Genomic DNA, 56203 nt, shown 5'->3' with positions numbered 1-56203 from the left:
CATGTGGGGCCCGGACGGCGAGGAGCACGACACCCTCGCGGTCATCCCCGACTCGAGCTACGCCGGCATCTACCAGGCCGTCATCGAGGACTGCCGCGCGAACGGCGCCTTCGACCCGTCGACCATGGGCTCCGTGCCGAACGTCGGGCTCATGGCGCAGAAGGCCGAGGAGTACGGCTCGCACGACAAGACCTTCGAGCTCCCCGGCGACGGGAAGGTCCGCGTCGTCACGAGCTCCGGTGAGACGGTCATCGAGCACGAGGTCGAGCAGGGCGACATCTGGCGTGCCTGCCAGACGAAGGACGTGGCGATCCGCGACTGGGTGAAGCTCGCCGTCACGCGCGCCCGTGCCACCGGTTCGCCCGCCGTGTTCTGGCTGGACGAGACGCGTGCGCACGACGCGAACCTGATCGGGCTGGTCCGGCAGTACCTCGGCGAGCACGACACCGACGGCCTGCAGATCGAGGTCATGGCACCCGAGGACGCCATGCGCTTCTCGCTCGAGCGCATCCGTCGCGGCGAGGACACCATCTCGGTCACGGGCAACGTGCTCCGCGACTACCTCACCGACCTGTTCCCGATCATGGAGCTCGGCACCTCGGCGAAGATGCTCTCCGTCGTCCCGCTCCTGGGCGGCGGCGGGCTGTTCGAGACCGGTGCCGGCGGGTCGGCCCCGAAGCACGTGCAGCAGCTGGTCGAGCAGGACTACCTGCGCTGGGACTCCCTGGGTGAGTTCCTCGCGCTCGCGGTGTCGCTCGAGCACCTCGCGGGTGTGACGGGCAACGCACGGGCGAAGGTGCTGGCGGACACGCTCGACCGTGCCACGGGGACGTTCCTCGACGAGGACAAGTCGCCCGGCCGCAAGCTCGGATCGATCGACAACCGCGGCAGCCACTTCTACCTGGCGAAGTACTGGGCCGACGAGCTCGCCCGGCAGACCGAGGACACCGAGCTCGCAGCGGCGTTCCAGGGCCTGGCGGCGCAGCTCGACGAGCACGAGCAGACGATCGTCGACGAGCTGGTGGCGGTCCAGGGCAAGCCGGCCGACATCGGCGGCTACTACCGCCCGGACGCGGCGAAGACGAACGCCGTGATGCGTCCGTCGGCCACCCTGAACGAGGCGCTGGCCGCGCTCTAGGCGCGCACCGACGACGGACGGGAGGCGCGGTGCCGGCTGGCACCGCGCCTCCCGTCCGTCCTGCGGTCCCGTCGGGCCCACCCTGGTGCCCGAGCGGGCCTCTTCCGTCACGCTCGGCGGTGCCCGGCGACTGCTCTCGCCCGCCCAGCGGACGTGAGCAGCATGTCCCGCCCGCTCGACGCACGGCGGTGCGAGCACGGCAGCCGACCGTCCGGTGTGTCCGAGCGGGCCAGATCCGTCACGCTCGGCGGTCCTCGGCGACGGTTCTCGCTCGTACGGCGGACGTGAGCGGCATGTCCTGCCCGCTCAGCGGAGGCCGCGCGCCGCGCCGCGCCGCACGCGCCGGGCCCGCCGCGTCAGCCCTTCGGGACCGGGGGACCGACGACCAGCAGCGCCGAGAACACCAGCGCGACCGCCACGACCCCGATCGCCACCGACACCCCGGGCCGACGCACCACGAAGAAGAGCAGGCGGTCCCAGACCCCGGACCGCTCGTCGGCGGTCCGTCGCCAGGGGCCCTCGAGCATGCCGCGCCGGGCGACCGCGACCTCGAACGGCACGGTCGCGTACGGCACGACGGCGCTCGCCCACCCGAGCACGAGCGCCCCGACCGACCAGCGCTGGTTCACAGCGACGACCGTCGTCACCACGAGGTACGCCAGGAACACGAACCCGTGGATGCTCCCGCCGATGCGCACGCCCAGGTCGCCGGCGTCCAGCCCGTACTTCAGCACCATCCCGGCGATCAGCAGTGTCCAGGTCACGAGTTCGGCCACCGCGGCGGCACGGAACAGGGAGCGAGGGGTCATGCCGACATGGTCGCGCACCCGTCCGGGAGAACCCCCGACACACCGCCGGTCGTATCGATTCGACCAGGGGAGCGGGTAGCGTCGGGGGCATGTCAGCGCCGACCGAGAGCCGTCCCCTGAACATCGTCGTCTGGAACGAGAACGTGCACGAGAGCCGCGGTGACGCGACCGTGCTCGGGCACTACCCCGACGGCATGCACACCGTGATCGCCGCCGCGCTCCGGGAGCACCACCCCGAGGCATCGGTGGGCACCGCCACGCTGCAGGAGCCCGAGCACGGTCTGACCGCCGAGCGCCTGGCGGAGACGGACGTGCTGTTCTGGTGGGGACACGTCGCGCACCAGGACGTGTCGGACGAGGTCGTCACCCGCGTGGTCGAGGCCGTGCACGCCGGGATGGGCCTGGTCGTCCTGCACTCGGGGCACTACTCGAAGCCGTTCACCCGGCTGATGGGCACGACGTGCTCGCTGAAGTGGCGGAACGACGGAGAGCGCGAGCTCGTCTGGACGATCGCACCCGAGCACCCGATCGCCGCCGGCGTCCCGCACCCGATCGTCATCGACCGCCAGGAGATGTACGGCGAGTACTTCGACATCCCGCGCCCCGACGAGGAGGTCTTCCTGTCGACCTTCGCCGGCGGCGAGGTCTTCCGCTCCGGTGTCGCCTACCGCCGGGGACTCGGCCGGGTCTTCTACTTCTCGCCGGGCGACCAGGAGTACCCCGTCTACCACCACCCGGACATCCAGCGGGTGCTCGCGAACGCGGCGGCCTGGGCGGCCCCGGTGTCCGAGCGACGCGAGCTGACGGCTGACCCCCACCCGCGGGACTGGTTCCTCGCCGGTGGTGCGGGTACACAGGAGGGGTGACCAACCATCTCGACGGTGCGGCCCGCCGCACTGCGGTGATCGAGGCGCTCGAGGTACTCGGATCAGGGCCCGAGGAGCGCTTCGACCGCATCACCCGCATGACGCACGAGGCGTTCGGCGTCCCGCTGACCTTCCTCAACCTCGTCCACCACGACCTCGTCACCACGCAGTCGACGTTCGGGTTCCAGCAGGGCACGAGCGTGCCGGCGACCGGGCAGTTCTGCGCGACGACGGTGCTCACCCCCGAGCCGATGGTCGTCCCGGACACGCTCCTCGACCTCCGCTTCGCCGACACGCCCGCCGTGACCGAGTACGGGGTCCGGTTCTACGCCGGCGCACCGCTGACGATGTCCGACGGCACGCGGGTCGGGACGCTGTGCGTGATGGACGCGCAGCCGCGGGTGTTCTCCGACGAGGACCTCGCGCTCCTCGGGGACCTCGCCCGGTGGGCGGAGCGCGAGCTCGGCCACTCGATCGAGCGGGGCCGGGTACGACGTGTCCTCACCGGGCTCGTGCCCGACCCGGTCACGACCGGGGGAGCCGCGGTCGACGGGTTCCTCGAGCCGGACGAGGACGGGGGCGACCTGGTCGACTGGCGCACCGCCGCGGACGGGTCCGTCCAGGCCACGATCGGCACGGTCACCGCGGGCGGCCGGGCCTCGGCGCTCCTCGCGGCGTCGGTCCGTGCCGCCGTCGTCGCCCGCACGGACCTGCCGCTGCACGACGCGCTCGCCGGCCTGGAGGCGCAGCTCGCCCCCGACCTGTCGGCCGGCGGTGCCGTCGGGTCGCTCCTGCACGTGCGCCTCGACCCGACGACGGGTCACGCCGAGTGGGTGGACGCCGGGCACGGTCCGGCGCTGCTCGTGCGGGCCGACGGGACGGTGGCCGCGCTGCGGCCGTCGGACCTGCCGATCGGCCTGCAGCCGGACACGGTGCCGCGCACGGTCGGCGCGCTGGACCTCGGGCCGGGGGACCGCGTGGTGCTGGCGACCGACGGCGCGCTGGCGCTCGACGGCGTCGGGGACGTGCAGGGGCTCGGAGCGCTCGCGGTGGAGCACCCCGAGGACCTCGTCGCGCACGTCCGGTCGCTCGTCCCCGTCGGTGGCGACGGCGCGGACGTCGCCGTCGTGGTGCTCACCCGCACCTGACCGCGCGGAGCCGGGGGCGGGTGCCCCTCCGGGTGGACGTGCTGCGGCGTCAGCGGCCGCGGGGCGCCGGTCGTCCGGTGGCGGCCGCGACGAGCAGCGTGGCCAGGAGCGCGAAGCCGGCGAGCTCGACCCCGAGGCCGGCGGTCTTCCAGTAGGCGCTGCCGACGACCTGCGGCTGCGTGATCGCGTCCGGCCACCACGGGTCGAGGAACGGCACCGTGCCGGGGAAGGGGTCGAGCCCGAGGACCACGAGTCCCCCGAGGAGGAGCACCACGCCGAGGCCCGCCATCGCGCCACGGGACCGGTGCAGCATCCGCACGACGAGGGCTGCCGCCATGCCGGCCATGCCGGCCACGGCGAGCAGGAAGGCGATGACGACGACCGGTTGCGGGGTGAGGGCCACCCAGTCGAGCACGGCGATCGGCAGCAGCAGCCACCGTCCCACCCGTACCCAGCGCCGCGGGTCCCGCCATCCGTCCATGCCGGTCACGGTACGGCAGCGCTCGGGGGGTCCCCTGAGGGCCTCCTCCGGGCAGGGCCGGCTGGCTACCATCGAGCACATGGCGCAGGACGGCCGGATCAGGCAGGAGCGGGCGGTGGCGACGCGCGCGGCCCTCATCGAGGCCGCGGCGGCCGAGTTCGACGAGCGCGGCTACCTCGGCGCGTCGATGGACGGCGTCGCCGAGCGTGCCGGCATGACCAAGGGGGCGCTGTACTTCCACTTCCGGTCGAAGGCCGACATCGCCAGCGCGGTGATCGCCCGGCAGGACGAGATCTCCCGGCACTACGCGGAGGTCGCCGCCACGCGTTCGGCATCGCCGCTGGAGTCCCTGATGTGGATGTCGCAGGGCGTGGCGACGCAGATGACGCGGGAGGTCGTGGTGCGTGCCGGGCTCCGGCTCGCCGCGGACCCGAACGCCCGGGAGATCCCGCGCGAGCACCCGTTCGGCCGCTGGGTGGACCACACGGCCGACATCATCCGCCGGGCGATCGAGGTCGGCGAGGTCGACCCGTCGTGGGACCCGGAGCTCGTCGGGCACGTCGTGAGCCCCGCCGTCGCCGGTGTGCAGATGGTGTCGGACATGCTGCACGACCGGGCGGACCTGTACGACCGGCTGCAGGAGCTCTGGACGATGCTGCTGTCGGCGATGGCGACCGAACGGACCCGGGCCGAGGTGCCCCGACTCGTGGCGATCATCCGGCCGGAGGGCCCCGGGGAGGTCTGAGCGACGCGGGTCCCCCCAGGGACACCCACGTCGCTTCTCTTGGAGGATACCAAGGAGTACGTTTCCGCAGCAGCCCCACTTCGCGGGGATGACGACGACGTCGTACCCTGGCCCGATGGGCACCCCGGCGGCCGAGTTCCACGTCGACGTCGAGCTGGTCGTCGCACTGCTCCGTGACCAGCACCCGGACCTCGCCGACCTGCCCCTGCGGGTCGTGGCGAGCGGGTGGGACAACGTCGTGGTCCGTGCCGGTGACGCCCTCGCCGTGCGGCTGCCCCGCCGCGCCGCGGCCGCCACCCTCGTCGAGCACGAGCAGCGGTGGCTGCCGACGATCGCTGCGCTGGTGGGGGACGCCGCACCCGTCCCGGAGCCCGTGCGCACCGGCCGTCCCGCGCTCGGCTACCCCTGGGCGTGGAGCATCGTGCCGTGGTTGCCCGGGCGACCGGCGGGTGAGCAGGCCCAGGGCGTCCGGGTGGCACGGGACCTCGCCGCCGTCGTGACCCGCCTGCACGTGCCGGCACCGGCGGACGCCCCCGCGAACCCGGTCCGCGCCGTCCCGCTCGCGACGCGGAGCGAGGCCGTGACGACGCGACTGGCGACGGACGACGTGCCCCGCGCCGTGGAGCTGGCCACGCTCTGGCGGACCGCTGCCGGTGCGCCGACGCACGTCGGGCCTCCCGTCTGGGTGCACGGTGACCTGCACCCGTTCAACCTGCTCGTCGAGCCGACGCCGCTCGGTGACCGACGCCTGTCGGCCGTGGTCGACTTCGGTGACCTGACCGCGGGCGACCCGGCGGTCGACCTCGCCACCCGGTGGTTGACGCTCGACGACGCCGGTGGGCGGACGTTCGCGTCGCTCGTCGACGCGCACCCCGCCACCTGGACCCGGGCGCGCGGGTGGGCCGTGTCGATCGCGTCGGCGCTCGCCGTGACGGACGACGACGCGTTCCGGACGGTCGCGGCCCGGGCGATCGACGCGGTGCTGGACGGCTGAGCCCGCAGGGGTTACCGTTCCCTCACCTGTCCGTGCACTGGAGATCGGAGGGGCCTGATGACCCTCGAGTTCCGCGTCCCGCACGACGTCGACACCGACGCCTCTCCCGCCCCGTCCGCCCGACCCGACGCCGTCCGTCGCACCGGTCTCCGCGGTCTGCTCGACCGCCTGGCCGTCCGGCGCGCGGCAGCCCGCGACCGACGGCTGGTCGCCCACCTGCACGAGCTCGACGACCTGCAACGGCTGCTCAGCGGCGCACGGGGCGTCGTCGAGCAGGGGTGGATCCAACACTCCTGGTTCGCCTACCTCGACGAGCACGGACGCCTGCGCAAGGCGTCGAGTGCTGCGGCGCTCGCCGCCCAGGGCCGACCGCTCGTCGCCGCCTGCCTGGTGGGGGCCGTCGTCTCGGCGGCGGGTGGCCCGCAGGTCGTGCACTCGCAGCCGGTGCAGCGGGCCCTCGACCTGGTGTGGCACGCCCTGGCCGCCGACGAGGGGCAGTCGGTGGTCTGGTGCCCGGCGCCGGACGTCCGGATGGCCCGGGTCCGCGACCTCACCACCTGGAACGACCGGCCCGGGCGGAGCGCTGCCGAGGTCGCGTCGCTGCTCCTCACCGCGGAGCGGGTCGCCGTGCACGAGGCCGAGCGGGTCGCCGCCCGACGCGTCCCCCTGCCGGCCTGATCGGGGAGCCGGACCGTCCCGGGTCCCACCGGACGACCCGTCGTACCCCGTGCGGCGGGTCGTCCCCGCTGCGGGCAGGATCCCGCAGTAGCCGACCGCTGCTCGACATCGTTACCGTTCTCCCAGGTGACACCGCTCCCTCGCCCGCTGAACTGGGGTTTCTTCCTGCGCGAAATTGCAGGAACTGCACGGATCGGACGTTTGCCGTTGGTCAAGTACCCCGACCCCTGCGTACGGTCGGTCGAGTTCGTGCCCCGTCCGGTGGGGCGTTCGGCCGACCAGGGAGGGGCGCCCAACCGTGTTCCAGTACGTCGTGGAGCGATGGGACCAGATCTGGTTCTCGTCGTGGCAGCACTTCTCACTGGTCGTCCAGTGCACCGTGCTCGCCACGCTCATCGCCGTGGTGCTCGCAGCACTCGTCTACCGCAGTCCGCAGCTGACCTCGATCGCGAACGGGGTGTCCGCCGTCGGGCTGACCCTGCCGTCGTTCGCCGTGATCGGTCTGCTCATCGTGCCGCTCGGGTTCGGCGTCGTGCCGTCCGTCGTCACGGTCGTGTTCTTCGCCACGCTGCCGATCCTGCGGAACGCGGTGGTCGGCCTCGCCGAGATCCCGCCGACGGTCGTCGAGTCGGCGCGGGGGATCGGCATGAGCCGGATGCGCACCCTGCTGCAGGTCGAACTGCCGATGGCGTGGCCGATCATCCTGAGCGGCGTGCGGGTGTCCGCGCAGATGGTGATGGGCATCGCCGCGATCGCCGCCTACGCGCTCGGCCCCGGCCTCGGTGGCTTCATCTTCTCCGGCCTGTCCCGCCTCGGCGGCGCCAACGCCCTGAACTCCGTCGTCGTCGGGGTGGTCGGGGTCGTCCTGCTCGCCCTCGTCCTCGACCTGCTCCTCATCGGCCTCGGCCGCCTGACCACCCCGAGAGGTATCCGTGTCCAGCACTGACTCCGCCACCACCACCGCCCCCGAGGGCGACGTCACCGGCCGCAGCATCCTGCTCGACGAGGTCACCAAGCGGTACCCGGGCCAGCAGAAGCCCGCCGTCGACGGCATCACGCTCGAGATCCCGGCCGGCAAGATCGTCATGCTCGTCGGCCCGTCCGGCTGCGGCAAGACCACCACGCTGAAGATGATCAACCGGCTCATCGAACCCACCGAGGGCCGCATCGTCGTCGGGGACGAGGACGTCACCGGCATCGACGCCGACGAGCTCCGCCGACGCATGGGCTACGTCATCCAGGCCGGCGGCCTCTTCCCGCACATGACCGTCGCGGCGAACATCGGGATCGTCCCGAAGATGCTCGGCTGGTCGAAGGAGAAGATCGCCGCCCGCGTCGACGAGCTCCTCGACCTGGTCTCGCTCGACCCGGCCACCTACCGCGACCGCTTCCCCCGCGAGCTCTCCGGCGGCCAGCAGCAGCGCGTCGGTGTCGCCCGGGCGCTCGCCGCGGACCCGCCCGTCCTGCTCATGGACGAGCCGTTCGGCGCCGTCGACCCGATCACCCGGCAGCGCCTGCAGGACGAGCTCCTGCGCATCCAGGAGGAACTGCACAAGACGATCGTCATCGTCAGCCACGACTTCGACGAGGCCGTGAAGCTCGGCGACTGGATCGTGATCTTCACCGAGGGTGCGCACATCGTGCAGTACGACACCCCGGAGCGGATCCTGGCCGAACCGGCGAACGAGTTCGTGGAGAACTTCATCGGCTCCGGCGCCGGCCTCAAGCAGCTGACCCTCAACCGCGTGCGGGACGTCGACGTCGTCGACGCCGTGACCTGCTCGCCGGGCGAGGAGGCGAAGGCCGTCCTGCAGCGCATGGACGAGGCCGGACGGCACGGGCACGCCGTCGTGGTCGACCGCCGTCAGCGCCCGATCGGGTGGCCGTCCCGGCGGCAGCTCGAACGCCTCGACCGCATCCCGGAGGGCATCGACCCCGCCCTGCCCGTCGTGGGCGAGGGGGCGACGCTCAACGACGCGCTCGACACCATGCTCGTCTCGAGCGCCGGTGCCGCGCTCGTCACCGGGCGCCGTGACGCCTTCCGCGGCGTCATCACCGTCGAGACCGTCATGGAGGCCATCACCCGGTCCCGTGCGGCCGCCGCGGACGAGCAGGCGTACACGCCGGTCGGTACGAACACGAACCCGATCGAGACCCTGCCGTCCTCGCCCGTGGCCCCGACGGTCGCGACGTCCGGGGAGGACCTGTGACCGCCGTCGCGACCGACGCGCCCGCCGCAGCCGGCCCGGGCACCGCGCAGCGCATCCCCTGGAAGGGCCTGCTCGTCCAGCCGATCGCGATCCTGGTGGTCCTGGCCGCCTGGGTCCTCTGGCTGAACACCGCGGACCTCAGTGCCACCGAGCGTTCGACCCTCAACCCGTCGGGCATCCTCGAGCTCACCGGACAGCACCTCGTCCTGACGCTCCAGGCCACCGTGCTCGTGCTCGTGATCGGCATCCCGCTCGGGGTCCTGCTCACCCGCGGGCCCTTCCGGCGGGCGAGCACCACGGTCATCGCCGTCGCGAACTTCGGACAGGCGGCCCCCGCGGTCGGGCTCATCGTGCTGCTCGCGGCCTGGCTCGGCCTGAACAGCTGGTCGGCGGTCGTCGCCCTCGTGCTCTACGCGATCCTGCCGGTGCTCCGGAACACCATGCTCGGTGTGCAGAGCGTCGACGACCGGCTCGTCGAGGCCGGCCGCGGCATGGGCATGAGCGCCCTCAGCGTGCTGCTCAAGGTCGAACTGCCGCTGGCGGTCCCGGTCATGCTCTCCGGCATCCGGACGGCCCTGGTGCTGCTCGTCGGCACCGCGAGCCTGGCGACCTTCGTCGGCGCGGGTGGCCTCGGGCTCCTCATCACCACGGGCGTGAACCTGTTCCTGCCGAAGGTGCTCGTCTCCGGAGCGCTCCTGGTGGCGCTCCTCGCCCTGACCATCGACTGGATCGGCCGCGTGGTCGAGACGGTCGCACGACCGAAGGGACTCCGATGACGCCCGACGACACGACGCACGCCGACGAGACGACCCGCGAGCAGGGCGCACGTCGCGCCCGCCGCTCCGACGGGACGGGCGCCCGCCGCGCCTCCCGTCCGTCCACCGGTCGCCGCTGGGTGGCCGCCGCCGCCGTCGCGGGGGCGAGCGCCCTCGTCCTGACCGGCTGCGGCCTGCAGCCGGCCGCGTCCTTCGTACCGGGTGCCGCGCCGGGATCGATCCAGCGGATCGACGACCTGCCGGACGACGCGAAGCTGACCGTGACGTCGAAGAACTTCACGGAGCAGCTCGTCCTCGGCAAGATCGCCGTCCTCGCCGCCAAGGCGGCCGGGTTCGACGTCACCGACGAGACGAACGTGCCGGGGTCCGTCGCGGTGCGCGAGCTGATGACCTCGCACGGCGCGGACTTCACGTACGAGTACACGGGTACCGCCTGGCTGACGTTCATGGCGCACGAGCAGGGGATCCCCGACAAGACCGAGCAGTGGCAGGCGGTCAAGGACGAGGACGCCGGCAACGGGCTGACCTGGCTCGAACCGGCGCCGATGAACAACACCTACGCGTTCGCCGTGCGCGACGAGGCGGTGTCCGAGCTCGACGACGTGAAGACGCTGTCGGACATCACGAAGCTGCCGGTCGACCAGCGGACCTTCTGCGTCGAGTCGGAGTTCAACTCGCGTGCGGACGGCTTCAAGCCGATGCTCGAGAAGTACGGCCTGGAGCTCGGCGGGTCCGGCGAGAACGGCGTGCCGACGTCGAACGTCAGCATCCTCGACACCGGCACGGTCTACACCGCGACCGACCGGGGCAAGTGCAACTTCGGCGAGGTCTTCACGACCGACGGCCGCATCAAGTCGCTCGGCCTGACCGTGCTCGAGGACGACCGCGGGTTCTTCCCGGCGTACAACGTCGCACCCGTGATCGACTCCGAGACGCTCGAGGAGTACCCGCAGCTCCGTGACGTGTACGACCAGATCTCGCCGGAGCTCACCGACGAGGCGCTGCAGGAGCTGAACCGCCAGGTCGACGTCGAGGGCCGCGAGCCGGCGGACGTCGCCTTCGACTGGATGGTGGACAAGGGCTTCATCACGGCGCCCTGACGGGTGACTCGGTCGTCCGGGCGAACCGGGTGACCTGTCGGACGGGAGGCGCGGTGCCGGTGGGCACCGCGCCTCCCGTCGTCCGCGGGGTCGCGTCGCTGCTCCCGAGCTCCGGACGGGCTGCATCGCGTGGCCGCGTGGCCGCGTGGCCGCGTGGCCGCGTGGCCGCGTGTCCGCGTGTCTGCGTGTCCGCGCGGCCGGCTCCGGACGGCGCGCACGCCGCGTGCATAGTCTCGGACGCGTGGCGGCTTCGGGACGGGACCTCGGCGACGGGTGCACGCTCACGCTGCGCGACCTGAGCACCGTCGACGCCGTCCACGACCTGGTGCAGGCCAACCTCGCACGCCTCCGGGCCGCGGAACCGTGGGCCTGGGCGCCGGTCTCCCGGGACTCGCTCGTCCTGCACACGGAGCAGCTGCTCGGGCAGTACGCGATGGACCGGGCGGTGCCGTGCGTCGTCCGGGTGGACGGGAGCATCGTCGGCTCGGTGTCGCTCGCGCTCGACCCGTACCTGGGCCAGGCGTCGCTCGGCTACTGGATCGACGAGCGGTACGAGGGGCGCGGCATCGTCCGACGGGCCGCTTCTGCACTGCTCGAGGTCGCGCGCGAGCGGGGGAGTGCCCGGGTGGAGGTCCGCACCGGCGTCGACAACGCCCGGAGCCGGGCGCTGGCCGAGCGGCTCGGGTTCGTGCACGAGGGGACGCTGCGCAGCGCGCTCCCGCTCGGGCCCCGACGGGTCGACGTGGCGGTGTACGGGCTGTTGACCTGACGGTCCTCGGCGGTGCTCCGCCGGGCCCCCGGCGGGACGAACGCTGCGTCAGCGGCCCTGGGACACGCCCGCCCACACGGCGAACGCGCCGCCGAGCAGGAGCAGCACGCCGACCACGATCCAGACCGCCAGCGCGACGAGGTTGAGGAGGATGCCCCACCCCGCTCGGCCACGGGCCATCGGCTCACGACTGCGGGAGGCGATCCCGAGGCACAGGCCGACGACGGGGGCGAAGAAGGTCCACCCGGCGAGCAGCGAGCAGACCCCGAGCACGAGGCTCGCGGTGCCGAGGCCGGTCCGAGGGGTGTGCTGCACGGTGGTCATGTCCCCGACGCTACGGGGTCCTGCTGCCGCGGCGCGTCCCCCGGTGGTGTGACCGCGGGTCCTCCCGGGGACGGACCTCCTGCGGACGGACGGCCGCACGCCGGTATCGTCGGAGCATGGCCCTGTTCGGACGACGCCCCAGGAACGACGTTCGCGACCGCCCGGTCAGCCAGGTGGAGCTGAAGCGGGCCGTCGACGAGGGCTTCCTCATCGCCAGGGCCGCCGTCACCGTCGCGGTGGCGAACCGGATCATCACGAACGCCCTCCGCGACCAGGGGTACTTCGACCACGCCGTCATCGCCGAGGCCACCCGCGAGGAACTGCACCGCATGGCCGAGGAGCAGCGCGGGGACGCCGCCCGCATGCGGGAGATCCGGTCCACGTCGAGCAACAAGCGGGGGCGCTCGCAGCACCAGCACGACTACAAGCGCGGCGACGACCTGAAGCTCCGCACGCGCGAGGCCACCTACGAGCAGCTCGCCGCCATGCTCGACCGGCGGCGCGACGACCAGGGCTTCGTCGACCGCATCGTGCTGCAGGCCCGTGCCCGGGCATGGGACGACATCGGCACGACCGTCGTCGGACGTCTCGGGTGGGCGCAGCGCCCGACCGAGGACTACGAGATCGGCCGCGACGAACGTCTGCAGCAGATGCTCGACGAGGACTTCGCGGCGCTGCTCGCGGAGCACCCGGCGGGCGCCGAGGCCCCGGTCGCGACGTCGGCCGACGCGGACGAGCCCGACGAGGGCGACGCCGCCGAGGACGGTACGGATCCCGCCGACGCGGACACCGCGCGCCCCTGACGACGGGAGCGCAGGACTGGTACTTGATGTACCACCGAGGTTCGTCTACGGTAGAGGTGTAACGCCCCAGGACCATTCGGCACCGCCGGACTCCTGGGGCGATCGTCGTCTCCGGGGGAGTTGATGTGACCGGTCGGGCAGCCGTCGATGCGCTGGACATCGCCGCACTCGCGGGCCTCCCGCGCCTCTTCAGCGCTGCCCGTCTGTGCCCCTACCTCGCCGCGTGCGACGGTGATCGAGCTGGCGCTCTCCGGCTCTACGCCTGGAACATCGAGATGACCGCCGCGTTCTGGGGTCCGATCGCCGTGCTCGAGGTCGCCGTGCGGAACGCGATGCACGACGCCCTGCGTGCTGGACGGAACGACGACTGGTGGAACGACGAAGCGGTGCACCTCATGCCGCGAGAGCGCCGCGCCGTCGACGGTGCCACGGACACGCTGATGCGACGAGGCTTCGCCCGACCGACCGCCGACCAGGTCGTCGCCGCGACGAGCTTCGGGTTCTGGGTCGGGTTGACCGACGCCGGGGTGCCTCGCCACCCGACCCTCAGCTACGAGACCGTGCTCTGGCAACCGCGCCTGACGACGGCGTTCCCGCACCGCGGCACGCTCCGCCGCAAGGGTCTGCACCGCTTGCTCGACGACGTCCGCCGGTTCCGCAACCGCCTCGCGCACCACGAGCCGATCCACACCGCCCCGCTGGGGCACATCCGTGACGACATCGCCAGGATCGCGGGGGCCGTGAGCCGGGACGCCGAGCGACTCATCGTCGCGTCGAGTCGCATCGACGCCGTGCTCGATCGTCGCGACGAGGCGCTGCAGGCGGGTCGGACGGTCATCTGACCGCCCGCGGGGGCGCGCGTCCCTAGGCTCGGGCACATGGTTGATGCGGTGGTCGTCGGTGCCGGACCGAACGGACTCGCGGCGGCGGTGACGCTCGCGCGGGCCGGGCTGTCGGTCGAGGTCGTCGAGCGGAACGACACGATCGGCGGTGGTGCCCGCACGGCACAGCTGACGCTGCCCGGGTTCCACCACGACGTCTGCTCCGCGGTGCACCCCATGGCGCTGCAGTCCGAGTTCTTCCGGCTCTTCCGCATGGAGGACCGCATCGAGCTCCGGCTGCCCGAGGTGCAGTACGGCCACCCCCTCGACCGTGGCCGCGCCGGCATCGCCTACCGCGACCTCGAGCGCACCGCCGAGGGCCTGGGCATCGACGGCCGCGCCTTCCGGAACCTCATGGCGCCCCTGTCCGGCAGCGCCGACCAGGTCGCGGACTTCGCCACCGACGCGCTGCTGCACGTCCCGCGACACCCGCTCACCGTCCTGCGGTTCGGTCTCCGCGCCCTCGAGCAGGGGAGCGCCGCCTGGAACGCCCGGTTCCGCGACGAGGTCGCACCGGCGATGGTCTCCGGCGTCGCGGCGCACTCGATCCAGCACATGCCGTCCCTGTCGACCGCCGCGGCCGCGCTCTCGCTCGGCTCGTACGCCCACGCCCGCGGTTGGCCCGTGCCGATCGGGGGCAGCCAGGCGATCGTCGACGCGCTCGCCGCCGACCTCGTCGCCCACGGCGGCACCATCGAGACCGGGCGCGAAGTCCGGTCCCTCGCCGACCTGACCCCGGCGAAGGCCGTCCTCTTCGACACGAGCGTCCCGGGCATGCTGCACATCGCCGGGAAGCAGATCCCCACCCCGAAGCGCGGGGCGCTGCGCCGCTTCCGGTTCGGCAACGCGGCGGCGAAGGTCGACTTCGCGCTGTCCGACCCGGTGCCGTGGACGAACACCGAGCTGCGGAAGGCCGGTACCGTGCACATCGGCGGCACCCGTGCGGAGATCGCCGAGGCCGAGCACGCCGTGGCGCAGGGTCGGCACGCCGAACGCCCGTACGTCCTCGGGAGCGAGCCGACCGTGGTCGACCCGAGCCGGGCCCCGCGCGGCAAGCACGTCTTCTGGGCGTACGCACACGTGCCCGCGGGCTCCGACGTCGACCCGACCGACGCGATCGTCCGGCAGGTCGAGCGTTTCGCGCCCGGGTTCCGCGACACCGTCCTGCAGTCGAGCAGCCGCACGGCCGTCCAGATGGGCGAGTACAACCCGAACTACGTCGGCGGCGACATCGCCGCCGGGGCCGCGAGCTTCTGGCAGCTCGTCAAGCGGCCCGTCCTGTCGTCCGATCCGTGGCGGATGGGCGGCGGCATGTACCTGTGCTCGGAGGCGTCCGCGCCCGGCCCGGGTGTGCACGGCATGGCGGGCTGGCACGCGGCCCGCAGCGCCCTGCGGCACACCTTCGGCCTGTCCGAGCACGTCGACCTCGCACCGGAGGACTGAACCATGGCGAAGAACGTCCGCATCGTGCACTGCAGCCCGGAGGCCGTCTTCGACGTGCTCCGGGACGGCTGGCTCTACCCGACCTGGGTGGTCGGCGCCTCGCGCATGCGCGGTCAGGACCCGGGGTGGCCCGCCGTCGGTACGGAGCTGCACCACTCGTTCGGCATCTGGCCGTTCCTGATCAACGACACGACGATCTCGCTCGAGGTCGACGAGCCCCGGCGGCTCGTCATCCAGGCGAAGGGCTGGCCGGTCGGCGAGGCCCGGGTCGAGCTCGAGGTGGAACCGCACCCGCGGGGGAGCCGGGTGACGCTCCGCGAGAACCCCGTCCGGGGTCCCGGATCGTTCGTTCCCGGGTTCATCGCGCAGCCCGGCATCTGGATCCGCAACAACGAGAGCATCCGGCGGCTCCGCTGGGTCGCGGAGGGGCGCGCGGGCGCCCAGTAGACGGTCTGGAGGCTCGTGGCGGCACCGCCACGAGCCTCCCTACCGTCATCCGGTCACTACTCCGCGCGACTGAACTCGCTCGCTCGACGCACCTGGTCGTCCGTCAGGGCGACGCCCGTGTACCGCTCGAACTGGCGGGCTGCCTGCAGTGCGATGACCTCGGCGCCGGTGATCACGCGCGCACCCGCGGCGCGACCGGCGTGGACCAGCGGGGTCTCGGCGGGGAACGCGACCACGTCGAAGACGGTCGACGCGGCCTCGACACGGTCCTGCGCGAAGGCGAGGGCGTCCTCGTCCGCACCGCGCATGCCGAGCGGGGTGACGTTGACCAGGACGTCGGCCTCGGGCGCCTCCTGCTCGCTCGCGACCCAGTCGAAGCCGTACTGCTCGGCCAGGGCAGGACCGGTCTCCGCGTTGCGCGCGACGACGGTGAGCTGCTCGAAGCCCGCACCGCGGAACGCCGCCGTGACCGCCTTGGCCATCCCGCCGGAGCCACGGAGCACCACGCGGGCCGTCGGGTCGACGTCGTGCGTGCGGAGCAGGGACGCGACGGCTTCGTAGTCGGTGTTCGAGGCGGTGAGCACACCGTCGTCGTTCACCACGGTGTTGATCGACCGGATGGCGGCCGCGGACTCCTCGACCACGTCGACGAGGGGGATGATCGCCTCCTTGAAGGGCATCGACACCGAGCAGCCCCGGATGCCGAGCGCGCGGATCCCGGTGACCGCGCCGGGCAGGTCGGTCGTGGTGAACGCCTTGTAGACGAAGTCCAGCCCGAGCTCGTCGTAGAGGAAGTTGTGGAAGCGCGTGCCGATGTTGCTCGGTCGGGCCGCGAGCGAGATGCAGACCTGCATGTCCTTGTGGAGGATGGGCATGGCACGAGTCTCCCACGCCTGTGCCGATGGAGCGGTCCACTCTCGGTACCCGACAGCAGTGCCGTCCGGACGGGTTAGTGTGGCGGGATGCCGGTCTCCGTCTTCGATCTGTTCAGCGTCGGGATCGGCCCGTCGAGTTCCCACACCGTCGGGCCCATGCGTGCCGGCGCGGCCTTCGCGGCCGGGCTCGCCGACGCCCCCGTGACCGGGCTCGACGTCCACCTGTACGGCTCGCTCGCCTCGACCGGGCAGGGACACGGCACGCTCGGTGCGGTGCTCGCCGGGCTGATGGGCTCCGACCCCGAGACGGTCGACCCGGACGCGATGGCAGCGGCCCTGGACGACCTCGAACACACCGGTGTGCTGCGGCTCGCGGGCGGGGCGACGGTGCCGTTCCGCCAGGCCGACATCGTGCTGCACCCGCTCACCATGCTGCCCCGCCACCCGAACGCGATGCGGCTGCGGGCGACCGGTGCCTCGGGGGCGGTCCTCGCCGAGGAGACCTACTACTCGATCGGTGGCGGGTTCATCACGAGCGACACCGAGGGTGCCGTGGCCGAGGCCGCGATCCCCGTCGACGACGCCGTCCCGCACCCGTTCTCGAGCGGCGCCGAACTCCTCGCCGCGTGCGCCGCGACCGGCCTGCCCGTCAGCGGCATCGCGATGGCGAACGAGACCGCGACACGGACCGGTGCCGAGGTCCGCGCCGGACTCCTGCACGTGCACGACGTCATGCGCGCGAGCGTCGACCGCAGCATCCGCCGCACCGGCACGCTGCCCGGCGGCCTGACGGTCCGGCGTCGCGCGGCGAACTGGCACGAGCAGCTCACCCGCGACGACCCGCACCACGACCCGCTCTTCGCGATGGAGTGGGTGAACCTCACCGCGATGGCGGTCAACGAGGAGAACGCCACGGGTGGCCGGGTCGTCACCGCCCCCACGAACGGTGCCGCCGGGATCATCCCCGCGGTGCTGTACTACGCCCTGACCTACGTCTCCGAGGTCCTCCCGGAGGACCGCGACGACGCCGTGGTCCGCTTCCTGCTCACGGCCGGGGCGATCGGCTCGATCTACAAGGAGCGGGCGTCGATCTCGGGCGCCGAGGTCGGCTGCCAGGGCGAGGTCGGCTCCGCCGCGTCGATGGCGGCGGCCGGGTTGGCCGAGGTCCTCGGTGGGACCCCCGAACAGGTCGAGAACGCCGCCGAGATCGCGATGGAGCACAACCTCGGGCTGACCTGCGACCCGATCGGCGGCCTCGTGCAGATCCCCTGCATCGAGCGGAACGCGATCGCGGCGAACAAGGCGATCAACGCGGCCCGGATGGCGCTGCGCGGGGACGGTGTGCACCACGTGTCCCTCGACCAGGTCGTCGAGACGATGCGGCAGACCGGTGCGGACATGTCGACGAAGTACAAGGAGACCGCGATGGGCGGACTGGCGGTCAACGTCCCCCTCTGCTGAGTCGTAACAGGCAACGTATGCTTACGTTGTGTTTCTGACGATGCCTCAGTGGAGACGGCGGGAGCAGGCAGCGAAGCCACTGTCATCGGGCGGGTGGTCCTCCTGGGTACTGACTGCCCTTGGAACTGTCCTAGTTACCTTCGGGTCAATTGCAGTCGGTTACTTCATCTCGAAGGACGACGTGGCGGAGAAGGTTGCTTGGATTCTCGGCACCTCGCTCCTTACGCTTCTCGGGATTTTTCTGGTCGGTCTTCCGCAAGTGCTCTCTCAGCGCCGAGCACGAAGGCTCGCGAAGCAGATGACAGACTATAACGACGGACTGAGTTCCGTGCATGAGGGTCTCGCGCGACTGCTGCAGTCTGATCGTCGGCGGAGTGCGCGCAACGAGTTTTTTCGGGCCATGTTGCAAGGAGCAGTTGGCCTTTTCGGCTTGCGAGGCGCGCGAGTCTGCGTTTACTTGCTCGACGGACGCGAGGATGATGCTCAAGAGGCGTCGGATGCAGACTTCTATCTCAAGCTTCAGGACTACGCCGGTCGCAATGATGTCCCCCGTTCGAGCTTTCACCCCGACACGGACTATGGTGCAGCAATCATCGAGGCGGCTATTCAACAGCGTCAAGTGACCGTTTCAAATCGCTACGCAACTTCCGTGCCGCTGAACTACCACACCGGCACCGTCTGGAAGTCTTTTTTTGTGATCCCTCTTGCTGGAAAGGATCACGTGGCCCGCGGCGTTCTCACCGTAGACACGAGAGAATCGACCGTCTTCACTGAGGAGGACATCACGGTTGGATACTTGGTGGCGCGCCTCATCGGGGTTGGTGTGGAGGAGATCTATGATGCGGCAAACGAGGCGAGACCCGACGCGGCGATGACGATCGCGCAGCTGTTCAATTCCGGAATTTCGAAGGACCGAGGGATGGAGGGAAAGTGATGGCGACAGTGCATGATGTGGCGGCCAAGGTGCTCGATCATTTCGATCGCGGCATCTCCACCATGAAGCTTCAGAAGCTTTGCTACTTTGCCCAAGGCTGGTCTCTTGGCCTTCGCGAAGTGCCCCTGTTTCCCGACGACTTCGAGGCCTGGCGTAATGGTCCGGTTTGCTATGCGCTCTTTGATGGCCATCGCGGTCAATTTACCGTCAAAAATTGGTCGCGAGGGTCATCTGAGGCTTTGGGTCATCAAGAAGCGATCATTGTTGACGCGGTGGTGAGCAATTACGGCAGTCTATCGGGGCTGGAGCTCAGTGAACTGACGCATCGATCGGGAACTCCATGGGCTCAAGTGAGGCTAGAGAATGGGGTTCCAGACAGGGCTTCTTCTTCGATAAAAATCCCGCAGGCGGACATGAGGAAATATTTCTCTAGAACGCTGCGGGGTAGTTGACGGGCCGGTCAGTGGACCTGCATCTCCAGCGGGATCGCGCGCGGTGCGACGTGGTGCTGCCCGTCGTCGGTGCGGACGATGAGTGCGGGACGCCCCGGGGTGTCGAGGACGTCCACCGCCGTCCCGGCGACGAGTCGCCCGCGGTCGCGGTAGCGGACCACCGCGTGGATCGGGACGTCGTCGGCGGGGACCGGTCGCCACCGCGGTGCTCGTGCGCGCTCCGTCTCCATCACTCCACCATGGCGTCTGTCCGATTCGCGCACCAAATCGCTGAACGCTGCTCACGTGCACTGCCGGGAGGCACTCCGGCCGCCGCGGGTACGGTCGGACGCATGAGCGACACGGACCACGACCACCTCGGCGACGGCGTCGACATGTCCTTCGAGGAACGCCGACAGGACACCCTCCGCAGGATGTCCGGGTCGGACGAGCACGACGCCGACCCGCGCGTCGAGGTCTCCCGCGCCGAGGACGGGGACGTGCGCATCGACGTCGCGGACTCCGCGGCCGTCCGCCCCGGGGACGCCGACGGCACCGACCCTCGGACCGACGCGACGCAGGACCCCCACCCCGCCGACTGAGCCCTCCCTCGCACGACGCGACCCCGGCGACACCTCGCACCGCGGTACCGCTGCGAGCACCCGCCGACGGTGCATCCCGCGGGAAGGAGGATGATCGTCGGGTGCACCTCGTCCTCCACCGCGTCGACGGCGGCGTCACCGCGACGCCCCTGACCGACGCGGGGGAGCCGGCCGGCGAGCCGACGCGCCTGGACGAGCCGGGCCTCCCGGCCTTCGTCGCCGCGCACGACGCACCCGACGTGCGCTGGGTCTGGGACGACACCGCCCGCTGGTACCCGGCCGTCCTGGCGGCCGGAGGACGCGTCGGCCGCTGCGTCGACCTCCGCCTGTGCCGTCGCATCCTGCGCGGCGCGCTCGCCGCGCGGGGGACGGCCCTCGCGACGGCACCACCCGACACGTGGGACGACCCCGGCCAGGAGGCCCGCCCCACCCGCCCGACGCAGGCCCGCCTGTTCGACGACGCGCTCTTCACCGTCGCACCGGCCGACGACGCAGCCGATCCGGTCGCCGAGTTCCGCCGCCAGCTCGACGCGGTCGCCACGTCGACGACGCCGGGCGCACTGCGCCTGCTCACCACCGCCGAGTCGGCGGGAGCCCTCGTCGCGGCCGAGATCCTGTCCGCGGGTCTGCCCTGGCGTCCGGACGTGCACGAGCGCCTGCTCGAGGAGGAACTCGGCCCCCGGGTACCCGCCGGGGTGCGGCCGCGCCGGCTCGAGGAGCTCGCGGGGGAGATCCGCGCACACCTCGGCGACCCCGCACTCAACCCCGACTCGCCCGCCGACGTCCTGCGGTCGCTCCGGGCCGTCGGCCTGATGGTGACGTCGACGCGCAAGTGGGAGCTGCAGGAGCTCGAGCACCCGGTCATCGCGCCGCTGCTCGAGTACAAGCGCCTGTCCCGCCTGCTCACCGCGAACGGCTGGGCATGGCTCGACGAGTGGGTGCAGGACGGGCGCTTCCACCCGAAGTACGTCGTCGGCGGGGTCGTCACCGGGCGCTGGGCGGCGGACGGCGGCGGTGCCATGCAGCTGCCGAGGACGGTCCGCAGTGCGGTGGTCGCCGACGACGGCTGGGCCTTCGTGGTGGCGGATGCGGCGCAGCTCGAACCGCGGGTGCTCGCGGCGATGGCCGGTGACCGGGCGATGGCGACCGCGGGCGACGGGCGGGACCTGTACGACGGGGTGGTCGCCTCGGGCGCGGTCGAGACGCGGCAGCAGGCGAAGGGCGCGATGCTCGGCGCGATGTACGGCGCGACCCAGGGTGACGCTGGACGGCTCGTCCCGCGGCTGGCGAGGGCGTTCCCGGCGGCGCTGGGGCTCGTCGACCGGGCGGCCCGGGCGGGCGAGCGCGGCGAGCCCGTGACGACGCTGCTCGGCCGGACGTCGCCCGTCCCCGACGAGGCCTGGTTCGCCGCGCGCAACCGCGCCTGGTCGGTGGACGGCACGCCGGCGCAGCAGCGGGCGGTCGAGGGGCGTGCCCGCAGCTGGGGGCGCTTCACGCGGAACTTCGTGGTGCAGGGCACCGCGGCCGAGTGGGCACTGGCCTGGATGGGATCGCTCCGGACCCGGCTCGCGACCCGGTTCCCCGGCCCGCTGACGGCCGGGCCGCACCTGGTGTTCTTCGTGCACGACGAGATCGTGGTGCACACGCCCGTCGAGCACGCCGCGTTCGTGGCGGAGCAGGTCCGGGCCGCGGCGGTCGACGCCGGACGGCTGCTCTTCCGGGACTTCCCGGTGGTCTTCCCCCTGACGGTGTCGACGGTGCGCGACTACGGGGCAGCGAAGGACTGAGCCGGGCCGGCGCGTGCGGGTGCTCGCCCGCCGAGAGGACTGCGTCCGGGCAGGCGCGTGCGCGCTCGCAGCCTGGGACGGGCAGGGTGGGTCGATGGAGCGACACCACGACGAGGACCCCTCGGCTGCCGGTCGGGTCGACCGTGCGGAGCAGGCGGCGGTCGTCGAGGACCGGCGCGTCGGCGACCTCGACCTCACGACGTGGCGGTCCCGGGCCGGCCACACGGTCGCCGAGGGCTGGGCGGCACTCGGCCGTCGCTACGGCGCCCTCCCCCTGCTCGTCCTGACGCTGGCAGTCGGTGTCGGCATCGCCGCGACCGCGACCTGGGCGGCATCGGAGGTGTACGACGCCGTGCGGGCGTCCGACGACGTCGCGGTGCTCGACCGCCCCGTCCTCGACTGGATGCTCACCCTGCGCTCGCCGTTCGCCGACCAGGCGGTCACGTGGTGGACCGACATCGCCGGGACGATCGGGATGCCGATCGTCGCGGTCTGCTTCCTGATCGGCTTCACGGTGCAGCGCCGCGCCTGGACCCCGCTCGTGCTGCTCGTCGCGGCGAGCGGCGGCTCGCTCCTCATGACCATCGCAGGCAAGGACCTGATCGGCCGTGCCCGACCGCCGCTGTCCGACGCGGTGCCGCCGTACGAGCACTCGCCGTCGTTCCCGTCCGGCCACACGCTCAACGCCACGGTCGTCGTCGGCACGATCGTGTACCTGCTCATCCTGCGGCAGTCACGCACGGTCACCCGGGTGTGGACGATCGTCGTCGGCACGCTCTTCGTGCTGTCGATCGGCGTCTCGCGGGTGTTCCTGGGCCACCACTGGACGACGGACGTGCTCGCCGCGTGGGCCCTCGGTCTTGCGTGGCTGGCGCTCGTGATCACGGCGCACCGGCTGTACCTGACCGCCCTCCACCGGGGTGCCGACCCGGTCGTGCGCGGCCGCGGACCGGCACGCCCGGTCAGGTCGTCACGGTAGGTTCACCCGCATGGAAGAACGGGTCTTCGGCGGCAGGTACCGCGTCACCGGCACGCTCGGTCACGGCGGCATGGCCTCCGTCTACCGCGCCGTCGACGAGCAGCTCGGCCGCGAGGTGGCCGTCAAGGTCTTCCGGATCGGCGCGGTCGACCACGGCGAACGTGCGCGCGCCGAGGCCGAGATGCACACGCTGGCCGCGCTCCGCAGCCCCTCGCTCGTCACGCTCTACGACGCCGCACTCGACGACGGCAACGGCGACTCGTACCTCGTGATGGAGCTCGTCCCCGGCAGCGACCTGGACACCCGGCTGCGCGAGGGCCCGCTCGACACCACGACGACCGCGCGCACCGGCGCCCAGGTCGCCGAGGGACTCGCCGCCGTGCACGCGCAGGGCATCGTGCACCGCGACGTGAAGCCCGCGAACGTGCTGCTCGAGAGCGACGGCCAGCACGTCAAGCTCGCCGACTTCGGCATCGCGCTGCTCCGGGACGCCGCCCGCGTGACCGGGACCGGCACCGTCATCGGCACCGCCGCCTACATCTCACCGGAGCAGGTCCTCGGGCGCGAGGTCACCGGTCAGGCCGACGTCTACGCCCTCGGGCTCGTCCTGCTGCAGTGCCTGACGGGTGAACGACCGTTCCCCGGCACCGCCGTCGAGTCCGCCACCGCGCGGCTCACGCGGGGCCCCGACATCGACCAGCACCTGCCCACCGCGTGGCGGACGCTGCTGCACGTGATGACCGCCCAGGACCCGGCCGAGCGCCCGACCGCGGCCGAGGCGGCCCGACGTCTCCGTGCGCTCGAACGCGACGGGACGGCACCGGCGACCCAGCTGCTCCCGGGCGGACCCGGCACGCTCACCCGTGCTGCCGGCGGAGCGGCCGGTGCCGGAGTCGGTCTCGCCGGTGCCGCGCTCGGCGCCGGGGGACCGGACGCAGCCCACGCCGACCAGGCCACCCAGGCCGTGCCGGGCGCTGTGGACGGCGACCAGGCCACGCGGGCGATGCCGACCGCCGGCGGTGCCGACGCCGCGACCCGGGCGTACGACCGGACGGGTGCGCAGGACGACGTCGCGACGACGGTCCTCGGTGCCCAGCGGGGCGCCGGTGGAGCGGGCGCCGCTGCTGCTGCTGGCGGTGGTGCGGTGGCCGGTGGTGCCGCGTCGCGAGGAGCCGGTGGTCCAGCGGGGGCTGCCGGACGGGGCGGTCCCGGTACGGACGGATCGAAGCGACGGCGTGCGGGGATCATCACCGCGGTGGTCGTCGGGATCCTCGTCCTCGCGGGGATCGGCGTCGCGCTCTTCGCGCTGGGCGGGGGAGACGACTCGACGCCCGCGCCGACCGACTCCAGCGAGCCCTCGTCGCCGACGGAGCAGCAGACGAGCGAGCCGGAGCAGCAGCCCAGCCAGGAGCAGCAGCAGCCGAGCGAGCCCGCGCAGGAACCGAGCGAGCCGGCAGAGGAGCCCACCGAGGAGCAGCAGCCGAGCGAGCCCGCGGAGGAGCCGAGCCAGCCCGCCGACGACCCGAGCGTCGGCCCCCAGCCGGGCGGTCCGGCGTCGAACCCCGTCGAGGCCCCCCAGGGCGGCGCGGGCAACAGCGGCAACGGCAACGGTCCCGGGAGCAACAGCGGCAAGGGCAAGGGGTCCGGTGCGGCGGACACGACGGTCGACACCACCGTCGGGTCGCTCACCCAGGGGCCGGCGACGGGCCCCGGCCGCGGCTGACGCGGTCGCTGCTGACCCCGGCGCGGTGGACGGACAGCGTCGAGCCGACGCCCACCGTCGCGGGAGCACGCTCGGAGCATGTCGATGAGCACACCGTTCGATCCGCAGCAGCCCGGCGCCGACCTCCCCGTGGACGGCGACGACCAGACCGAGATCGAGGTCGAGGAGGACCGCGGCGCCGACGTCGGCCCGGACTCGGTCGACCCGTCGGTCTCGCCAGCCCCGCACGAGGACGAGGACGAGGCCGGCGGGGGCCCGGTCGCCCGGTGACCCGAGACGGCTGGCCGCTGACGGACACCACCGACGCCTGACACCTCGCTGCCAGCCACGGACGGCAAGCTCGTGCGCATGTCGTTCGCGAACGCGTGGGACCCGTCGAAGGGTCGCGCCATCCCAGAGGACCAGGTCACCGAGCACGGGCTCGAGCTCGACGAGGACACCGCCGCCGAGCTCGGCATCTCGTTCGACGTCGTCGGCGGAGCGTCGGCCGACCCCTCGCGGGTCTCACCCGTCGACGTGCGGGTGCCGAGCGCCTCGACCACCGACGACTGACCGCCCGCCCCGACCGAGCCGAGCAGAGTCGAGCCGAGCCGAGCAGCCCGGGGCACGACGTGCTTCAGCACAACGGGGAGCACGTGACACCACGGACTTCCGTGGCGCGACGTGCTCCCCGTTGAGCGGAGCCCGGCACGCTCAGGGCCGAGCTCCGGAGCGCGGCACGGTCAAGGCCCAGCCCCGCAGCTCGGTCAGGGGACGGTGTGCCCCGCCGCCGTCAGGACGCGGTACCACTCCTCGCGCGAGAGCCGGACGTCGGAACCCGCGGCCGAGTCCCGCACCCGCTGCGGGTTCGTCGTGCCCAGGACGACCTGGAAGTGCGCGGGGTGTCGGGTGATCCAAGCGACCGCGATCCCCGTCGGGGTGACGCCGTGTGCCGAGGCGAGCTCCTCGAGCACGTCGTTGAGCTCGGCGTACTGCTCGCGGTCGCCGAGGAAGACGCCGTCGAAGAAGCCCTTCTGGAACGGCGACCAGGCCTGCAGCGTGACGTCGTTCAGGCGCGCGTGGTTGAGGATGTCGTTGTCGCGGTCGATCGACTGGTCGAGCCCGGCCATGTTCGCCGTCAGGCCCTGCGTGATCACGTTGGCGTGCGTGATGCTCAGCTGCACCTGGTTGAACGCGAGCGGCTGCCGCACCGACCGCTTCAGCAGCTCGACCTGACCGGGGGTGTGGTTCGAGACGCCGAAGTGGTGCACCTTGCCGGCGGCGTGCAGCTCGTCGAACGCCCGGGCGACCTCCTCGGGCTCGACGAGGGCGTCGGGACGGTGCAGGAGCAGCACGTCCACGTAGTCGGTCCGCAGCGCCTCGAGGGACTCGTGCACGGACTCGATGATGTGCTCGTACGAGAAGTCGAAGTACGCGCCGTCCGGCGTCGGGCGGATGCCGACCTTGGTCTGCAGCTGGATGTCGGCGCGCTCGGACGGCGACAGGGTGACGGCGGAACCGAACCGCTGCTCGCACCCGTGCCAGACGCCGTACACGGCGGCGTGGTCGAACATCGTGACGCCGGCGTCGCGCGAGGCGGTGTACAGCTCGCGGATGTCCTCGTCGCTCATGTCGTTGATCCGCATGAGGCCGACGACGACGTCGGACGCGGTGAGGTCGGTCTGTGGCAACTCCAGTGTCTTCACGCGCTCGATCCTGCCAGCAGCTCGCCGTGCGCAGAGAGGCCCTGCCGGTGCCCGTCGGGCCGCGCCCGGCAGTCACGCCCGATGCGACCGGGTGACGGACGGGAGGCGCGGTGCCGGACCGGCACCGCGCCTCCCGTCCGGTGCTCAGCGCGTGGGCGACGCGGCCGGGCCGAGCAGACCGAGGAACGTCAGGTCGTCCGCCACCTTGGTGACGAGCGCGTGGTCGAGCGACGGGATGTCCGGTGAGCCGAGCGGACGCACCGAGCGGACCGCGGCGGCGAACGCGTCCGCGGGGATCGCGGACCCGGCGTGCGGCACCTCCGGGGTCGCGAACGCATGCAGCAGCGGCAGCACCGAGCGTGCACGGTCCTCGTCCGGCAGCGCCTCGAGTGCGGACCGGAAGCGCTCGACCCACTCGGCGTGGTCCGCGACCCGCTCGATCGCGTACCCGTCCTCGACCAGCCAGTCGACGAAGGTGTCCAGCGAGACGCCGTCGTCGTGCGGGTTGACGACGTTGAACGTCCGGTGGCCTTCGACCACCGACGCGCCGATGGCGTCGATCGCGGCGGCCGTGAAGTCGGCGGGCAGGCCGTCGTAGTGCGAGCGCTGCACCCGGCCGTCCGGGGTCCGCTGCACGAAGGACACGGGTGCCAGCCCGGTCGCGAGCACGCTCCAGACCAGACGGGTGAACACGTCGGGCAGGTTCACCTGGCCGCGCCAGCGCGGGTGCGCCAGCACCATGTCGGAGCGGAACACCGCGACGGGGACGCCGTGCTGCTCGTGCGCCTCGCGGAGCAGCACCTCGCTCGCCCACTTGCTCGCGCCGTACCCGTTCGCGTACTCGTCGGCGATCGTCCACTCGGGGATCGTCGCCCGGAGGTCCGCTCGCTCGTCGAGTGCCGCGGGGGCGCCGGGGGCGACGTCCTCGGTCGCGCTCGGGCGGGCTCCACCGGCGACGGCGACGCTCGACACGAAGGTGACGGGCACACTCCCGGCGGCGATCGCGAGCCGGACGACCTCGGCGGTGCCGACGACGTTGGGCCCGAACAGCGCGGTGTACGGCAGGACGTGGTTCACCAGGGCGGCGGCGTGCGTGACGAGGTCGACCCGCGCGGCGAGGTCCTCCCACCGCGGTTCCTCGAGGCCGAGCAGGTGCTCGCTGACGTCCCCGGCGACCACCTCGAGCGACCCCGAGAGCTCGGCGAACCGGTCGGCGAACGCGGGATCGGCCGCGAAGGCCGCGTCCAGTCGACGGCGGGCAGCGGCGTCGTCCGACCCGCGCACGACGCAGACCAGCGTGCCGCCGACCGGTGCGAGCCGCTCGAGCCAGTCCATCGCGGTGAAGCGGCCGAGGTAGCCGTTCGCGCCGGTGAGCAGGACGGTGCGCGGCCCGTCCGAGGTGGGGCGGGGTGCGCGTGCCACCGGCGCGGGGACCGCACCGAGCAGGCGGTCCACCCGCAGGTCCGACGCCCGCAGCACCGTCGGGTCGGCGCCGTGCACGCGGGCGACGGTCGGCCGGTCGTCGGCGGCCGAGCGCTCGACGTACGCGGCCACGGCCGCGAGGTCGTTCGTCGGGTCGGTGATGACACCGACGGGCACCTCGGTCTCGAAGACGTCCTCGAGGACCCCGGAGAACGTCAGGGCCGACAGCGAGTCACCGCCGAGGTCCGAGAACCGGGCGGCCGAGGCGGTCTCGGTGCTGACCTCGGCACCGAGCAGGTCACGGGCGGCACGGACGACGGTGTCGACGGTCGGTTCGTCACCCACGTGCTCGCGCAGGGTCGCGACGAGGGTGCCGCTCTGCTGCTCGGCGACCGCGTCGTAGAGCGCCGCGAACCGGTCCCCGTAGCGGGCGGTGACCCGGGGGCGGAGGAGCTTGCGGGCATCGGAGAGCATGCCGTTGTCGACCGTGAAGGGGTCCGGTTCGACGATGATCGCTCGGGGCACCTCGTACGGCGCGAGCCCGTGGGCGCGGGCGGTGCGCTGGAGGGCGGCGAGCAGGTCGCCCTCCGTGGCCTCCGGGTCGACCGGCACGACGACCGCGACGAGGAACGCGTGCCTGCTGTCCCCGTGCAGGGCGATCTGCCGGACCTCCGGCGTCCCACCGAAGGTCGCCTCGAGGGCCGAGACCGCGACGAACTCGCCCTGTGAGAGCTTGATGACGTTGTTCCGGCGGTCGAGGTACTCGTACGTGTCCGGACCGGTCTGCGCCATCACGTCGCCGGTCCGGTAGAACCCGTCCTCGTCGAACACCGCGGCGGTGACGTCCGGGCGACGGAAGTACCCGGGGATCACCGCGGTGCTCTTCACGAGCAGCTCGCCGCGCGGGTGCGGTCGGTCGGTGGTGCGGTAGCCGAGCTCGGGGACGTCCACCAGCTTGTGCTCGGTGACCGGTGGCTGCTGCACCACGCCGTCGCGCAGGATGCTGCCCGCCTCGGTCGAGCCGTACAGGTCGTGCAGCGGGACGCCGAGGCACTCCTCGAGGTACGTGCGGAGCTCGGGCGTGAGCGGGGCGCTGGCGCAGACGGCCTGCCCGACGCGACCACCGAAGGCACGTGTCCGGAGGTCGTCCTGCACCTGAGCACGCACGGCCGGGGCGTCGGTGGCTCCGGCCGCGAGTCGGCGCTGCTCCTCGCGGGCGCCCTCCTGGCGGACCATCTCGGCGATCCGCGGGACGAGCACGAGCTCGGTCGGTGCGTAGACCCGCAGGTCCTCGAACAGGGCCGACAGGTCGGTCGAGGTCGCGAGCGCCACGGTGCCGCCGCGGCCGAACGTGGCGAGCAGCGCCGCGCGACCGGTCAGGTGGCTCAGCGGCAGGTAGGCGTAGCCGACGGTCACGGCGTCCGGGTGGTCCGGCGGCAGTGCGTGCCAGAGCCGCTCGACCATGGACCGCGTGTACATCGCGCCCTTCGGGGTCCCGGTGCTGCCCGAGGTGTACAGCAGCAGGGCGAGCGGGTCCTCGTCGGGCGCCGGTCGCCACGGGGTCGGCTGGGGCAGGTCGCGGCCCCGTGCCACGAGGTCGGCGAGCGTCGGCAGCGCCGCCGCACCGTCGGTGCCCTCGGCCCCGGTCGCCCCGCAGGCCGCACCCGTCGTGTCGAGCAGGACGGTGTGCACCTCGGCGGCGGCCGCGTCGGTGACCGCCCGGGCCGTCGCGGCCTGGTCGGCGGTGACGCCCAGCCACACCGGCGTCGTCTCGTCGACGATCGCACGGAGCTGCTCGACGGCCGCGCTGGTCTGCAGCGGCACGCTCACCGCGCCGAGCACCGAGCACGCGAGCTCGAGGAGCACGACGTCGGCGCTCGGCGGACCGAGCACCGCGATCCGGTCACCCGGGGCCACGGACTCGCCGAGCACCGCCGCGAGGGCCCGCGCACGGTCCCGGAGCTCCCGGAAGCTCGTGTCGGTGACGACCTCGCCGTCCCGCTGTCGGATCGCCGTTCGGTCGGCGTACCGGTCGAACACCGCCTCGACGGAGGTGTCCTCGTCCTGCTGCACCATGGTGGTTCCCTTCCTCGTTGGTCCGACGCGCCCCCGCGCGCGGCCTCTCAGCGCGCGGCGAGCACGATGCCCGCACGCGCCGTCCCCCGGTCCACTGCCCACCGTCCCGTCGCCGCGAACGCCGGGCCGCGACGCGCGCTCGCCGTGAAGGTCCCGTCCGGGCGCAGCTCCACGTGGGCACCGTCGATGCCGAACCAGCCGTCGTGCGCGGCCGAGCGGGCCTTGGCGACGGCCTCGGTCGCGGCGAGCAGGACGCTGTCCGGACTCTCAACCCCGGTTCGCCGGAGTGCGGCGAGACCCCGTGCGACACGGCCGTCCGTGACGTCCGCGATGCGCCGGAGCACTCCTGGCGGCAAGGGGAGGGCATGGGTGGCGTCGATGCCGATGCCGGCGTGGTCATCGCGCCGGGCGACGGCGCAGGCGCGCAGGCCGGGGCAGTGGGTGATCGTGCCGACCACGCCCTCGGGCCAGCGGGGAGCCCCGCTCCGACCCACGGGCAGTGCCGTCACCGGGGTGCCGATCGCCGTCAGGGCGCGGCGGGCGAGCAGGCGGCCGGTCCGGAACTCGGCACGCCGCGACGGGACGGCACGGGCGATCGCAGTGCGTTCGTCGTCGGCGAGGGGGCCGCTCAGGTCGTGGTCGGCGGCGGCGGCGACGACCGAGGCAGGGAGCAGCCCCACCCAGTCGGTCCCGCCTTGAAGTTGCACATTGCAATCAGACGCCCGGAAGCTCCGAGTCCCCCGGACGGGGCACGTCGCGGAGCGGCCGCGACCGGGTCCGTCAGGCGGGCAGGACCGCGACGACGGCCGAGCGGTCGCGCCAGGTCGCGGTCAGTGTCTCGCCGTCCGGCACGGGCAGTCCGATCACCCGCAGCACGACGAGGTCGCCGTGGTCGGTGTGCACCGTCGTCTCGGTCCCGTCGGTGCTGGCCGTGGCCGACGTCACCGTGGGGGAGTCCGGCGCCGACCCGCTGCCGACCGCCGTGCCCTCCTTGTCGAACCGTCCGGAGCCGTCGGCGCGCTCGAGCTCCGCTTCGTGCCCGCCGGTGGCGATCGCACGACGCAGGACGTCGGCGTACACCGGGTCCGCGACGGCGTCGTACACCCAGCGCTGCCCGAGCACCGAGTGGTGCATCTCGCACACCAGGGAGCCCCGGGCGCCGTCGAGCGGAGCGCCGCGGTAGGTCAGCGGCGTGTGCAGGAGCCGTCCCTCGGGCGTCCGCACGACGATCTCCTCGACGCCGACCTCACCCTCGGGGTCGTCGAACCGGAAGCGGGTGACGATCTCGACGGCGGCACCGGCGGTGAGGCCGCTCCACGGCTGCGCGGGCAGCCAGGCGGCGAGGGCCTCGGCCTTGGGCGGTCGGAGTTCTGCGCGGTGGATGACGGCCATGCACCGACGCTACCGAGCAGACCTCGGCTTCCATGGTCGGCCCGCCGCACCGCGGTCAGCGCGTGGCGGTCAGCGCACGGCGGTCAGGGCACGGAGGTCAGTGCACGGAGAAGCCGCCGTCGACCGCGATCGACTGGCCCGTGACGTACGCGGACCCCGGTCCGGCCAGGAACACCGCCGCGGCCGCGAAGTCCGACGGCTCGCCGTTGCGCCCGACGAGCGTGCGCGCGGCGAGCGCCGCGACCCGCTCGGGGTCGGCGGACAGTCGCCTGTTGAGCGCGGTCTGCACGAAGCCGGGGACCAGGACGTTCGAGGTGACTCCGCTGCCCGACCAGGCCTCCGCCTGGGAGCGTGCCAGTGCCTCCAGGCCGGCCTTCGACACCCCGTACGCGCCGCTCGCGGCGAAGGGGCGGTGGGCCTGCTGCGAACTGATGCCGATGATCCGGCCGTACCCGCGTGCGGCCATGCCGGGCGCGAGCCGCTGGCCGAGCACGAAGGGTGCGTCGAGGTTGACGGCCATCGTCGCGTCCCACGTGCCCTCGTCGAGGTCCGGCATCGGCGGTCGCAGGTTGATGCCGGCCGAGTTGACGAGGACGTCCACCTCGCCGACGGCGTCCGCGAGCGCGTGGGCGCCCGCCCGGGTCGACAGGTCCGCGACGACACCGGCGGCCGATCCGCCGTCGGCGGTGATCGTCGCGACGGTCTCGTCGATCGCCTCCAGCGTGCGCGCCGCGACCAGCACGTGGGCGCCCGCGTCCGCGAGGGCGAGCGCGATCGCCCGACCGATGCCGGAGCTGCCCCCGGTGACCAGTGCACGGCGTCCGTCGAGGCCGAAGAGCTGCTCCAGTGCCATCCGGCCAGGCTACCGACGCCCGTACGCTGGGTCGGTGCGCGACGACCTGCTCCCCGTGCTCGCCTGCCCCGTCTGCGCCGAGCCCCTCGCCCGTGTCGACGGCGGGCAGGTCGGCTGTGCCGGCGGCCACCGGTTCGACGAGGCGAAGCAGGGCCACCTCACGCTCCTGCCCGCGAAGCGCCGCGCCCTGACCGCGGACACCCCGGACATGGTCGACGCGCGGATCCGGTTCCTCGGGCGGGGGCACTACGCACCGGTCGAGCGGGCGCTCGCCGCGGTGGTCGCCGCCACGGAGGCCCCGGGCGTCGTCCTCGACGTCGGCTCCGGCCCCGGCACCTACCTCGCGCACGTGCTGGACGCGGACGGACCGGACGAGACTGCGTCGGCCGGGAGGCCCGGCTCGGCCCCGGCAGGCCCCGTCGCTGCCCGCCTCGGGGTCGCGCTGGACCTGTCACCCGTCGCCATCCGGCGGGCGGCACGCGTCCACCCGCGGGCCGGCGCCGTCGTCGGGGACGTGACCGAGCGCCTCCCGGTCGTCGACGACGCGGCGGCCGTCGTGCTGGACGTCTTCGCCCCGCGCAACCAGCGGGAGTACGCGCGGGTGCTCCACCCGGACGGCGTGCTCGTCGTCGTGACGCCACGGACCGGACACCTGGCGGAGCTCGCCGAGGCGACCATCGCGGTGGACCCGGAGAAGGAGCGGCGGCTGCGGGAGTCGCTCGAGCCGACGTTCGCGCTGCAGGGGTCCGAGGACCTCACGTGGACGATGGAGCTGTCCGCGGAGGACGTGCACGACGTGGTGCACATGGGCCCGAGCCACCACCACGTCGATCCGGACCGGGTGTTCGCGCCGACGGCCGTGACGGCCGCGGTGACCGTGAGCACGTGGACGGTCGCCAGGCAGCACTAGGCGCTGCCGCCGGCCGTCCACGTGCCGAGGTCGGGTGTCAGCCCTGCGGCGCCGCCACGTCGAACTGCCACACGACGCCGAACCGGTCGCGCAGCTGCCCGGCGAGCGGGGCCCACGGCGAGGGCGCGAGCGGCTGTCGCACCTCCGCACCCTCGGACAGGGCCTCCCAGTACCGGGTGACCTCGTCCGCGTCGTCGCCGTGCACGAAGACGTAGCAGGCGTTCGTGCCCTGGTCGTACGGCTGGTCCGGCCAGACGTCGAACGCCATGATCCGGAAGCCGGCCTCGGTGCTGACCTGGCCGAACACGATGCGGTCCGCCCAGGCGGGGTCCTGGGACGCGCCCATCTGGCCGTAGGTGGCGGCGGTCACGGTGCCGCCGAACGCGGATGCGTAGTGGTCCAGGGCCTCGCGGGCCTGTCCGTCGAAGTTGAGGTGGGTCGTGGTCTCGATGCTCATGGATCGAGTGTCGCGAGTGTTGCGGTCAGATCGTGACCGCTTCTCCGACGAGGATGGACGACGTGTCCGGACCCTCCTCGCGCATGCTCGCGCTGCTCTCCCTGCTGCAGGTGCACCGGGAGTGGACGGGCGACGAGCTCGCCGGTCGCCTGACCGTGAGCCCGCGCACCCTCCGCCGCGACGTCGATCGCCTCCGGGACCTCGGCTACCGCATCGACTCCGTCCGCGGTCCGGCCGGCGGCTACCGACTCGCCGCCGGATCGGACCTGCCGCCGCTGCTGTTCGACGACGACCAGGCGGTGGCGATCGCCCTCGCCCTCGCGGTCGCGCCGGGGTCGGGTGCCGACATCGCCGAGGCCGCCACCCGCGCGCTCGCGACGGTGCGACAGGTCATGCCCGAACGGCTCCGGAACCGGGTGGACCTGGTGGATGCCGTCGTGGGATCGTCCGCCCCGCGGGTCGATCCGGACGTGCTGGTGGCCGTCAGCGAGGCCGTGCAGCGCCACGAGGTGTTCCGGTTCGGGTACGGCACGGACGACCGTTCCCGCAGGGTCGAACCGCACGCGGTGGTCGCCCGGCACGGTCGGTGGTACCTGCTGGCGTGGGAGCCCGAGCACGACGACTGGCGGACCTACCGGGTGGACCGGATCGCACCGCGGATGCGGACGCGGCTCCCGTTCGTGCAGCGACCCGTACCCGGTGGGGACGTGGCAGCCTTCGTGGCGGCCCGCTTCAAGGGGTCCGACCGCGACGACGCGTGGCCGTGCACCGGGTCGGTCTCGCTGACCGCTGCCGACGCCGCGCGGGTCGCCCCGTTCCTGCCGGAGGACGCCGTGCTCGAGGAGTCCGACGACGACCGTCGACGGCTGACGCTCGGGTCCTGGTCGTGGGACGGGCTCGCCGGCGCGGTCGCCGGGATGACGGTGCCGTTCGTGGTCGAGGGGCCGGAGGAACTCCGCGCCGCCGTCCGCAGGTCGGCGGAACGGCTGGAGCGCGCGGCGGTGCGTTAGGGCGGTGCACGCGTCCGTCAGGACGGCGTGAGGATTCCGTGAGGACCGGCCTGGAGGCACACGGCCGGAACCAGCATCGGTACCGCACCACACGTGGTGCGGTCCGCGCCGCCCGGCGTCGGACCCGCAGCAACCAACGGAGTCCTTCGTGTTCGACGTCTTCGTCGTCGCCGGTGTCCTCGCCGTGTTCGGTGTCGTGGCACTCATCGCCAAGGGGGTGGAGCGGCTGTGATCGTCGTCACCATCGCCGCCGCCGTCCTCGGCATCGCCTCGGTCGTCTACCTCGTGTGGGCGCTCGTGCACCCGGAGCGGTTCTGATGAGCGCTGCCGACACCTGGGCCGGGATCGCCCAGGTCGCCACCCTCGTCCTGCTCCTCGTGGTCGCCTACCGCCCGGTCGGTGACTGGATGGCGCGTGTCTACACGCCCACGGGGCACGCCCGCATCGAGCGCGGCGTCTACCGCGTGATCGGTGTGGACCCCGACGCCGAGCAGTCCTGGCCCGCGTACCTGCGCGGCGTGCTGCTCTTCAGCGCCGTCGGCGTGCTGCTCGTCTACCTGCTGCAGCGCATCCAGGTCGTGCTGCCCGGTGACCTCGGGCTGCCGAACGTCGGCCCGTCGCTCGCGTTCAACACCGCCGCGTCCTTCGTCGCCAACACCAACTGGCAGTCGTACTCGCCCGAGGCGACCGTCGGCTACTCCGTGCAGATGGCAGGCCTGGCGGTGCAGAACTTCCTGTCCGCCGCGATCGGGCTCGCGGTCGCCGTGGCCCTGGTGCGCGGGTTCGCGCGGCGGAGGAGCGGCACGCTCGGCAACGTCTGGGTCGACGTCGTCCGTGGCACCGGCCGGCTCCTGCTCCCCGGGGCGTTGGTCTTCGCGATCGTCCTGATTGCCGGCGGCGTCGTGCAGTCGTGGGGCACCGGCACGGACATCACCACGCTCGCGGGCGGCACCCAGCACATCCCCGACGGCTTCGTCGCGTCGCAGGAGGCGATCAAGGAGCTCGGCACGAACGGCGGCGGGTACTTCAACGCGAACTCGGCGCACCCGTTCGAGAACCCGCAGGCGTGGACGAACCTCGTCGAGGTCTTCCTCATGCTCGTCATCCCGTTCTCGCTGCCCCGCACGTTCGGGCGGCTCGTCGGTGACGACCGCCAGGGGTACGCGATCCTCGCCGTGATGGGCGCGATCTTCCTCGTGTCGCTCTCGGTGATGTCGATCGCCGAGCTCACGGGCGGCGGCAGCGCCACGCAGGCGGCCGGTGCGGCGATGGAGGGCAAGGAGATGCGCTTCGGCATCCTCGGCACGACGCTCTTCGGCACGACCTCGACCGCCACGTCGACGGGCGCCGTGAACGGCATGTTCGACAGCTTCACGCCGATCGGCGGGATGATGGCGCTCCTCAACATGATGCTCGGCGAGATCAGCCCCGGGGGCGTCGGCTCCGGCCTGTACGGCATGCTCGTGCTCGCCGTCATCACGGTGTTCATCGGCGGACTGCTCGTCGGCCGGACCCCGGAGTACCTCGGCAAGAAGATCCGCGCCCGTGAGATGACCTTCGCGGCGCTGTACATCCTCGTCACGCCGACCCTGGTGCTGCTCGGCACCGGACTGTCCCTGGTGATCCCGGGTGTCCGTGAGCAGGTCCTCGGCACGAGCATCTTCAACCCCGGCAACCACGGGCTGTCCGAGCTGCTCTACGCCTTCACCTCCGGCGCGAACAACAACGGCTCGGCGTTCGGCGGTCTCACCGCGAACACCACGTGGATGAACTCGGCGCTCGGCGTCGTGATGCTGCTCGGCCGCTTCGTCCCGATCGCGCTCGTGCTGGCGCTCGCCGGGTCCCTGGCCGCACAGGACAAGGTGCCCGCGACCGTCGGCACCCTGCCGACGCACCGGCCGCTGTTCATCGGCCTGCTCGGTGCCGTCGCCGTGATCGTCACCGCACTCACCTACTTCCCCGTGCTCGCCCTGGGCCCGCTCGCGGAGGCCCTCTCCTGATGGGAACCGAACCCGTGTCCACCCCGACCCCCTCGTCCACCGTGACCAGCGCGCCGGAGGCGAGCAGTGCCTCCCGGCCGGTCACCCGATCGTCCGCGTTCGGTCCCCGTCAGCTGGCGGCGGGCCTCCCGGGCGCCCTCCGCAAGCTCGACCCGCGCCTGATGTGGCGCAACCCCGTCATGTTCATCGTCGAGGTCGGCGCCGCGCTCACCACCGTGACCGCGTTCGTCGAGCCGTCGGTGTTCACCGCCGCGATCGCGGTGTGGCTCTGGCTGACCGTCGTCTTCGCGAACCTGGCCGAGGCCGTCGCCGAGGGCAGGGGCAAGGCGCAGGCCGACACCCTGCGGAAGACCCGTTCGACGACCAGCGCCCGCCGGGTGCTGCGATGGGACGCGTCCGACGCCGCCGCACTGTCGAACGACACCGAGGAGGTCGCCTCGGTGGACCTCGCGAAGGGCGACGTCGTGGTGGTCGTCGCCGGCGAGGTCATCCCCGGCGACGGTGACGTGATCGAGGGCATCGCCAGCGTCGACGAGTCCGCGGTCACGGGCGAGTCGGCGCCCGTCATCCGCGAGTCCGGTGGTGACCGCAGCGCCGTCACCGGTGGGACGCGGGTGCTGTCCGACCGGATCGTCGTGCGCATCACCTCGACGCCCGGCGAGACCTTCATCGACCGGATGATCCGGCTCGTCGAGGGTGCCGCGCGGCAGAAGACGCCGAACGAGATCGCGCTGAACATCCTGCTGGCGTCGCTGTCGATCGTCTTCGTGATCGTCTGCCTGACGATGCAGCCGATCGCCGGTTTGGTCGGCGCGACCGTCAGCGTGCCGGTGCTCATCGCCCTGCTCGTCTGCCTCATCCCGACCACCATCGGCGCGCTGCTCTCGGCGATCGGGATCGCCGGCATGGACCGGCTCGTGCAGCACAACGTGCTCGCGATGTCCGGGCGCGCGGTCGAGGCGGCCGGGGACATCACCACGCTGCTCCTCGACAAGACCGGCACGATCACGTACGGCAACCGGCAGGCATCGCGCGTGGTGCCCGTCCCGGGCGTCACGGTCGCGACGCTCATGGAGGCCGCAGCCCTGTCGAGCGCCGCGGACAGCACGCCGGAGGGCCGCTCCATCGTCACGCTCGCCGAGCAGGACGGCATCACGCCCGGCACCCCGGCGGGTGCGCTCGAGGTGCCCTTCACCGCGCAGACCCGCATGTCCGGGCTCGACCTGGCCGACGGATCGCAGATCCGCAAGGGTGCAGCGGCCGCCGTGCTCGCCTGGTCGGGGTCTGCCGACGCCGCCGTGGTCGCCGCGGTCGACACCGCGGTCGCCGAGATCTCCGACCAGGGCGGGACGCCGCTCGTCGTCGGCCGTCGCTCGGCCTCGGGCGCCGTCGACCTGCTCGGGGTCGTGCACCTGAAGGACGTCGTGAAGGACGGCATGGCCGAGCGCTTCGCGGAGCTGCGGTCGATGGGCATCCGCACGGTGATGATCACCGGCGACAACCCCCGCACCGCGGCCGCGATCGCCGCCGAGGCCGGCGTCGACGACTTCCTCGCCGAGGCCACGCCCGAGGACAAGCTCGCCTACATCCGGAAGGAACAGGAGGGCGGGAACCTCGTCGCGATGACCGGTGACGGCACGAACGACGCCCCCGCCCTGGCACAGGCCGACGTCGGCGTCGCGATGAACACCGGCACGACCGCTGCGAAGGAGGCCGGCAACATGGTCGACCTCGACTCCGACCCGACGAAGCTCATCGACGTCGTCCGGATCGGCAAGCAGCTGCTCATCACCCGCGGGGCGCTCACCACGTTCTCGATCGCCAACGACGTCGCCAAGTACTTCGCGATCATCCCGGCGATGTTCCAGGCGGCGTTCCCCGGCCTCGCGGCGCTCAACGTCATGGGGCTGCACAGCCCGGCGTCGGCGATCCTGTCGGCCGTCGTGTTCAACGCGCTCGTCATCGTGGCGCTCATCCCGCTGTCGCTGCGGGGTGTGCGCTACCGGGCGGCCTCGGCATCGTCCGTCCTCGGACGCAACCTGCTCGTCTACGGGCTGGGCGGCGTCATCGTCCCCTTCATCGGTATCAAGCTGATCGACCTCGTGGTCGGTCTCATCCCGGGGTTCTAGACCATGGCTTCCTCATCACGCTCCTTCCTCCGTTCCACCGGTGTGGCGATCCGTCTCGCCCTGCTGTCCACCGTCGTCCTCGGCGTCGCCTACCCGCTCGCGGTGTGGGGCGTCGGGCAGGCGGCCTTCCACGACCAGGCGAACGGCTCGATGGTCACCGACTCCTCCGGGAAGGTCGTCGGCTCGTCCCTGATCGGGCAGTCCTTCGCGGGTGCCCAGGCCGACCGCTGGTTCCAGTCGCGTCCGAGTGCCGCGGGCGAGGACGGCTACGACGCGAACGCCTCGTCCGGCTCGAACCTCGGGCCGAACAACCCCGACCTGCTCAAGAGCATCGAGGAGCGGCGGGCCGCCGTGGCGGAGGCCGACGGGGTCAGCGCTGCCGACGTACCCGCCGACGCGGTGACGGCCTCGGGCTCGGGGCTCGACCCGGACATCAGCCCGGAGTACGCGCTGCAGCAGGTGGCCCGGGTGGCCGACGCCCGGGGTCTGTCGGAGTCGACGGTCCGCACGCTTGTCGAGCGGCACACCGAGTCCCGGCAGGTCGGGTTCCTCGGCGAGCCGGTCGTGAACGTCCTCGAGCTGAACCTGGCCCTGGCCGCCGAACGCTGACGGTCCGGCCTGCCGGTCCGGCCGGTCTGGCCCGGCCTGGCCCGAGCCGAGGGCGGCCCGGCCGTGGCCGGCCCGGTCCGGCCCGGTCCGGCCCGAGGGCGGAGCCGCCAGCACAACCGGAAGCACCTCGCGCCGCGGAACCGCGTGGTGCGACGTGCTTCAGGTTGTTCGGCAGCACGGCGCACCACGCACCACAACCACACCACACCACACCGAACCGCGGGAGGATGAGCACGTGAAGCGCGGGAAACTCCGGGTGCTGCTCGGCGCCGCTCCGGGTGTCGGCAAGACGTACACGATGCTCGAGGAGGGCCACCGGCTGCGCGCCGAAGGCCGGGACGTCGTCGTCGCCGTCGTCGAGACCCACGAGCGAGCCGCCACCGCAGCCCTGGTCGACGGTCTCGAGCTCGTGCCCCGCCGCGTCGTCGAGCACCGCGGCGTCGCACTCGACGACATGGACCTCGACGCGGTCGTGGCACGGGCACCCGACGTCGCCCTCGTCGACGAACTCGCGCACACGAACGCCCCGGGCAGCCCGAACGAGAAGCGCTGGCAGGACGTCGAGGAGCTCCTCGCCGCCGGCATCAGCGTCATCTCGACCGTGAACATCCAGCACATGCAGTCCCTCGGCGACGTCGTCCGGGAGATCACCGGCACGGTGCAGCGCGAGACCGTCCCCGACGCCGTGGTCCGCGCCGCCGACCAGATCGAGGTCGTCGACCTGTCGCCGGCGTCCCTGCGCGAACGGCTCTCGGACGGGCTGGTCTACCCGGCCGCCCGCATCGACGCGGCGCTGTCGAACTACTTCCGCCTCGGCAACCTCACCGCGCTGCGCGAGATCGCCCTGCTCTGGCTCGCCGACGAGGTCGACGACGCGCTCAAGGCCTACCGCGCCGAGCACGGCATCGACCATCGGTGGGAGACCCGGGAGCGCGTGCTCGTCGCGTTGACCGGCGGTCCCGAGGGCGAGACCCTGCTGCGCCGCGGTGCCCGCATCGCCGCCCGCAGTGCCGGTGGAGAGCTCGCGGCTGTGCACGTCACGACGAACGACGGGCTGCGCGAGCGCCACCCCGGCGCGCTCGGCAAGCAGCGCGCCCTGCTCGAGCAGCTCGGCGGGACGTACCACCAGGTGGTCGGCGACGACGTGCCGAGCACCCTCGTGCGCTTCGCGAAGTCGGTCGACGCGACCCAGATCGTGATCGGCGTCAGCCGTCGCAGCCGCCTCGCCGCCGCACTGACCGGACCGGGCATCGGCAACACGGTGGTCCGCGAGTCCGGCGACATCGACGTGCACGTCGTCACGCACGAGCGCGCCGGCGGCGGGTTCGCCCTGCCGAAGCTCGGCGGCAGCCTCTCGCGCGGCCGCATCGCCGCGGCGTTCGCGGTCTCGCTGCTGCTCGGCCCGCTGCTGACCTGGCTGCTGTCGCTCGGCAGCGATCCCGACTCGATCACGGTCGACGTGCTGTCGTACCAGCTGCTCGTGCTCGTCGTCGCCCTGACCGGCGGGATGTGGCCGGCGGTCTTCACCGCGGTGCTCTCCGGCCTGAGCCTCGACTACTTCTTCGTGCAACCCCTCTACATGGTCACCGTCCAGCAACCGTGGCACCTGGTGGCCCTCGTGATGTACGTGATCAGTGCCGTCCTGGTCAGCTTCGTGGTCGACCGGTCCGCCCGCCGCAGTCGAGCCGCCCGTCGCGCGGCCGCCGAGTCCGGGCTGCTCGTCGGGATCGCCGGCAGCGTCCTCCGCGGTGACGACGCCCTGCAGGCGCTGCTCGACCGCACCCGCGAGGCGTTCGGGTTCACCGGCGTGCGGATCCGGCAGGGCGAGGAGGTCCCGGCCACGTCGGGGACGTTCGCCGACGGGCCGGACGCGACCACGAGCCTCCCGTCCGGTGCCGTCCTGGAGTTCTCCGGCGCACCCGACGACCCGACCCAGCGCCGGCTGCTGCGCGTCGTCGAGCAGCAGCTCGACGCCGCGGTCGAGCACCGCCGACTCACCCGCACCGCGGTCGACGCCGAGCGGATCGCGGCGGCCGACCGGGTACGGAGCGCCATCCTCGCGGCCGTCGGCCACGACGTGCGCCGGCCGATCGCGGCGGCCTCCGCCGCCGTGCAGACGTTGCGGGCGTCCGACATCCAGCTGTCGGCACCCGACCGGGAGGCACTGCTCGCCACCGCCGACGAGAGCCTCGGTCAACTGGCGGTCCTGCTGGCCGACCTGCTCGACGTCAGCCGGGTCCAGGCCGGGGTGCTCGCCGTCACCCCGCTGCCCACCGCGCTCGAGACGGTCGTCGCCCCCGCGCTCGACGAGCTCGAACTCGGGCCGGACGACGTCGACCTCGACCTGCCCGCCGACCTGCCCCCGGTCCTCGCCGACCCGGTGCTCCTGCAGCGCGTCGTCGTCAACCTGCTCGCGAACGCGCAGCGCTACGCCCCCGAGGGCACCCGGGTCCGGGTCGCCGCCAGCGCCTTCGGCGGCGGGGTCGAGCTGCGTGTCGCCGACCACGGACCCGGCATCCCCGAGGACCGCCGCGGCGAGGTGTTCCAGCCCTTCCAGCGGCTCGGCGACACCGACAACGAGACCGGCCTCGGCCTCGGGCTGGCCCTCGCCCGTGGGTTCACCGAGGGCATGGGCGGCACCATCGAGGTCGACGACACCCCGGGCGGCGGGCTCACCGTCGTCGTGCGGCTGCCGATCGCCGGACACCTGGGAGTGGATGTCAAGTGAGCACGAAGGTCCTCATCGCCGACGACGACGCACAGCTCGTCCGCGCCCTGTCCGTCACGCTCGCCGCGCGCGGGTACGACGTCGCCACCGCCCGGGACGGTCGGGCCGCCATCGACGCCGTGATCACCGAGCGCCCCGACATCGTCATGCTCGACCTCGGCATGCCCCGCCTCGACGGCATCGGGGTGCTCGAGGGCATCCGCGCGTGGTCGCAGGTGCCGGTGCTCGTGCTCTCCGGGCGGACCGACTCGTCGGACAAGGTCGACGCGCTCGACGCCGGTGCCGACGACTACGTGACGAAGCCCTTCCAGATGGACGAGCTGCTCGCCCGGCTCCGGGCCCTCGGGCGACGGCAGGCGACCGCGGCGGCCACCGCAGGCGCGACCCCGACCGTCACGATCGGGGACCTCGTGGTGGACCTCGTCGCGAAGCAGGTCACCCCGCCGACCGGCCCCGCGATCCGGCTCACCCCGACCGAGTGGCGGCTGCTCGAGGTCCTCGTCACGAACCCCGGGCGGCTGATGACCCGCGAGATGCTCCTGACCGAGGTGTGGGGTCCGACGCACGGCAACGACTCCGGGTACCTGCGGCTCTACATGGCGCAGCTGCGGCGGAAGCTCGAGCCCGAGCCGTCGCACCCGCGGTTCCTCGTGACCGAGTCGGGCATGGGGTACCGGTTCGACCCGAGCGGGGCCTGAGCCCTCCCTTCAGCGCCGGTTCAGGCCGCGCCGCCATGCTCGGACGATGCGTGTGCTGGTCGTCGACGACGAGGTGCGGCTCGCGGACGGCATCCGCGCCGGGCTGCAGGCCGAGGGCTTCGCCGTCGACGTCGCGCACGACGGGGTCGACGGGCTCTGGTACGCCCGTGAGCACCCGTACGACGCCATCGTCCTCGACCTGATGATGCCGGGCATGAGCGGCTGGAAGGTGTGCGAGACGCTCCGCGCCGAGCAGGACTGGACCCCCGTGCTCATGCTGACCGCGAAGGACGGTGAGTGGGACCAGGTCGACGCCCTCGACGCCGGTGCCGACGACTACGTGACCAAGCCGTTCTCGTTCCCGGTGCTCGTCGCGCGTCTCCGTGCGCTCGTCCGCAGGGGGTCCCGGGAACGCCCCACGGTCCTCCGGGCCGGCGACCTGCGTCTCGACCCGGCGGAGCGACGGGTGTGGCGGGGCGAGGACCTGCTCGACCTGACGAGCCGGGAGTTCACGGTCCTCGAGTACCTCATGCGGCACGCGGGTCAGGTGCTGTCGAAGCGCGACGTCATCGCGAACGTCTGGGACGACGACTTCGCGGGCGACCCGAACATCGTCGAGGTGTACGTCGGGCACCTGCGCCGGAAGGTCGACCGGCCGTTCGGCCGGACCGCGATCGAGACCGTCCGCGGGGCCGGCTACCGCCTGGACGCCGACGGTGGCTGACCGGTCGCGGCGGGTCCGACGGCCGCGCAGCATCCGTGCACGCGCGACGGGAGGCGCGGCGGTCGTCGTCCTCGTCGCGCTCGTGATCGGGGCGGTCGCCTTCGTCGGGGTCCTCCGGGGCTCGCTGTCCGACGGCGTCCGGTCGTCGGCCGAGCAGACGCTCGACGGCCTCTCCGCACGGGTGGAGACTGACGGTGCCGCCGCCGTCGAGGCCGAGGGCGACGACGTGCTCGCCCAGCTGCAGGACGGCACCGGCCGGGTGCTCGCGCGGGCCGAGGACAGTCCCGACGCGGCCCTCTCCGGCGCCGAGGAGTCCCGGTACCGGCACGACGGCGAGCGCTGGTCCCTCGTGTCCGACGACGTCGAGCTGCCGGACGGCACCGAGAGTGTGCTCGTCGTCGGGCTGCCGCTCGAGGACGCCGACGCCGCCGTGCGGACCGTGTCCGTGCTGCTCGTCGTCGCCGTCCCGGTCGTCGTGGCCCTCATGTCGCTCGTGACGTGGTTCGTCGTCGGTCGAGCGCTCCGTCCGGTCGACCGGATGCGCCGCGAGGTCGACGACGTCGAGGGCGCGAACCTGCACGCGCGCGTGGCGGAACCGGGCTCGGGGGACGAGGTCGACCGTCTCGCCGCCACGATGAACCGGATGCTCGCGCGGCTCGAGGCGTCGCAGGAGGCCCAGCAGCGCTTCGTCTCCGATGCGTCGCACGAGCTGCGGTCCCCGCTCGCGACGATCCGGCAGCACGCCGAGGTCGCCCGGGCGCACCCCGACGTCACCGGGACGGCCGAGCTGGCCGCGGTCGTCCTCGACGAGGGTGCCCGGCTGCAGGACCTCGTCGAGTCGCTCCTCCTGCTCACCCGTGTCGACGAGCGGGGCCGTACCCGTGACCGGGCGGTGGACCTCGACGACCTCGTGTTCGCGGAGGGGTCGCGGTCCGCGGGGGCCGGGGCCGTCCGCGTGGACGTGTCCGGTGTCGCTCCCGCGCGGGTCGGCGGGGACGACCGGCTGCTCGCCCGGGCGGTGCGGAACCTCGTCGACAACGCCGTCCGGCACGCCGCGAGCACCGTGACGGTCACGCTCGTCGGGACCGGCGACGACGCGGTCCTCACCGTCGACGACGACGGACAGGGGATCCTGGAGCAGGACCGGCAGCGCGTGTTCGACCGTTTCGTGCGGCTCGACGAGGGCCGTGCCCGGGACGCGGGTGGGTCGGGTCTGGGGCTCGCGATCGTCGACGCCGTCGTCCGGGCGCACGGCGGCAGCACCGCGGTCTCGACGGCCCCGGCGGGCGGGGCCCGGTTCACGGTCCGGCTCCCGCTGCTGCACGACTGACGCGCTGCCGAGGGCGGTCCCGGACACCCCCGGCGTCGCCCCAGGTGGCTTCAGGCCCGCTTCAGCGCCCGTTCCGCAGGCTTGCCGCATGCAGACCACGACGAAGACCACCGCCCGCCGCATCGCCCTCCTCTCCGCGCTCCCACTCGTCGGGGCGCTGGCGCTCGCCGGCTGCGCCGGTGACGACGACCGCGACGACACGGCCGCCCCGGCTGCCTCGGCACCCTCCGTGACGGCGACCGACGGCAGCGCGAGCGGCAGCACGGGCAGCGGTTCCGACGCCGCCGGGAACGACGCCCTCGGAGCCGCTGCGGAGACCGCACGGGAGGCCGTCGGCTCGGGCACCGTCACCTCGATCGAGCAGGAGGCCGGCGGTACCTCGTGGGAGGTGCTCGTCGTGACCGCGGACGGCAACGAGCAGGAGGTCCACGTGGCCGCCGACGGGGAGCGCACCACCGCCGGTCCGACGAAGGACACCACGGACGCCGAGGACGTCGCGGAGAACCAGCGGTTCGTCGACGCCGCAGACCTGTCCGTCGCGCAGGCAGCATCCACGCTCGTCGAGACGATGCCCGGCACGGTCACCGAGCTCGGACTCGACGACCTCGCCGGCACGGTCGTCTGGGAGGGTGACGTCCGCGACGACGCCGGGACGAAGCACAGCATCCGGATCGACGCCGGCAGCGGCGAGGTCGTCACGAACACGGTCGACACCGACGACTGACCCGCAGAAGGGCGCCGGCGCCCGGGTGGCGGGGCACTGGCGGGTGCGTGTCGTGTCCGTGTCGTGGTGCTGTCGCCCCGGGCGTTCCTAGGCTCGGCACCATGAACGAGATGCGGATCGCCACCCTCCGACGTGAGCGCGGCTGGACCCAGGAACGGCTGGCCGAGGCGAGCGGCGTGGCCGTCCGGACCGTGCAACGACTCGAGGGCGGGAACGACGCGAGCCTCGAGACCCTGTCCGCGATCGCCCGGGCGCTCGAGGTCCCGGTGCGGGAGCTCTTCGCGCAGGACGACCCCGCGGAGCTGGAGCCGGGCGTGCGCGGGCTCGACGAGCGGACCGAGGCCGCCGCGGCTGCGGCTGCGTCGGAGCAGGCCGCGCGTGACCGGTTCGTCAGCGGGTTCTGGTCGCTGTACTCCGCGGCCGGGATCGCCTTCGGGATCGTCACGGTCCTGCTCCTCGTCCTGCACGTGTGGTCCTCGCTGGTGTTCCTGCTCGTCGGGGCGTACTGGGTGGTCGGGCGGCTGGCCGGACGGTTCCTGCTCGACTCGGTGCTCGGCCCCTGGCTCGACCGGCGCTGGCCGCTGTCGTCGGCGACCGACGTGCCGGTCCGTGCCGCTCGCTGAGCCGACGCCGGTCCGCGTCGGGCCGGACGACGTCGACGAGGTGCACGCCTTCCTGTCGGCGTGCGACCTGACGGTCGCGGGGCTGTCGGACCCGGGCGTCCGGCTCTGGGCGCTCCGTGGTCAGGGCGGCGCCGTCGTCGGTACCACCGGGTACGAGACCGGGCCGGACGGGAGGCACGCCCTCCTCCGCAGCGTCGCCGTCGGACCGGCACTGCGCGGCTCGGGTCGCGGTGCGGCGCTCGCTCGGTTCGCGATGGCGGAGGCGACTGCGGGCGGGGCGCGACGGGCGTGGTTGTTCAGTCGGCGGTCCGGGCCGTTCTGGCAGGGCCTCGGCTTCGCGCCGGCCGATCGCGCGGAGCTCGCGACCGTGCTCGCCGGCACGACGCAGGTCGAGCTGTTCCGCGCGACCGGGCAGCTCGGGCACGAGGTCGCGTGGAGCCGGCTGCTGGTCCCGCCCGTGCCAGTCCCTTAGGAGGGTCCAAGGCTGCGCCGACGATCCGCGCACGTGGCGGTCGCACGCTCGTGGGCATGACCGAGACGATCCCCACCGAGCGACCGCGCCTGCTCCCGCCACCCATCCGTCCGCTCGGCGTCCGCGACCGCCTGGTCGGTCTCGTCCGCGGCGGTGCGGACACCGCGCGGTGGGAGCGCCCCGCGTTCCTCGGGCTGCTGCTCGTGACCGCTGTCCTCTACGTCGTGAACCTCGGCGTGAACGGCTGGGCGAACGCGTTCTACTCGGCGGCGGTGCAGGCGGGGAGCCAGAGCTGGGAGGCGTTCTTCTACGGCTCCTCCGACGCCGCGAACGCGATCACGGTCGACAAGCCGCCGGCATTCCTCTGGGTGATCGGCATCTCCGTCCGGTTGTTCGGGCTGAACTCGTGGTCGATCCTCGTGCCGCAGGCGTTGATGGGCGTCGCGTCGGTGGCGGTCCTGTACCGGATCGTCCGGCGCCGGTTCTCGGCCGGCGCCGCCCTGACCGCGGGTGCGGTCCTGGCCACGACCCCGGTCGCGACCCTCATGTTCCGCTACGACAACCCGGACGCCCTGCTCGTGCTGCTCACCGTCGGGGCGATCGCCCTGACGCTGCGCGGGGTCGAGTCCGGGCGGATGCGGTGGGTCGTCTGGGCCGGCGTGCTCGTCGGGCTCGGCTTCCTGACGAAGCAGCTGCAGGCGTTCCTCGTGCTGCCGCCCCTGGTCGGGGTGTACCTCCTCGCGTCGCCCCGCCCGGTGCTCCGGCGGATCGGGCACCTGTCCGCGGCGGCGCTCGCCGTGGTGGTCTCCGCCGGGTGGTGGGTCGCGATCGTCGAACTCGTGCCGGCCTCGGCTCGGCCGTACGTCGGCGGGTCGCAGACGAACAGCTTCCTCGAGCTGACCTTCGGTTACAACGGACTCGGCCGGGTCACGGGCGACGAGACGGGGAGCGTCGTGCCCGGCGGGACGACCGGGGCGGGCTCGTGGGGCTCGACCGGCCTGACCCGGCTGTTCGGCTCGGAGTTCGGCACGCAGGTGACCTGGCTGCTGCCGACCGCGCTCGTGCTGCTCGTCGTGTCCCTCGTCGCGATCGGGGTCCGTCGCCGCCGTGACCCGCGGCTCGCGACCGTGCTGGTGCTCGGCGGCTCGTTGCTCGTCACCGGGCTGGTCTTCAGCTTCATGGGCGGGATCTTCCACCCGTACTACACGGTGGCGCTCGCGCCGTACATCGCGGGCGTGGTCGGCATCGGTGCCGGGCTCCTGTGGCAGCGCCGCGCGGTGCTCGCCTGGCGCATCGCCGCCGCCGGCGTCGTCGCACTCTCCGGAGCGTGGTCGTCCGCGCTGCTGTCCCAGGCGTCGTCGTGGCAACCGTGGATCCGGTGGGTGGTCCTCGTCGCGGCCGTCGTCGGGACCGTCCTCGTCCTGCTGCCGCCGCGCGGTCGGGGCCTCGCGGGGGCGACGGTGGCGACCGTGCTCGTCGCGGCGCTGCTCGGGCCGACGGCGTTCTCGGTGCAGACCACCACGGTCGGGCACACGGGTGCGCTCCCGTCGGCCGGGCCGAGCGTCACGACGAGCGGGTCCGGCGGGGGTCGCGGCGGCGCGCCCGGTGGTCAGGGTGGTCCCGGCGGCCAGGGAGCGCCCGGCGGCCAGGGAGCGCCCGGCGGTCAGGGCGGCCCCGGCGGAGCACCGGGCGGCCAGACCGGCCAGAACGGGACCGGCCAGAACACGACCGGACAGAACGCGACCGGCCAGAACGGGACCGGCCAGAACGGGACGCGCCAGAACGCGAACGGCCCGGGGACCGCAGGCGGCACCGACGGCCGCACGAACGCCCCCGGCGGCGGCACGAACCTGCTCGGCGGTTCGACCGAGGTGTCCGACGAGGTCGTCGCCGCGCTGTCCGCGGACGCCGACCAGTACACCTGGGCCGCCGCGACCGTCGGGTCGAACAGCGCCGCCGCGTACCAGCTCGCGACGGGCGACCCCGTGATGGCGATCGGCGGCTACAACGGCACCGACCCGGCCCCGACCCTGGCGGAGTTCCGGGCCCTCGTCGCCGCGGGGAAGGTGCACTGGTTCGTCGGTGGCAGCACCAGCACCAGCAGCAGCGGGAGCGACGCCGCAGCCGAGATCGCCGAGTGGGTCGCCGCGCACTTCGAGCCGACGACGGTCGACGGCGTGACGATGTACGACCTCACACCGGCGTCCTGACCACGCACACCGCCGGTACCGCCCGCGTCCCCCGGACACGAGCGGGCGGTACCGTCGATCCGTGACCATCGAGCTGCGCCGGGTGACCGCCGAGGACTGGGCCGTCTGGCGCCCGGTCCGCCTCGCCGCCCTCACCGACGCGCCTCAGGCGTTCGGCTCCCGCCTCGAGGACTGGCAGGACGCTCCGGAACACCGCTGGCGCACCCGGTTGTCGCTGCCGGGCGCGGTCGACCTGCTCGCGGTCGAGGAGGGCGACACCGTCGGGATGGCGAGCGGGGTCCCCGACCCGGACGACCCCGCGCTGGCCGAGCTGATCTCGATGTGGGTCGCGCCGGGCGCCCGCGGTCGGGGGCTCGTCGCACGCCTCGTCGACGAGGTCGCTCGCGTGCTCGTCGCGCAGGGGACCGAACACCTCGAGCTCTCGGTGATGCCGGACAACGACCGCGCACGCCGGGCGTACGAGCGCATCGGGTTCACCGCGACGGACACCCCCGGCGACCGGCTGCCGGACGGCCGGACCGAGACCGTGATGCGCCGCGACCTCACCGCCGAGCGCACGCTCCTCGCGTACGAGCGCGGCGCCGACCGCTGGACGGAACGGACCGACGACCACCGCGCGGGACTCGTCGACGACCTGCTCGGCCTCGTGCCCGACGGCGCCCACGTCCTGGAACTCGGCTCCGGCCCAGGTCGGGACGCGGACGCGCTCGAGGCAGCGGGACTCCGTGTCGACCGGACCGACGGCACCACGGCGTTCGTCGACCGGCTCCGCGTCGCCGGCCACGAGGCCCGCGTGCTCGACGTCCGCCGCGACGGCTGGGGCGGCCCGTACGACGCCGTCGTCGCGAACGCGGTCCTCCTGCACGTCGCGCGGTCGGACACCCCCGCCGTGCTCGAGCGCGCGCGCCGGGCGGTCCGCCCCGGTGGCGTCCTCGCGGCGACGGTGAAGCGGGGCGACCGCGACGGCCAGGGTGATGGCTGGAGCGACCGGAAGCTCGACGACCCCCGCTGGTTCACCTACTGGGACGAGGACGCCCTCGCGGCAGCCGTCACGACCGCCGGGTGGACCGACGTCCGGGTCCGTGAGACCACCCGCCCCGGCGCCGAGGAGCGCTGGCTGACCGTGACGGCCCGTCGGCCCGACGAGGACCGGCCCGACGAGGACCGGCCCGACGAGGACCGGCCCGATGAGGACCGGCCCGACGAGGACCGGCCGGACGAGGAGGACCGACCGTGAACCGAGCACTCCGCTGGACCGCCTGGGTCGTCACCGTGGTGGTGCTGCTCGCGGTGGTCTTCCTCGTGTACGCGAACATCGTCATGCAGGGCACCAGGAGCGCTGCGCTGCAGGTCTGGCGGGACGACCGTGTGGCCGTGCGCGACGTGGGCGACAGCGTCGTGATGACCCCGACGGGCAGCGACGACGGCAAGGGGATCGTCTTCATCCCGGGCGCGAAGGTCGACCCCTTCGCGTACATGGCGACCTTCCGCCAGGTCGTCGCCTCGGGCACCACCGTCGTCATCACGAAGCCGACGCTGAACCTGGCGTTCTTCGACACCCGCCCGCTGGCGACCTTCGAGGCGCACGCACCCGGTGTCCGCACCTGGGCGGTCGGCGGCCACTCGCTCGGCGGGGTCCGCGCGTGCCAGCTCGCGCAGGACGCGGACGGTCTGCTGCTGCTCGGCAGCTACTGCGCGAACGACATCGCTCGTTCGTACGTCCAGGTCCTCAGCGTCTCCGGCTCCCGCGACGGCCTCTCGACGCCCGACAGAGTCGCCGCCGCCCGCGACGAACTCCCCTCCACGGCGCGGATGGTCGAGATCGAGGGTGCGAACCACGCCGACTTCGGCGCGTACGGCGACCAGCCCGGCGACCGCACGGCGACGATCTCACGCGAGGACGCGCGGGCGCAGATCAGCGCGGCCGTCCAGGACTGGGTGCGCACCCTGGGCTGACGCGACCACACGACAGACCGGAGGCTCGGTGCCAGCCGGCACCGAGCCTCCAGACCGTCGGCTGATCGGGGAGTGATCAGTGGATGCGGCCCGCCTCGTGGTCGCGACCGGTCCGGCGGCCCGTCGCGCGGGCGACGAAGTACAGCACCACGCCGACGGCCAGCAGCAGGGCGGCGTACAGCCAGACCTGCCCGCTCTGCTGCGTGAGCAGCAGGATGCAGGACGCCACCCCGAGCACCGGCACCCACGTCCACACACGGAAGTGGCCGTGCTCGACCCTGTCCTTCCGCAGCACCAGCACGGCGACGTTCGTGCTGATGAACACGAACAGCAGCAGGAGCACGACGGTCTCGGCGAGGGTTCCGACGTCACCGACGAGCGTCAGGAGCATCGCGACGACGGTGGTCGCGACGATGGCGACCCACGGGGTCTTCCGGTTCGGCAGGACCTTCGCGAGCAGGGCGGGCAGGAGCCGCTGCTCCGCCATGCCGTACGTGACGCGGCTCGCCATGATCATCGTGAGGAGCGCGCCGTTCGCGACGGCGACCAGGGCGATGAGGCTGAACACCCAGTCGGGGATCGGCACGCCGGTCGCCGACACGACGGCCAGCAGGGGGCCGCTCGAGTCGGACAGCTCCGAGGCGGGCAGGGCGATCGAGCTCGCGAGCGCGACGAGCACGTAGACGACGCCGGCGGTGGCGAGGGATCCGAACAGCGCGCGGGGGTAGATGCGACGGACGTCGCGGACCTCCTCGGCGATGTTCGCCGAGGTCTCGAAGCCGACGAACGAGTAGTAGGCGACGATCGCGGCGCTCAGGGTCGCGAGCGCGGGGTTCGCCTCGGCGGGGAAGGCGCCGATGCGCGAGACGTCGCCGCCGCCACCGCCCAGCATGACCGCGACGACCACGATGACGATGACGAGACCGGAGACCTCGATGATCGTCATGACGACGTTGCTGCGCAGCGAGTCGGAGATGCCCCGGGCGTTCAGGCAGGCGACGAGTGCGAGGAACACGATCGCCGTCGGCACCGGCGGCAGGTCCACGAAGGTGCCGAGGTAGTCGCCCGCGAACGCCAGCGAGAGCCCCGCGGCGCTCGTGACGCCGGCGGCGAGCATGCTGAAGCCGACGAGGAACGACACGATCGGCGTCCGGTACGCCCGCTCGGCGAACACCGCGGCGCCACCGGCCTTCGGGTACTTCGTCACGAGTTCGGCGTACGAGCCCGCGGTCAGCAGGGCCAGGAGCAGCGCGAGGACCAGCGGTGCCCAGAGCGCACCGCCGACGTCCTTCGACAGGGTGCCCATGAGGGCGTAGATGCCGGCGCCGAGCACATCGCCGAGGATGAAGAGGAACAGGAGCGGGCCGGTGATCGCCTGCCTGAGCTTGGAGCCCGAGCCGTCCTGGTCCGTCGTGGTGGTGCTCATGTGGTGCCTTCCGTCACGCCCAACCTCGACGGGGAGCGGTCCGAGCGCTCCCGGAAGGTCCGCTCGGCGCGGTCGACACGGGTCCTCCCGAGCCTGAGCGTCCGAGCCGGGGCGGTCCTAGACTCGATCGGAGCCGAACCGACCACCGAGACCAGAGGAACTCCGATGACGATGCCGGACCGGCGCACGCCCGCACGACTCGCCGACACGCGGGCACTCCTGTTCGACCTGGACGGCGTGCTGACGCCCACCGCCGACGTGCACATGCGCGCGTGGAGCCGCCTGTTCACGTCGTTCCTGTCCGAGCACGGCGCTGCGCCGTACAGGGAGCAGGACTACTTCGACCACATCGACGGCAAGCCCCGCTACGACGGGGTCCGTTCGTTGCTGGCGTCCCGGGGCATCGAGCTCCCGCAGGGCGCGCCGGACGACGCCCCCGGGAGCGACACCGTGTGCGCGCTCGGCAACCGCAAGAACGCCGAGTTCACGGCCGAGCTGACCGAGCACGGCGTCGAGCCGTACCCGGGGTCGCTCCGGTTCCTCGTCGCCGCGATCGCCGCCGGCATGCAGGTCGCCGTCGTGTCGAGCTCGGCGAACGCGACGCAGGTCCTGCGGACGGCGGGGATCCTCGACCACTTCCCGGTGGTCGTCGACGGCCTGGTCGCGCGTCAGGACGGCCTCGCCGGCAAGCCCGCGCCGGACACCTACCTCGACGCCGCCGGGCGCTTCGGGCTGGCCCCGGCCGAGTGCGTCGTCGTCGAGGACGCCACGAGCGGGGTCGAGGCCGGTCGGAACGGTGCCTTCGGGCTCGTCGTCGGCGTGGACCGCGGCGCCGGAGCCGACGCGCTGCGCGAGCACGGCGCGGATGTCGTCGTCCAGGACCTCGCCGAACTCGTCGACCAGCTCCCGGCCCCGCGCACCAGCTAGCCTCCCGTCCCACCGGAACGGCCCCGACGGCGTGGCCAGACCGTCCGACCACCGCACGACTCCTCCCTCCCACGGAGCACACGCCATGAACCCCATCACCTCCGACCCCCTCGACCGCGTCCGCTACCCGGTCGACGAGTGGGCGCTCGTCGAGACCGAGTACGCCCCGGACGAGCAGGGCGTCGCGGAGACGAACTTCGCGGTCGGCAACGGCTACCTCGGCCTGCGCGGCAACCTCGACGAGGGCCGCGGCGGCGTGCAGTACGGCACGTACGTCAACGGCTTCCACGAGACCTGGCCGATCCGGCACGCCGAGGACGCCTTCGGCTTCGCCAAGACCGGGCAGACGATCATCAACGCGCCCGACGCCAAGGTCATCCGGTTGTACGTCGACGACGAGCCGCTGGTCCTGGCCGAGGCCGACATCCTGCGGCACACCCGTCGGCTCGAGTTCCGCGGCGGCTACCTGTACCGCGAGACGGAGTGGTCGACGCCGTCCGGCAAGCGGGTGCTCATCCGTGCCCGTCGACTCGTGTCGTTCACCGACCGGCACCTCGCCGTCATCGACTACGAGGTCACCGTGCTCGACGGGGACGCCTCGATCCTGCTGTCGAGCCAGATCCTCAACCGGCAGGACGTGCAGGACGAGTACCACGCGGGCATGCGGGCTGCGGCGAACGCCTTCGACCCCCGCAAGGCCGAGGCGTTCACCGAGCGGGTGCTCGAGCCGAAGCTCAAGCGCAGCACGGGCGGCCGTTCGCTGCTCGGCTACCAGGCGTCGAGCTCGGGCATGACGATCTGCGTCGGTGTCGAGCACCACCTGGAGACCGAGAACTCGTGGGACGAGGCGTCGTCGATCGAGGACGACCTCGCGAAGCACGTCTACCGCGTGCAGGCCCGCGCCGGGGTGCCGATCCGACTCGTGAAGCACATGGTCTACCACACGTCCCGCGGGGTGCCGGCGCGGGAGCTCGCCGACCGGTGCGAGCGGACGCTCGACCGTGCGCGCGCCGAGACGGTCGAGGAGACCTTCGCCAAGCAGCGCGCGTGGATGGACGACTACTGGACGCGCAGCGACGTCGAGATCCCGGGGCAGCCCGCGATCCAGCAGGCGGTCCGGTGGAACCTGTTCATGCTCGCGCAGGCCACCGCCCGCACCGACGGGCACGGCATCGCGGCGAAGGGCGTCACGGGCTCCGGGTACGGCGGTCACTACTTCTGGGACATGGAGATCTACGTCCTGCCGTTCCTGTCGTACACGGCGCCGATCGTCGCGCGGAACGCGCTGCGCTTCCGCTACAACATGCTCGACGCCGCTCGGTCGCGGGCGCGGGAGCTGAACCAGCGCGGAGCGCTCTTCCCGTGGCGGACGATCAACGGCGAGGAGTCGAGCGCGTACTACGCGGCCGGCACCGCGCAGTACCACATCGATGCGGACATCGCCCATGCGCTCATGCAGTACGTGCGGGCCTCGGGCGACACCGACTTCCTGAAGCGCGGGGCGATCGACATCCTGGTCGAGACCGCCCGCCTGTGGTCCGACCTGGGCTTCTGGCGGTCGAACGGCGACCGGAAGTTCCACATCGACGGGGTCACCGGGCCCGACGAGTACACGACGGTCGTCGACGACAACCTCTACACGAACGTGATGGCGCGGGCCAACCTGTGGTTCGCGGTGAACGCCTGCCGGCAGCTCGCGACCGACGACCCGGAGGAGTACGGCCGCATGGTCCGGCGCACCGGGCTCGTCGACGACGAGGTCACCGAGTGGGAGCACGCCGCCGAGTCGATGGAGATCCCGTTCGACCCGCACCGCGGCATCCACCCGCAGGACGCCCAGTTCCTCGACAAGGAGCTCTGGGACCTCGAGAACACGCCCGAGTCCAAGCGGCCGCTGCTGCTGCACTACCACCCGCTGGTGATCTACCGGTTCCAGGTGCTCAAGCAGGCCGACGTCGTGCTCGCGCTGTTCCTGCAGGGCCACGAGTTCACCGCGGCCGAGAAGCGTCGCGACTTCGACTACTACGACGCCCTGACGACCGGTGACTCGACGCTCTCCGCCGTGGTCCAGTCGATCATGGCGGCCGAGGTCGGGTACCACGACCTGGCGGCGCAGTACTTCCTGACGGCGCTCTACGTCGACCTCGCCGACCTGCACGGCAACACCGCGGACGGCGTGCACATCGCGTCGACGGGCGGCATCTGGGGTGCGCTCGTGAACGGCTTCGGCGGCATGCGCGACCACGGTGGCCGGATGACGTTCAACCCGCGCCTGCCGAAGGACTGGGAGCGCCTGACCTACCGCATCCAGGTGCACGGCTCGCGCGTCCGGGTCGACCTGGAAGAGGACGCGATGACCTTCACGGTGGAGACCGGCGAGGGCTTCACCGCGTGGGTGCACAACCAGCAGTGGGACGTCACCGCGGGGGCGCCGACGGTCGTGCCGCTCGCCCACCACGGGCCGCGGATGAGCGGGCACGCGCCCACCACGAGCGACATCCAGGGCACGCTCCGGGCGGACGGCTCCGTCATCACGGCGTCGATCCCGATGATCTCGCTGGACCGGAACCTCGACCTCGACGAGACCACCGCCTGATCGTCCGGCCGGGAGGCGCGGTGCGGGTCCGCCCCGCGCCGCGCCTCCCGTCGTCTCCGTACCCTCCACACCGGCACCGGTGCCGCCTCCGTCCCGCCTGCACACGCGCCCAGGCGGGTGCGGGCACCGTGGTCGTCCGTGCCCCCGGGCCGACGGCGTCTCCTGCGGCACGAGCAGTGCATCGAGAGGAGACACACATGGACAAGCGGTTCGAGGGCAAGGTCGCGATCGTCACGGGAGCCGGGTCGGGCATCGGCGAGGCCACCGCGCGGGCGTTCGTCGACGAGGGAGCTGCCGTGCTGCTCGTCGACAGTGTCGAGGACAAGGTCCGTGCCGTCGCCGACAGCCTGCCGACCGGTCGTGCGGTCGCGCTGCAGGCCGACGTGGCCGACCCGGCGGCGTGGGAGACGATCGTGTCCAACGCGGTGGATCGGTGGGACCGCGTCGACGTGCTCGTGAACAACGCCGGCACCTTCACCTCCGGCGACATCACCGACATCGAGCCCGACGAGTGGCACCGGGTCATCGAGACCGATCTGTCGAGCGTGTTCTACGGCACGCGGGCGGCGCTGCCGTTCCTGCGGGAGACCAAGGGGTCGGTCGTGAACACGTCATCGGTCTCCGGGATGGACGCCGACTGGCGGATGAGCCCGTACAACGCGGCGAAGGGCGGCGTCTCGAACTTCACGAAGGCCGCGGCGCTCGACAACGGGCAGTTCGGTGTCCGGGTGAACGCGGTCGCGCCGGGCCTCATCTGGACGGACATGACCCAGCAGCAGGCCGAGGACGAGGAGCTCCAGCACGCGTTCGCGGAGCGTGTCTCGCTCGGTCGCGGCGGGCGC

At 72.8% G+C, this 56203-nt stretch carries 55 protein-coding genes (2 of these 55 only partly in view); 43 read left to right on the top strand and 12 right to left on the bottom strand.

What is annotated here, in order from left to right:
- Window positions 1-1138, top strand: partial view of an NADP-dependent isocitrate dehydrogenase gene (locus ACIQFY_RS11405; protein ID WP_209684835.1) — the 3' portion only. The gene continues 1073 nt to the left of window position 1, outside the view; the window shows 1138 of its 2211 coding nt (coding positions 1074-2211); the start codon falls outside the window, past its left edge; it ends in the stop codon at window positions 1136-1138.
- A 356-nt stretch (window positions 1139-1494) separates the two neighbouring features.
- Here the strand turns inward: ACIQFY_RS11405 and ACIQFY_RS11400 are convergent, their stop codons facing one another.
- On the bottom strand, window positions 1495-1947 hold the full coding sequence (locus ACIQFY_RS11400; protein ID WP_209684836.1) for a DUF3817 domain-containing protein: 453 nt from the start codon (window positions 1945-1947) through the stop codon (window positions 1495-1497).
- 89 nt (window positions 1948-2036) lie between these two features.
- Here ACIQFY_RS11400 and ACIQFY_RS11395 point away from each other — a divergent pair, with 89 nt between their 5' ends.
- On the top strand, window positions 2037-2813 hold the full coding sequence (locus ACIQFY_RS11395) for a ThuA domain-containing protein (RefSeq protein WP_200884121.1): 777 nt from the start codon (window positions 2037-2039) through the stop codon (window positions 2811-2813).
- Complete coding sequence (locus tag ACIQFY_RS11390; protein ID WP_400340128.1) at window positions 2810-3961, top strand: PP2C family protein-serine/threonine phosphatase; 1152 nt, start codon at window positions 2810-2812, stop codon at window positions 3959-3961. Before ACIQFY_RS11395 ends, ACIQFY_RS11390 begins: the two co-directional genes overlap by 4 nt.
- A 49-nt stretch (window positions 3962-4010) precedes the next feature.
- On the opposite strand, the gene ACIQFY_RS11385 is transcribed toward ACIQFY_RS11390, so the two are convergent.
- Window positions 4011-4442, bottom strand: a complete 432-nt coding sequence (locus ACIQFY_RS11385) for a hypothetical protein (RefSeq protein ID WP_271826586.1) — start codon at window positions 4440-4442, stop codon at window positions 4011-4013.
- Window positions 4443-4521: 79 nt separating this feature from the next.
- Between ACIQFY_RS11385 and ACIQFY_RS11380 the strand changes: the two genes are divergently transcribed.
- From ACIQFY_RS11380 to ACIQFY_RS11345, 8 genes are all read left to right on the top strand, one after another.
- Window positions 4522-5187, top strand: a complete 666-nt coding sequence (locus ACIQFY_RS11380) for a ScbR family autoregulator-binding transcription factor (RefSeq protein ID WP_066657319.1) — start codon at window positions 4522-4524, stop codon at window positions 5185-5187.
- Window positions 5188-5302: 115 nt separating this feature from the next.
- Window positions 5303-6181 carry an aminoglycoside phosphotransferase family protein gene (locus tag ACIQFY_RS11375; protein ID WP_400340126.1) on the top strand — a complete coding sequence of 293 codons (879 nt, stop codon included), beginning with the start codon at window positions 5303-5305 and terminating at the stop codon, window positions 6179-6181.
- Between the two features lie 57 nt (window positions 6182-6238).
- Window positions 6239-6859, top strand: coding sequence for a hypothetical protein (locus ACIQFY_RS11370; RefSeq protein WP_400340124.1), 621 nt, complete (start codon window positions 6239-6241; stop codon window positions 6857-6859).
- Between the two features lie 298 nt (window positions 6860-7157).
- Complete coding sequence (locus ACIQFY_RS11365; RefSeq protein ID WP_066657303.1) at window positions 7158-7805, top strand: ABC transporter permease; 648 nt, start codon at window positions 7158-7160, stop codon at window positions 7803-7805.
- Complete coding sequence (locus ACIQFY_RS11360; RefSeq protein WP_066657297.1) at window positions 7792-9069, top strand: ATP-binding cassette domain-containing protein; 1278 nt, start codon at window positions 7792-7794, stop codon at window positions 9067-9069. Before ACIQFY_RS11365 ends, ACIQFY_RS11360 begins: the two co-directional genes overlap by 14 nt.
- A 53-nt stretch (window positions 9070-9122) precedes the next feature.
- A complete protein-coding gene (locus ACIQFY_RS11355; RefSeq protein ID WP_400340383.1) occupies window positions 9123-9845 on the top strand; it encodes an ABC transporter permease in 723 nt (240 codons plus the stop codon).
- Window positions 9842-10945 carry a glycine betaine ABC transporter substrate-binding protein gene (locus tag ACIQFY_RS11350; protein WP_400340120.1) on the top strand — a complete coding sequence of 368 codons (1104 nt, stop codon included), beginning with the start codon at window positions 9842-9844 and terminating at the stop codon, window positions 10943-10945. Before ACIQFY_RS11355 ends, ACIQFY_RS11350 begins: the two co-directional genes overlap by 4 nt.
- Before the next feature lie 241 nt (window positions 10946-11186).
- Window positions 11187-11714: a GNAT family N-acetyltransferase gene (locus ACIQFY_RS11345; RefSeq protein ID WP_066657295.1), complete on the top strand. Its 528-nt coding sequence runs from the start codon at window positions 11187-11189 to the stop codon at window positions 11712-11714.
- A gap of 48 nt (window positions 11715-11762) precedes the next feature.
- Here ACIQFY_RS11345 and ACIQFY_RS11340 read toward each other — a convergent pair whose 3' ends face one another.
- Window positions 11763-12038 (bottom strand): hypothetical protein, encoded by a 276-nt coding sequence (locus ACIQFY_RS11340; RefSeq protein ID WP_209684843.1) that lies wholly within the window; start codon window positions 12036-12038, stop codon window positions 11763-11765.
- A 116-nt stretch (window positions 12039-12154) separates the two neighbouring features.
- Between ACIQFY_RS11340 and ACIQFY_RS11335 the strand changes: the two genes are divergently transcribed.
- The 4 genes from ACIQFY_RS11335 (at window position 12155) to ACIQFY_RS11320 (ending at window position 15612) form a co-directional block, all read left to right on the top strand.
- Window positions 12155-12841 carry a hypothetical protein gene (locus ACIQFY_RS11335; RefSeq protein ID WP_400340118.1) on the top strand — a complete coding sequence of 229 codons (687 nt, stop codon included), beginning with the start codon at window positions 12155-12157 and terminating at the stop codon, window positions 12839-12841.
- 125 nt (window positions 12842-12966) lie between these two features.
- On the top strand, window positions 12967-13683 hold the full coding sequence (locus tag ACIQFY_RS11330; RefSeq protein ID WP_235426401.1) for a hypothetical protein: 717 nt from the start codon (window positions 12967-12969) through the stop codon (window positions 13681-13683).
- Window positions 13684-13719: 36 nt separating this feature from the next.
- Window positions 13720-15165: an NAD(P)/FAD-dependent oxidoreductase gene (locus tag ACIQFY_RS11325; protein WP_066657289.1), complete on the top strand. Its 1446-nt coding sequence runs from the start codon at window positions 13720-13722 to the stop codon at window positions 15163-15165.
- Between the two features lie 3 nt (window positions 15166-15168).
- A complete protein-coding gene (locus ACIQFY_RS11320) occupies window positions 15169-15612 on the top strand; it encodes an SRPBCC family protein (protein ID WP_400340115.1) in 444 nt (147 codons plus the stop codon).
- 56 nt (window positions 15613-15668) lie between these two features.
- Here the strand turns inward: ACIQFY_RS11320 and ACIQFY_RS11315 are convergent, their stop codons facing one another.
- Window positions 15669-16487, bottom strand: a complete 819-nt coding sequence (locus ACIQFY_RS11315; RefSeq protein ID WP_400340112.1) for a shikimate 5-dehydrogenase — start codon at window positions 16485-16487, stop codon at window positions 15669-15671.
- Between the two features lie 87 nt (window positions 16488-16574).
- On the opposite strand from ACIQFY_RS11315, the gene ACIQFY_RS11310 reads away from it, so the two are divergent.
- From ACIQFY_RS11310 to ACIQFY_RS11300, 3 genes are all read left to right on the top strand, one after another.
- Window positions 16575-17948: an L-serine ammonia-lyase gene (locus ACIQFY_RS11310; RefSeq protein WP_400340110.1), complete on the top strand. Its 1374-nt coding sequence runs from the start codon at window positions 16575-16577 to the stop codon at window positions 17946-17948.
- A gap of 181 nt (window positions 17949-18129) precedes the next feature.
- The gene (locus ACIQFY_RS11305) at window positions 18130-18882 is read left to right on the top strand and encodes a GAF domain-containing protein (RefSeq protein WP_400340107.1); all 753 of its coding nucleotides are present in this window, start codon (window positions 18130-18132) and stop codon (window positions 18880-18882) included.
- Complete coding sequence (locus tag ACIQFY_RS11300) at window positions 18882-19334, top strand: Panacea domain-containing protein (protein ID WP_400340104.1); 453 nt, start codon at window positions 18882-18884, stop codon at window positions 19332-19334. Before ACIQFY_RS11305 ends, ACIQFY_RS11300 begins: the two co-directional genes overlap by 1 nt.
- 8 nt (window positions 19335-19342) lie before the next feature.
- Here the strand turns inward: ACIQFY_RS11300 and ACIQFY_RS11295 are convergent, their stop codons facing one another.
- On the bottom strand, window positions 19343-19564 hold the full coding sequence (locus tag ACIQFY_RS11295) for a hypothetical protein (RefSeq protein ID WP_066657269.1): 222 nt from the start codon (window positions 19562-19564) through the stop codon (window positions 19343-19345).
- A gap of 102 nt (window positions 19565-19666) precedes the next feature.
- Between ACIQFY_RS11295 and ACIQFY_RS11290 the strand changes: the two genes are divergently transcribed.
- The 6 genes from ACIQFY_RS11290 to ACIQFY_RS11265 all read left to right on the top strand — a co-directional run bounded on the left by ACIQFY_RS11290 (window position 19667) and on the right by ACIQFY_RS11265 (window position 24956).
- Window positions 19667-19915 (top strand): hypothetical protein, encoded by a 249-nt coding sequence (locus tag ACIQFY_RS11290; protein ID WP_245172042.1) that lies wholly within the window; start codon window positions 19667-19669, stop codon window positions 19913-19915.
- A gap of 101 nt (window positions 19916-20016) precedes the next feature.
- Window positions 20017-21702: a bifunctional 3'-5' exonuclease/DNA polymerase gene (locus ACIQFY_RS11285; RefSeq protein ID WP_066657263.1), complete on the top strand. Its 1686-nt coding sequence runs from the start codon at window positions 20017-20019 to the stop codon at window positions 21700-21702.
- 94 nt (window positions 21703-21796) lie between these two features.
- Window positions 21797-22681, top strand: a complete 885-nt coding sequence (locus tag ACIQFY_RS11280; RefSeq protein ID WP_400340101.1) for a phosphatase PAP2 family protein — start codon at window positions 21797-21799, stop codon at window positions 22679-22681.
- Between the two features lie 10 nt (window positions 22682-22691).
- Complete coding sequence (locus ACIQFY_RS11275) at window positions 22692-24404, top strand: protein kinase (RefSeq protein WP_400340098.1); 1713 nt, start codon at window positions 22692-22694, stop codon at window positions 24402-24404.
- Window positions 24405-24488: 84 nt separating this feature from the next.
- On the top strand, window positions 24489-24674 hold the full coding sequence (locus ACIQFY_RS11270) for a hypothetical protein (protein ID WP_158407777.1): 186 nt from the start codon (window positions 24489-24491) through the stop codon (window positions 24672-24674).
- 78 nt (window positions 24675-24752) lie between these two features.
- Window positions 24753-24956 (top strand): hypothetical protein, encoded by a 204-nt coding sequence (locus ACIQFY_RS11265; protein WP_326495912.1) that lies wholly within the window; start codon window positions 24753-24755, stop codon window positions 24954-24956.
- A gap of 194 nt (window positions 24957-25150) precedes the next feature.
- Here ACIQFY_RS11265 and ACIQFY_RS11260 read toward each other — a convergent pair whose 3' ends face one another.
- From ACIQFY_RS11260 to ACIQFY_RS11240, 5 genes are all read right to left on the bottom strand, one after another.
- Window positions 25151-26089, bottom strand: coding sequence for an aldo/keto reductase family oxidoreductase (locus ACIQFY_RS11260; protein ID WP_209684849.1), 939 nt, complete (start codon window positions 26087-26089; stop codon window positions 25151-25153).
- Window positions 26090-26233: 144 nt separating this feature from the next.
- Window positions 26234-29587: a carboxylic acid reductase gene (gene car, locus ACIQFY_RS11255; RefSeq protein WP_400340093.1), complete on the bottom strand. Its 3354-nt coding sequence runs from the start codon at window positions 29585-29587 to the stop codon at window positions 26234-26236.
- Window positions 29588-29634: 47 nt separating this feature from the next.
- On the bottom strand, window positions 29635-30294 hold the full coding sequence (locus tag ACIQFY_RS11250; protein ID WP_326495910.1) for a 4-phosphopantetheinyl transferase: 660 nt from the start codon (window positions 30292-30294) through the stop codon (window positions 29635-29637).
- 73 nt (window positions 30295-30367) lie between these two features.
- On the bottom strand, window positions 30368-30979 hold the full coding sequence (locus ACIQFY_RS11245) for a CG0192-related protein (protein WP_326495909.1): 612 nt from the start codon (window positions 30977-30979) through the stop codon (window positions 30368-30370).
- 97 nt (window positions 30980-31076) lie between these two features.
- Window positions 31077-31832 carry an SDR family NAD(P)-dependent oxidoreductase gene (locus ACIQFY_RS11240; protein ID WP_326495908.1) on the bottom strand — a complete coding sequence of 252 codons (756 nt, stop codon included), beginning with the start codon at window positions 31830-31832 and terminating at the stop codon, window positions 31077-31079.
- A gap of 34 nt (window positions 31833-31866) precedes the next feature.
- Here ACIQFY_RS11240 and ACIQFY_RS11235 point away from each other — a divergent pair, with 34 nt between their 5' ends.
- Window positions 31867-32742, top strand: a complete 876-nt coding sequence (locus tag ACIQFY_RS11235) for a putative RNA methyltransferase (protein WP_326495907.1) — start codon at window positions 31867-31869, stop codon at window positions 32740-32742.
- Between the two features lie 37 nt (window positions 32743-32779).
- Here the strand turns inward: ACIQFY_RS11235 and ACIQFY_RS11230 are convergent, their stop codons facing one another.
- A complete protein-coding gene (locus tag ACIQFY_RS11230) occupies window positions 32780-33199 on the bottom strand; it encodes a VOC family protein (protein WP_326495906.1) in 420 nt (139 codons plus the stop codon).
- 62 nt (window positions 33200-33261) lie between these two features.
- Between ACIQFY_RS11230 and ACIQFY_RS11225 the strand changes: the two genes are divergently transcribed.
- The 15 genes from ACIQFY_RS11225 to ACIQFY_RS11155 all read left to right on the top strand — a co-directional run bounded on the left by ACIQFY_RS11225 (window position 33262) and on the right by ACIQFY_RS11155 (window position 50412).
- The gene (locus ACIQFY_RS11225; protein WP_400340089.1) at window positions 33262-34209 is read left to right on the top strand and encodes a helix-turn-helix transcriptional regulator; all 948 of its coding nucleotides are present in this window, start codon (window positions 33262-33264) and stop codon (window positions 34207-34209) included.
- Window positions 34210-34437: 228 nt separating this feature from the next.
- Window positions 34438-34527 (top strand): potassium-transporting ATPase subunit F, encoded by a 90-nt coding sequence (locus ACIQFY_RS11220; protein WP_058729515.1) that lies wholly within the window; start codon window positions 34438-34440, stop codon window positions 34525-34527.
- Window positions 34527-36209 (top strand): potassium-transporting ATPase subunit KdpA, encoded by a 1683-nt coding sequence (gene kdpA, locus ACIQFY_RS11215; RefSeq protein ID WP_326495905.1) that lies wholly within the window; start codon window positions 34527-34529, stop codon window positions 36207-36209. Before ACIQFY_RS11220 ends, kdpA begins: the two co-directional genes overlap by 1 nt.
- A complete protein-coding gene (gene kdpB, locus ACIQFY_RS11210) occupies window positions 36209-38338 on the top strand; it encodes a potassium-transporting ATPase subunit KdpB (RefSeq protein WP_326495904.1) in 2130 nt (709 codons plus the stop codon). Before kdpA ends, kdpB begins: the two co-directional genes overlap by 1 nt.
- Before the next feature lie 3 nt (window positions 38339-38341).
- On the top strand, window positions 38342-38947 hold the full coding sequence (gene kdpC / locus ACIQFY_RS11205; protein ID WP_326495903.1) for a potassium-transporting ATPase subunit KdpC: 606 nt from the start codon (window positions 38342-38344) through the stop codon (window positions 38945-38947).
- A gap of 235 nt (window positions 38948-39182) precedes the next feature.
- The gene (locus ACIQFY_RS11200) at window positions 39183-41675 is read left to right on the top strand and encodes an ATP-binding protein (protein WP_326495902.1); all 2493 of its coding nucleotides are present in this window, start codon (window positions 39183-39185) and stop codon (window positions 41673-41675) included.
- The gene (locus ACIQFY_RS11195; RefSeq protein ID WP_326495901.1) at window positions 41672-42373 is read left to right on the top strand and encodes a response regulator transcription factor; all 702 of its coding nucleotides are present in this window, start codon (window positions 41672-41674) and stop codon (window positions 42371-42373) included. The genes ACIQFY_RS11200 and ACIQFY_RS11195 overlap by 4 nt, the downstream gene beginning before the upstream one ends.
- A gap of 46 nt (window positions 42374-42419) precedes the next feature.
- A complete protein-coding gene (locus ACIQFY_RS11190) occupies window positions 42420-43097 on the top strand; it encodes a response regulator transcription factor (RefSeq protein ID WP_326495900.1) in 678 nt (225 codons plus the stop codon).
- Window positions 43090-44427 (top strand): ATP-binding protein, encoded by a 1338-nt coding sequence (locus ACIQFY_RS11185; protein WP_400340084.1) that lies wholly within the window; start codon window positions 43090-43092, stop codon window positions 44425-44427. Before ACIQFY_RS11190 ends, ACIQFY_RS11185 begins: the two co-directional genes overlap by 8 nt.
- Before the next feature lie 88 nt (window positions 44428-44515).
- The gene (locus tag ACIQFY_RS11180) at window positions 44516-45151 is read left to right on the top strand and encodes a PepSY domain-containing protein (protein WP_400340081.1); all 636 of its coding nucleotides are present in this window, start codon (window positions 44516-44518) and stop codon (window positions 45149-45151) included.
- 101 nt (window positions 45152-45252) lie between these two features.
- Window positions 45253-45774 (top strand): helix-turn-helix transcriptional regulator, encoded by a 522-nt coding sequence (locus tag ACIQFY_RS11175; protein ID WP_326495897.1) that lies wholly within the window; start codon window positions 45253-45255, stop codon window positions 45772-45774.
- Window positions 45761-46246 carry a GNAT family N-acetyltransferase gene (locus tag ACIQFY_RS11170; protein WP_400340078.1) on the top strand — a complete coding sequence of 162 codons (486 nt, stop codon included), beginning with the start codon at window positions 45761-45763 and terminating at the stop codon, window positions 46244-46246. The genes ACIQFY_RS11175 and ACIQFY_RS11170 overlap by 14 nt, the downstream gene beginning before the upstream one ends.
- A 56-nt stretch (window positions 46247-46302) precedes the next feature.
- Window positions 46303-48456: a glycosyltransferase family 39 protein gene (locus tag ACIQFY_RS11165; protein ID WP_326495895.1), complete on the top strand. Its 2154-nt coding sequence runs from the start codon at window positions 46303-46305 to the stop codon at window positions 48454-48456.
- Between the two features lie 61 nt (window positions 48457-48517).
- On the top strand, window positions 48518-49693 hold the full coding sequence (locus ACIQFY_RS11160) for a bifunctional GNAT family N-acetyltransferase/class I SAM-dependent methyltransferase (RefSeq protein WP_326495894.1): 1176 nt from the start codon (window positions 48518-48520) through the stop codon (window positions 49691-49693).
- Entirely contained in the window at window positions 49690-50412 is a 723-nt protein-coding gene (locus ACIQFY_RS11155) for an alpha/beta hydrolase (protein WP_326495893.1), read from the top strand. The genes ACIQFY_RS11160 and ACIQFY_RS11155 overlap by 4 nt, the downstream gene beginning before the upstream one ends.
- 76 nt (window positions 50413-50488) lie before the next feature.
- Here ACIQFY_RS11155 and ACIQFY_RS11150 read toward each other — a convergent pair whose 3' ends face one another.
- Window positions 50489-51838, bottom strand: coding sequence for an APC family permease (locus ACIQFY_RS11150; protein ID WP_400340074.1), 1350 nt, complete (start codon window positions 51836-51838; stop codon window positions 50489-50491).
- 165 nt (window positions 51839-52003) lie between these two features.
- On the opposite strand from ACIQFY_RS11150, the gene ACIQFY_RS11145 reads away from it, so the two are divergent.
- The 3 genes from ACIQFY_RS11145 to ACIQFY_RS11135 all read left to right on the top strand — a co-directional run.
- Window positions 52004-52765, top strand: a complete 762-nt coding sequence (locus tag ACIQFY_RS11145; protein ID WP_400340071.1) for an HAD family hydrolase — start codon at window positions 52004-52006, stop codon at window positions 52763-52765.
- An 85-nt stretch (window positions 52766-52850) separates the two neighbouring features.
- The gene (locus tag ACIQFY_RS11140) at window positions 52851-55361 is read left to right on the top strand and encodes a glycoside hydrolase family 65 protein (protein WP_066657193.1); all 2511 of its coding nucleotides are present in this window, start codon (window positions 52851-52853) and stop codon (window positions 55359-55361) included.
- Window positions 55362-55558: 197 nt separating this feature from the next.
- Window positions 55559-56203, top strand: partial view of an SDR family NAD(P)-dependent oxidoreductase gene (locus ACIQFY_RS11135; protein WP_251155167.1) — the 5' portion only. The gene runs 123 nt beyond the window's last position; the window shows 645 of its 768 coding nt (coding positions 1-645); it begins with the start codon at window positions 55559-55561; the stop codon falls past the right edge of the window.

Source organism: Curtobacterium sp. NPDC092190 (genome assembly GCF_044755625.1).
Classification (GTDB): domain Bacteria; phylum Actinomycetota; class Actinomycetes; order Actinomycetales; family Microbacteriaceae; genus Curtobacterium.
The sequence above is the reverse complement of the archived record's forward strand: the minus strand, read 5'-3'. Positions and strand labels throughout refer to the sequence as shown.

What these genes read in the sequence shown, in the direction of transcription:
- ACIQFY_RS11275 (WP_400340098.1), top strand. Translation starts at nt 22,692, where the DNA reads ATGGAAGAACGGGTCTTCGGCGGCAGGTACCGCGTCACCGGCACGCTC.
- ACIQFY_RS11290 (WP_245172042.1), top strand. Translation starts at nt 19,667, where the DNA reads ATGAGCGACACGGACCACGACCACCTCGGCGACGGCGTCGACATGTCC.
- ACIQFY_RS11400 (WP_209684836.1), bottom strand. Translation starts at nt 1,947, where the DNA reads ATGACCCCTCGCTCCCTGTTCCGTGCCGCCGCGGTGGCCGAACTCGTG.
- ACIQFY_RS11270 (WP_158407777.1), top strand. Translation starts at nt 24,489, where the DNA reads ATGAGCACACCGTTCGATCCGCAGCAGCCCGGCGCCGACCTCCCCGTG.
- ACIQFY_RS11310 (WP_400340110.1), top strand. Translation starts at nt 16,575, where the DNA reads ATGCCGGTCTCCGTCTTCGATCTGTTCAGCGTCGGGATCGGCCCGTCG.
- kdpB (WP_326495904.1), top strand. Translation starts at nt 36,209, where the DNA reads ATGGGAACCGAACCCGTGTCCACCCCGACCCCCTCGTCCACCGTGACC.
- ACIQFY_RS11180 (WP_400340081.1), top strand. Translation starts at nt 44,516, where the DNA reads ATGCAGACCACGACGAAGACCACCGCCCGCCGCATCGCCCTCCTCTCC.
- ACIQFY_RS11300 (WP_400340104.1), top strand. Translation starts at nt 18,882, where the DNA reads ATGGCGACAGTGCATGATGTGGCGGCCAAGGTGCTCGATCATTTCGAT.
- ACIQFY_RS11320 (WP_400340115.1), top strand. Translation starts at nt 15,169, where the DNA reads ATGGCGAAGAACGTCCGCATCGTGCACTGCAGCCCGGAGGCCGTCTTC.
- car (WP_400340093.1), bottom strand. Translation starts at nt 29,587, where the DNA reads ATGGTGCAGCAGGACGAGGACACCTCCGTCGAGGCGGTGTTCGACCGG.
- ACIQFY_RS11140 (WP_066657193.1), top strand. Translation starts at nt 52,851, where the DNA reads ATGAACCCCATCACCTCCGACCCCCTCGACCGCGTCCGCTACCCGGTC.
- ACIQFY_RS11190 (WP_326495900.1), top strand. Translation starts at nt 42,420, where the DNA reads ATGCGTGTGCTGGTCGTCGACGACGAGGTGCGGCTCGCGGACGGCATC.
- ACIQFY_RS11395 (WP_200884121.1), top strand. Translation starts at nt 2,037, where the DNA reads ATGTCAGCGCCGACCGAGAGCCGTCCCCTGAACATCGTCGTCTGGAAC.
- ACIQFY_RS11295 (WP_066657269.1), bottom strand. Translation starts at nt 19,564, where the DNA reads ATGGAGACGGAGCGCGCACGAGCACCGCGGTGGCGACCGGTCCCCGCC.
- ACIQFY_RS11375 (WP_400340126.1), top strand. Translation starts at nt 5,303, where the DNA reads ATGGGCACCCCGGCGGCCGAGTTCCACGTCGACGTCGAGCTGGTCGTC.
- ACIQFY_RS11335 (WP_400340118.1), top strand. Translation starts at nt 12,155, where the DNA reads ATGGCCCTGTTCGGACGACGCCCCAGGAACGACGTTCGCGACCGCCCG.
- ACIQFY_RS11325 (WP_066657289.1), top strand. Translation starts at nt 13,720, where the DNA reads ATGGTTGATGCGGTGGTCGTCGGTGCCGGACCGAACGGACTCGCGGCG.
- ACIQFY_RS11175 (WP_326495897.1), top strand. Translation starts at nt 45,253, where the DNA reads ATGAACGAGATGCGGATCGCCACCCTCCGACGTGAGCGCGGCTGGACC.
- ACIQFY_RS11370 (WP_400340124.1), top strand. Translation starts at nt 6,239, where the DNA reads ATGACCCTCGAGTTCCGCGTCCCGCACGACGTCGACACCGACGCCTCT.
- kdpA (WP_326495905.1), top strand. Translation starts at nt 34,527, where the DNA reads ATGAGCGCTGCCGACACCTGGGCCGGGATCGCCCAGGTCGCCACCCTC.
- ACIQFY_RS11245 (WP_326495909.1), bottom strand. Translation starts at nt 30,979, where the DNA reads ATGGCCGTCATCCACCGCGCAGAACTCCGACCGCCCAAGGCCGAGGCC.
- ACIQFY_RS11350 (WP_400340120.1), top strand. Translation starts at nt 9,842, where the DNA reads ATGACGCCCGACGACACGACGCACGCCGACGAGACGACCCGCGAGCAG.
- ACIQFY_RS11240 (WP_326495908.1), bottom strand. Translation starts at nt 31,832, where the DNA reads ATGGCACTGGAGCAGCTCTTCGGCCTCGACGGACGCCGTGCACTGGTC.
- ACIQFY_RS11150 (WP_400340074.1), bottom strand. Translation starts at nt 51,838, where the DNA reads ATGAGCACCACCACGACGGACCAGGACGGCTCGGGCTCCAAGCTCAGG.
- ACIQFY_RS11385 (WP_271826586.1), bottom strand. Translation starts at nt 4,442, where the DNA reads ATGGACGGATGGCGGGACCCGCGGCGCTGGGTACGGGTGGGACGGTGG.
- ACIQFY_RS11340 (WP_209684843.1), bottom strand. Translation starts at nt 12,038, where the DNA reads ATGACCACCGTGCAGCACACCCCTCGGACCGGCCTCGGCACCGCGAGC.
- ACIQFY_RS11230 (WP_326495906.1), bottom strand. Translation starts at nt 33,199, where the DNA reads ATGAGCATCGAGACCACGACCCACCTCAACTTCGACGGACAGGCCCGC.
- kdpC (WP_326495903.1), top strand. Translation starts at nt 38,342, where the DNA reads ATGGCTTCCTCATCACGCTCCTTCCTCCGTTCCACCGGTGTGGCGATC.
- ACIQFY_RS11145 (WP_400340071.1), top strand. Translation starts at nt 52,004, where the DNA reads ATGACGATGCCGGACCGGCGCACGCCCGCACGACTCGCCGACACGCGG.
- ACIQFY_RS11265 (WP_326495912.1), top strand. Translation starts at nt 24,753, where the DNA reads ATGTCGTTCGCGAACGCGTGGGACCCGTCGAAGGGTCGCGCCATCCCA.
- ACIQFY_RS11165 (WP_326495895.1), top strand. Translation starts at nt 46,303, where the DNA reads ATGACCGAGACGATCCCCACCGAGCGACCGCGCCTGCTCCCGCCACCC.
- ACIQFY_RS11380 (WP_066657319.1), top strand. Translation starts at nt 4,522, where the DNA reads ATGGCGCAGGACGGCCGGATCAGGCAGGAGCGGGCGGTGGCGACGCGC.
- ACIQFY_RS11315 (WP_400340112.1), bottom strand. Translation starts at nt 16,487, where the DNA reads ATGCCCATCCTCCACAAGGACATGCAGGTCTGCATCTCGCTCGCGGCC.
- ACIQFY_RS11280 (WP_400340101.1), top strand. Translation starts at nt 21,797, where the DNA reads ATGGAGCGACACCACGACGAGGACCCCTCGGCTGCCGGTCGGGTCGAC.